General features: G+C 69.5%; 59 protein-coding genes (2 of these 59 only partly in view). 33 read left to right on the top strand and 26 right to left on the bottom strand.

Annotation, left to right across the window (positions count from 1 at the left end; translation table 11 throughout):
* The 3 genes from ABZS69_RS48165 to ABZS69_RS48155 form a co-directional block, all read left to right on the top strand.
* Positions 1-211: the 3' end of a hypothetical protein gene (locus ABZS69_RS48165; protein WP_355385808.1), read on the top strand. The gene continues 386 nt to the left of window position 1, outside the view; 211 of the gene's 597 nt are visible here — the last part of the coding sequence; its start codon lies off the left edge, out of view; the stop codon is at positions 209-211.
* Between the two features lie 232 nt (positions 212-443).
* The gene (dnaE, locus tag ABZS69_RS48160) at positions 444-3,998 is read left to right on the top strand and encodes a DNA polymerase III subunit alpha (protein ID WP_355385805.1); all 3,555 of its coding nucleotides are present in this window, start codon (positions 444-446) and stop codon (positions 3,996-3,998) included.
* Complete coding sequence (locus ABZS69_RS48155) at positions 3,995-4,336, top strand: DUF6300 family protein (RefSeq protein WP_355385802.1); 342 nt, start codon at positions 3,995-3,997, stop codon at positions 4,334-4,336. The genes dnaE and ABZS69_RS48155 overlap by 4 nt, the downstream gene beginning before the upstream one ends.
* Positions 4,337-4,409: 73 nt before the next feature.
* Here ABZS69_RS48155 and ABZS69_RS48150 read toward each other — a convergent pair whose 3' ends face one another.
* The 10 genes from ABZS69_RS48150 to ABZS69_RS48105 form a co-directional block, all read right to left on the bottom strand.
* Positions 4,410-4,592: a hypothetical protein gene (locus ABZS69_RS48150; protein ID WP_355385799.1), complete on the bottom strand. Its 183-nt coding sequence runs from the start codon at positions 4,590-4,592 to the stop codon at positions 4,410-4,412.
* Between the two features lie 40 nt (positions 4,593-4,632).
* A complete protein-coding gene (locus ABZS69_RS48145) occupies positions 4,633-5,220 on the bottom strand; it encodes a hypothetical protein (protein WP_355385796.1) in 588 nt (195 codons plus the stop codon).
* Complete coding sequence (locus ABZS69_RS48140) at positions 5,217-5,891, bottom strand: TIGR02466 family protein (protein ID WP_355385793.1); 675 nt, start codon at positions 5,889-5,891, stop codon at positions 5,217-5,219. Before ABZS69_RS48140 ends, ABZS69_RS48145 begins: the two co-directional genes overlap by 4 nt.
* Positions 5,888-6,649, bottom strand: a complete 762-nt coding sequence (locus ABZS69_RS48135) for an HEXXH motif-containing putative peptide modification protein (protein WP_355385790.1) — start codon at positions 6,647-6,649, stop codon at positions 5,888-5,890. Before ABZS69_RS48135 ends, ABZS69_RS48140 begins: the two co-directional genes overlap by 4 nt.
* Entirely contained in the window at positions 6,646-7,389 is a 744-nt protein-coding gene (locus ABZS69_RS48130) for a hypothetical protein (RefSeq protein WP_355385787.1), read from the bottom strand. Before ABZS69_RS48130 ends, ABZS69_RS48135 begins: the two co-directional genes overlap by 4 nt.
* A 332-nt stretch (positions 7,390-7,721) precedes the next feature.
* Positions 7,722-8,000, bottom strand: coding sequence for a hypothetical protein (locus ABZS69_RS48125; RefSeq protein WP_355385784.1), 279 nt, complete (start codon positions 7,998-8,000; stop codon positions 7,722-7,724).
* Positions 8,001-8,719: 719 nt separating this feature from the next.
* Positions 8,720-9,556 (bottom strand): SAM-dependent methyltransferase, encoded by an 837-nt coding sequence (locus ABZS69_RS48120; protein ID WP_355385781.1) that lies wholly within the window; start codon positions 9,554-9,556, stop codon positions 8,720-8,722.
* A 244-nt stretch (positions 9,557-9,800) separates the two neighbouring features.
* Positions 9,801-11,018, bottom strand: coding sequence for a helix-turn-helix transcriptional regulator (locus ABZS69_RS48115; protein WP_355385778.1), 1,218 nt, complete (start codon positions 11,016-11,018; stop codon positions 9,801-9,803).
* Between the two features lie 125 nt (positions 11,019-11,143).
* Entirely contained in the window at positions 11,144-11,614 is a 471-nt protein-coding gene (locus ABZS69_RS48110) for a hypothetical protein (RefSeq protein ID WP_355385775.1), read from the bottom strand.
* A 100-nt stretch (positions 11,615-11,714) separates the two neighbouring features.
* Positions 11,715-12,323, bottom strand: coding sequence for a hypothetical protein (locus ABZS69_RS48105; protein WP_355385772.1), 609 nt, complete (start codon positions 12,321-12,323; stop codon positions 11,715-11,717).
* A gap of 127 nt (positions 12,324-12,450) precedes the next feature.
* Between ABZS69_RS48105 and ABZS69_RS48100 the strand changes: the two genes are divergently transcribed.
* Both ABZS69_RS48100 and ABZS69_RS48095 read left to right on the top strand, forming a co-directional pair.
* Positions 12,451-12,867, top strand: coding sequence for a hypothetical protein (locus ABZS69_RS48100; RefSeq protein ID WP_355385769.1), 417 nt, complete (start codon positions 12,451-12,453; stop codon positions 12,865-12,867).
* 180 nt (positions 12,868-13,047) lie between these two features.
* Positions 13,048-15,132, top strand: a complete 2,085-nt coding sequence (locus ABZS69_RS48095) for a hypothetical protein (RefSeq protein WP_355385766.1) — start codon at positions 13,048-13,050, stop codon at positions 15,130-15,132.
* A gap of 16 nt (positions 15,133-15,148) precedes the next feature.
* Here the strand turns inward: ABZS69_RS48095 and ABZS69_RS48090 are convergent, their stop codons facing one another.
* On the bottom strand, positions 15,149-15,475 hold the full coding sequence (locus ABZS69_RS48090; protein ID WP_355385763.1) for a hypothetical protein: 327 nt from the start codon (positions 15,473-15,475) through the stop codon (positions 15,149-15,151).
* A gap of 270 nt (positions 15,476-15,745) precedes the next feature.
* On the opposite strand from ABZS69_RS48090, the gene ABZS69_RS48085 reads away from it, so the two are divergent.
* The 22 genes from ABZS69_RS48085 to ABZS69_RS47980 all read left to right on the top strand — a co-directional run bounded on the left by ABZS69_RS48085 (position 15,746) and on the right by ABZS69_RS47980 (position 38,842).
* On the top strand, positions 15,746-16,213 hold the full coding sequence (locus ABZS69_RS48085) for a hypothetical protein (protein WP_355385760.1): 468 nt from the start codon (positions 15,746-15,748) through the stop codon (positions 16,211-16,213).
* Positions 16,210-16,599, top strand: a complete 390-nt coding sequence (locus ABZS69_RS48080; RefSeq protein WP_355385757.1) for a hypothetical protein — start codon at positions 16,210-16,212, stop codon at positions 16,597-16,599. Before ABZS69_RS48085 ends, ABZS69_RS48080 begins: the two co-directional genes overlap by 4 nt.
* A 59-nt stretch (positions 16,600-16,658) precedes the next feature.
* Complete coding sequence (locus tag ABZS69_RS48075; protein ID WP_355385754.1) at positions 16,659-17,096, top strand: hypothetical protein; 438 nt, start codon at positions 16,659-16,661, stop codon at positions 17,094-17,096.
* A gap of 39 nt (positions 17,097-17,135) precedes the next feature.
* Complete coding sequence (locus ABZS69_RS48070; protein WP_355385751.1) at positions 17,136-17,657, top strand: hypothetical protein; 522 nt, start codon at positions 17,136-17,138, stop codon at positions 17,655-17,657.
* Complete coding sequence (locus ABZS69_RS48065; protein WP_355385748.1) at positions 17,650-17,898, top strand: hypothetical protein; 249 nt, start codon at positions 17,650-17,652, stop codon at positions 17,896-17,898. The genes ABZS69_RS48070 and ABZS69_RS48065 overlap by 8 nt, the downstream gene beginning before the upstream one ends.
* The gene (locus ABZS69_RS48060) at positions 17,895-18,071 is read left to right on the top strand and encodes a hypothetical protein (RefSeq protein ID WP_355385745.1); all 177 of its coding nucleotides are present in this window, start codon (positions 17,895-17,897) and stop codon (positions 18,069-18,071) included. The genes ABZS69_RS48065 and ABZS69_RS48060 overlap by 4 nt, the downstream gene beginning before the upstream one ends.
* Positions 18,072-18,166: 95 nt before the next feature.
* Positions 18,167-18,565, top strand: coding sequence for a VRR-NUC domain-containing protein (locus ABZS69_RS48055; RefSeq protein ID WP_355385742.1), 399 nt, complete (start codon positions 18,167-18,169; stop codon positions 18,563-18,565).
* Positions 18,566-18,607: 42 nt separating this feature from the next.
* The gene (locus tag ABZS69_RS48050; protein WP_355385739.1) at positions 18,608-19,483 is read left to right on the top strand and encodes a hypothetical protein; all 876 of its coding nucleotides are present in this window, start codon (positions 18,608-18,610) and stop codon (positions 19,481-19,483) included.
* A gap of 120 nt (positions 19,484-19,603) precedes the next feature.
* Positions 19,604-21,202: a hypothetical protein gene (locus ABZS69_RS48045; protein WP_355385736.1), complete on the top strand. Its 1,599-nt coding sequence runs from the start codon at positions 19,604-19,606 to the stop codon at positions 21,200-21,202.
* Positions 21,203-21,330: 128 nt separating this feature from the next.
* A complete protein-coding gene (locus tag ABZS69_RS48040; RefSeq protein ID WP_355385733.1) occupies positions 21,331-22,992 on the top strand; it encodes a hypothetical protein in 1,662 nt (553 codons plus the stop codon).
* 253 nt (positions 22,993-23,245) lie between these two features.
* Complete coding sequence (locus tag ABZS69_RS48035; protein ID WP_355385730.1) at positions 23,246-23,629, top strand: hypothetical protein; 384 nt, start codon at positions 23,246-23,248, stop codon at positions 23,627-23,629.
* 93 nt (positions 23,630-23,722) lie between these two features.
* The gene (locus ABZS69_RS48030; RefSeq protein ID WP_355385727.1) at positions 23,723-23,944 is read left to right on the top strand and encodes a hypothetical protein; all 222 of its coding nucleotides are present in this window, start codon (positions 23,723-23,725) and stop codon (positions 23,942-23,944) included.
* The gene (locus ABZS69_RS48025) at positions 23,945-26,215 is read left to right on the top strand and encodes a phage portal protein (RefSeq protein ID WP_355385724.1); all 2,271 of its coding nucleotides are present in this window, start codon (positions 23,945-23,947) and stop codon (positions 26,213-26,215) included.
* 71 nt (positions 26,216-26,286) lie between these two features.
* Complete coding sequence (locus ABZS69_RS48020; RefSeq protein WP_355385721.1) at positions 26,287-33,336, top strand: hypothetical protein; 7,050 nt, start codon at positions 26,287-26,289, stop codon at positions 33,334-33,336.
* Positions 33,337-33,349: 13 nt separating this feature from the next.
* The gene (locus ABZS69_RS48015; protein ID WP_355385718.1) at positions 33,350-33,547 is read left to right on the top strand and encodes a hypothetical protein; all 198 of its coding nucleotides are present in this window, start codon (positions 33,350-33,352) and stop codon (positions 33,545-33,547) included.
* A gap of 1 nt (position 33,548) precedes the next feature.
* Positions 33,549-33,833, top strand: coding sequence for a hypothetical protein (locus ABZS69_RS48010; RefSeq protein WP_355385715.1), 285 nt, complete (start codon positions 33,549-33,551; stop codon positions 33,831-33,833).
* A 20-nt stretch (positions 33,834-33,853) separates the two neighbouring features.
* Entirely contained in the window at positions 33,854-34,015 is a 162-nt protein-coding gene (locus ABZS69_RS48005) for a hypothetical protein (protein ID WP_355385712.1), read from the top strand.
* On the top strand, positions 34,012-34,488 hold the full coding sequence (locus ABZS69_RS48000) for an IPT/TIG domain-containing protein (RefSeq protein WP_355385709.1): 477 nt from the start codon (positions 34,012-34,014) through the stop codon (positions 34,486-34,488). The genes ABZS69_RS48005 and ABZS69_RS48000 overlap by 4 nt, the downstream gene beginning before the upstream one ends.
* Positions 34,488-35,624, top strand: coding sequence for a GNAT family N-acetyltransferase (locus ABZS69_RS47995; protein ID WP_355385707.1), 1,137 nt, complete (start codon positions 34,488-34,490; stop codon positions 35,622-35,624). Before ABZS69_RS48000 ends, ABZS69_RS47995 begins: the two co-directional genes overlap by 1 nt.
* Positions 35,612-35,782, top strand: coding sequence for a hypothetical protein (locus ABZS69_RS47990; RefSeq protein WP_355385704.1), 171 nt, complete (start codon positions 35,612-35,614; stop codon positions 35,780-35,782). The genes ABZS69_RS47995 and ABZS69_RS47990 overlap by 13 nt, the downstream gene beginning before the upstream one ends.
* Before the next feature lie 835 nt (positions 35,783-36,617).
* The gene (locus tag ABZS69_RS47985) at positions 36,618-38,405 is read left to right on the top strand and encodes a 2'-5' RNA ligase family protein (RefSeq protein WP_355385701.1); all 1,788 of its coding nucleotides are present in this window, start codon (positions 36,618-36,620) and stop codon (positions 38,403-38,405) included.
* Positions 38,396-38,842: a hypothetical protein gene (locus tag ABZS69_RS47980; protein WP_355385698.1), complete on the top strand. Its 447-nt coding sequence runs from the start codon at positions 38,396-38,398 to the stop codon at positions 38,840-38,842. Before ABZS69_RS47985 ends, ABZS69_RS47980 begins: the two co-directional genes overlap by 10 nt.
* Here ABZS69_RS47980 and ABZS69_RS47975 read toward each other — a convergent pair.
* A complete protein-coding gene (locus ABZS69_RS47975) occupies positions 38,832-39,443 on the bottom strand; it encodes a hypothetical protein (protein WP_355385695.1) in 612 nt (203 codons plus the stop codon). The genes ABZS69_RS47980 and ABZS69_RS47975 overlap by 11 nt on opposite strands.
* Before the next feature lie 187 nt (positions 39,444-39,630).
* On the opposite strand from ABZS69_RS47975, the gene ABZS69_RS47970 reads away from it, so the two are divergent.
* On the top strand, positions 39,631-40,947 hold the full coding sequence (locus ABZS69_RS47970; RefSeq protein WP_355385692.1) for a phage major capsid protein: 1,317 nt from the start codon (positions 39,631-39,633) through the stop codon (positions 40,945-40,947).
* A 137-nt stretch (positions 40,948-41,084) separates the two neighbouring features.
* Positions 41,085-41,612 carry a helix-turn-helix domain-containing protein gene (locus ABZS69_RS47965; RefSeq protein WP_355385689.1) on the top strand — a complete coding sequence of 176 codons (528 nt, stop codon included), beginning with the start codon at positions 41,085-41,087 and terminating at the stop codon, positions 41,610-41,612.
* A 4-nt stretch (positions 41,613-41,616) separates the two neighbouring features.
* On the opposite strand, the gene ABZS69_RS47960 is transcribed toward ABZS69_RS47965, so the two are convergent.
* From ABZS69_RS47960 to ABZS69_RS47930, 7 genes are all read right to left on the bottom strand, one after another.
* Complete coding sequence (locus ABZS69_RS47960) at positions 41,617-41,979, bottom strand: hypothetical protein (RefSeq protein WP_355385686.1); 363 nt, start codon at positions 41,977-41,979, stop codon at positions 41,617-41,619.
* Positions 41,976-42,290, bottom strand: coding sequence for a hypothetical protein (locus ABZS69_RS47955; RefSeq protein ID WP_355385683.1), 315 nt, complete (start codon positions 42,288-42,290; stop codon positions 41,976-41,978). Before ABZS69_RS47955 ends, ABZS69_RS47960 begins: the two co-directional genes overlap by 4 nt.
* Positions 42,290-42,658: a hypothetical protein gene (locus tag ABZS69_RS47950; protein WP_355385680.1), complete on the bottom strand. Its 369-nt coding sequence runs from the start codon at positions 42,656-42,658 to the stop codon at positions 42,290-42,292. The genes ABZS69_RS47955 and ABZS69_RS47950 overlap by 1 nt, the downstream gene beginning before the upstream one ends.
* Entirely contained in the window at positions 42,642-42,974 is a 333-nt protein-coding gene (locus ABZS69_RS47945) for a hypothetical protein (protein ID WP_355385677.1), read from the bottom strand. Before ABZS69_RS47945 ends, ABZS69_RS47950 begins: the two co-directional genes overlap by 17 nt.
* Complete coding sequence (locus ABZS69_RS47940; protein WP_355385674.1) at positions 42,971-45,427, bottom strand: DNA translocase FtsK; 2,457 nt, start codon at positions 45,425-45,427, stop codon at positions 42,971-42,973. The genes ABZS69_RS47945 and ABZS69_RS47940 overlap by 4 nt, the downstream gene beginning before the upstream one ends.
* Before the next feature lie 61 nt (positions 45,428-45,488).
* Positions 45,489-46,157: a hypothetical protein gene (locus tag ABZS69_RS47935; protein WP_355385671.1), complete on the bottom strand. Its 669-nt coding sequence runs from the start codon at positions 46,155-46,157 to the stop codon at positions 45,489-45,491.
* Between the two features lie 73 nt (positions 46,158-46,230).
* A complete protein-coding gene (locus ABZS69_RS47930; protein ID WP_355385668.1) occupies positions 46,231-47,739 on the bottom strand; it encodes an AAA family ATPase in 1,509 nt (502 codons plus the stop codon).
* A 190-nt stretch (positions 47,740-47,929) separates the two neighbouring features.
* Between ABZS69_RS47930 and ABZS69_RS47925 the strand changes: the two genes are divergently transcribed.
* The 3 genes from ABZS69_RS47925 to ABZS69_RS47915 all read left to right on the top strand — a co-directional run bounded on the left by ABZS69_RS47925 (position 47,930) and on the right by ABZS69_RS47915 (position 49,742).
* Positions 47,930-48,547: a hypothetical protein gene (locus ABZS69_RS47925; RefSeq protein ID WP_355385665.1), complete on the top strand. Its 618-nt coding sequence runs from the start codon at positions 47,930-47,932 to the stop codon at positions 48,545-48,547.
* A 269-nt stretch (positions 48,548-48,816) separates the two neighbouring features.
* Complete coding sequence (locus tag ABZS69_RS47920) at positions 48,817-49,410, top strand: hypothetical protein (RefSeq protein WP_355385662.1); 594 nt, start codon at positions 48,817-48,819, stop codon at positions 49,408-49,410.
* Complete coding sequence (locus tag ABZS69_RS47915) at positions 49,401-49,742, top strand: hypothetical protein (RefSeq protein WP_355385659.1); 342 nt, start codon at positions 49,401-49,403, stop codon at positions 49,740-49,742. The genes ABZS69_RS47920 and ABZS69_RS47915 overlap by 10 nt, the downstream gene beginning before the upstream one ends.
* A gap of 462 nt (positions 49,743-50,204) precedes the next feature.
* Here the strand turns inward: ABZS69_RS47915 and ABZS69_RS47910 are convergent, their stop codons facing one another.
* From ABZS69_RS47910 to ABZS69_RS47890, 5 genes are all read right to left on the bottom strand, one after another.
* Positions 50,205-50,735 (bottom strand): hypothetical protein, encoded by a 531-nt coding sequence (locus ABZS69_RS47910; protein WP_355385656.1) that lies wholly within the window; start codon positions 50,733-50,735, stop codon positions 50,205-50,207.
* Positions 50,736-50,752: 17 nt separating this feature from the next.
* A complete protein-coding gene (locus tag ABZS69_RS47905; protein ID WP_355385653.1) occupies positions 50,753-51,481 on the bottom strand; it encodes a ParA family protein in 729 nt (242 codons plus the stop codon).
* 104 nt (positions 51,482-51,585) lie between these two features.
* Positions 51,586-52,017, bottom strand: a complete 432-nt coding sequence (locus ABZS69_RS47900; RefSeq protein ID WP_355385650.1) for a hypothetical protein — start codon at positions 52,015-52,017, stop codon at positions 51,586-51,588.
* A gap of 4 nt (positions 52,018-52,021) precedes the next feature.
* The gene (locus ABZS69_RS47895; protein ID WP_355385647.1) at positions 52,022-52,315 is read right to left on the bottom strand and encodes a hypothetical protein; all 294 of its coding nucleotides are present in this window, start codon (positions 52,313-52,315) and stop codon (positions 52,022-52,024) included.
* Between the two features lie 58 nt (positions 52,316-52,373).
* A complete protein-coding gene (locus ABZS69_RS47890; RefSeq protein ID WP_355385644.1) occupies positions 52,374-52,910 on the bottom strand; it encodes a hypothetical protein in 537 nt (178 codons plus the stop codon).
* 76 nt (positions 52,911-52,986) lie between these two features.
* Here ABZS69_RS47890 and ABZS69_RS47885 point away from each other — a divergent pair, with 76 nt between their 5' ends.
* A complete protein-coding gene (locus tag ABZS69_RS47885; RefSeq protein ID WP_355385641.1) occupies positions 52,987-53,895 on the top strand; it encodes a helix-turn-helix domain-containing protein in 909 nt (302 codons plus the stop codon).
* 57 nt (positions 53,896-53,952) lie between these two features.
* Here the strand turns inward: ABZS69_RS47885 and ABZS69_RS47880 are convergent, their stop codons facing one another.
* Positions 53,953-55,314 (bottom strand): hypothetical protein, encoded by a 1,362-nt coding sequence (locus ABZS69_RS47880; protein ID WP_355385638.1) that lies wholly within the window; start codon positions 55,312-55,314, stop codon positions 53,953-53,955.
* 429 nt (positions 55,315-55,743) lie between these two features.
* Positions 55,744-56,776, bottom strand: partial view of a hypothetical protein gene (locus tag ABZS69_RS47875; protein ID WP_355385635.1) — the 3' portion only. 1,097 nt of this gene lie beyond the right edge of the window; 1,033 of the gene's 2,130 nt are visible here — the last part of the coding sequence; its start codon lies beyond the right edge, outside the window; its stop codon occupies positions 55,744-55,746.

Raw genomic sequence — 56,776 nt, 5'->3', positions numbered from 1 at the left:
CAACGATTACTGGTACCTCCCGCCGTGGGGCGTCTTCCTTCTTGGAGGTAGAGCGCCAGGGCTGCGGAAGCTGATCATTGACGCGCTGCTGTACCTGCCCACCGCTGGCGCCATGACCGTCCTGGGCAATGTGGAGCCACCCGAAGGTGAAACGACTACGGGCGACTTCACGGTCAAGGCGGGGTCGTTCGTGCAGGTGATGCCGTCCTGATCTGGGACGACCACGACCGGGATGATGCGCGTGCTCCCAGGCTCACGTGCAGATCACGCCGATGTGATCCTCCTGGCAGAGGGTCCTCACGCGAGCCTTGCAGCCGTGTACGGAGCGTGAGCTACAGGGTGGCAACAACCTGTTCGACCCTGTATGGCATCGCCCCATCCGCTCCATGAGAAGGAATAGGCTCAGGCGAGGATTTTGGGCTGCCGGGACGTTGGGGGAATGGGTGAGCAAGTCGTTCGTGCACCTGCATGTTCACACCGAGTACAGCATGCTGGACGGAGCGGCCAAGCTGAAGCCGCTGTTCAAAGAGGCTGAGCGGCTGGAGATGCCGGCGATCGCCATGAGCGATCACGGCAACATGTTCGGTGCGTACGAGTTTCAGAAGGTCGCGGCAGGCTCCCCGGTCAAACCGATCATCGGCATTGAAGCGTACGTGGCGCCCGCGTCGCGCTACCACAAGAAGCCCGTCTTCTGGGGTCCGCGGGCGGAGACCGGCGTAGCCGATGGAGAGGGCGGCAAGGACGTCTCCGGCGCCGGCCGGTACACCCACATGACCATGTGGGCCAAGGACGCGAACGGGCTGCGTAACCTGTTCCGATTGTCCTCCTTGGCGTCTTTCCAGGGCTACTACGGCAAGCCGCGCATGGACCAGGAACTGATCGCCGAGCACTCGGAAGGGATCATCGCCACCACAGGCTGCCCGTCCGGCGCTGTGCAGACGCGGTTGCGGCTCGGCCAGTACGACGAGGCCGTCAAGGCCGCCGGCGAGTACCAGGAGATTTTCGGCAAGGAGAACTACTTCCTCGAGCTCATGGACCACGGCATCGACATTGAGCGGGAGGTGCGTGCCGATCTGCTCAAGCTGGCCAAGCAGCTCAACATCCCGCTGCTGGTCACCAATGACTCCCACTACGTGACCGAGGACCAGGCCGACGCGCACGACAGCCTGCTGTGTGTCGGCGTGGGCAAGAACAAGGACGACCCGAACCGGTTCCGGTTCAACGGGTCCGGCTACTACCTCAAGACCGCCCAGGAGATGCGGGCGCTGTTCCCCGAGCTGCCGGAGGCGTGCGACAACACCCTGCTCGTCGCCGAGATGGTCGGCGACTACGGCGATGTGTTCGCTCAGGTGGACCGGATGCCGGACTACCCGGACGTGCCCGAGGGGGAGACACAGGAGTCCTGGCTGCGTAAGGAGTGCGAGGCCGGGCTGGCGATGCGGTACGGCACCCCGCTCCCTGCTGAGGTGATGGAGCGGTACGAGACCGAGATGAAGGTCATCGGCCCGATGGGGTTCTCCTCCTACTTCCTTGTCGTCGCCGACATCTGCAAGTACGCCCGCGACAACGGCATCGCGGTCGGGCCCGGCCGAGGATCAGCGACCGGCTCGATCGTGGCCTACGCGACCCGCATCACCGAGTTGGACCCGTTGGAGCATGGCCTGCTGTTCGAGCGGTTCCTCAACCCGGAGCGGATCAACCCGCCGGACGTTGACCTCGACTTCGACGACCGCCAGCGCGACCGCATGGTGAACTACGTCACCCAGAAGTACGGCGACACCTTCACCGCGCAGGTCAACACGTTCGGCACGATCAAGGCCAAGGCCGCCGTCAAGGACTCCAGCAGGATCCTCGGCTACCCGTTCGCGATGGGCGACAAGATCACCAAGGCGATGCCGCCGGACGTCATGGGCAAGGGTGTCCCCCTCGCGGACATGTTCAACGAGAGCCACCCCCGGTACAACGAAGGCACCGAGCTCCGCGGCCTGTATGAGAACGACCCCGACGTCAAGAAGGTCATCGACACCGGCCGCGGCATTGAAGGGCTGATCCGCGGCACCGGCGTGCACGCCGCCGCCGTCATTCTGTCCTCGACCCCGCTGCTGGACCTCATCCCCATGCACATGCGGGACAAGGACGGCGTGGTCATCACAGGATTCGACTACCCGTCCTGTGAAGAAATGGGTCTGGTCAAGATGGACTTCCTGGGGCTGCGGAACCTGGGCATCATCGACCACGCCATCAAGATCATCAAGCAGAACCGGGGCGTCGAACTCGACACCCTGACGATGCCGCTCGACGACACCAAGACCTACCAGCTCCTGGCCCGCGGTGACACGCTCGGGGTGTTCCAGCTCGACGGCGGTCCCATGCGGCAACTCCTCAAGCTGATGGAACCGACCCGGTTCGAGGACATCGCCGCCGTGCTCGCCCTGTACCGGCCAGGCCCGATGGCAGCCAACGCGCACACCAACTACGCCCACCGGAAGAACGCCCGCCAGGACATCGAGCCGATCCACCCGGAGCTCAAGGAAGCGCTCGAACCGATCCTCGGCCCCACCTTCCATCTGCTCGTCTACCAGGAGCAGATCATGGCCGTCGCCCGCGAACTGGCCGGCTACACCCTCGGCGGCGCCGACCTGCTGCGCCGTGCCATGGGCAAGAAGAAGAAGGAGATCCTGGACGCCGAGTTCGCCAACTTCCAGCAGGGCATGCGCGGCAACGGCTACAGCGACGAGTCGATCCAGGCGCTGTGGGACGTCATGCTGCCCTTCTCCGGGTACGCGTTCAACAAGTCCCACACCGCCGGATACGGCCTGGTCGCCTACTGGACCGCGTACCTGAAGGCCAACTACCCCGCCGAGTACATGGCCGCCCTGCTCACGTCGGTGGGTGACGACAAGGACAAGGCGGCCGTCTACCTGGCCGAGTGCCGCAAGATGGGCATCCAGGTGCTCCCCCCGGACGTCAACGACTCCCAGCTCGACTTCGTCGCGGTCGGAGACACCCAGGTCCGGTTCGGGATGGGCGCGGTCCGCAACGTCGGGGAGAACGTCGTCGAAGGGATCGTCAAGGCCCGTACCGAGAAGGGCCGCTACACCGACTTCAACGACTTCCTTGGCAAGGTGCCGCTCACCGCCTGCAACAAGCGGGTCATCGAATCACTGATCAAGGCGGGCGCGTACGACTCCCTCGAACATCCCCGCAAGGGCCTCCTCATGGTCCACGAGCAGGCCGTCGATTCCGTCATCGACATCAAGAAGAACGAGGCGCACGGCCAGGACTCGCTGTTCGGCGGGATGGACGACACAGACGACGACGCAGCGTTCACGATCGCCATCCCCGAAGGGGAGTGGGACAAGAAGACCAAGCTCGACTTCGAGCGGGAGATGCTCGGCCTGTACGTATCCGACCACCCGCTGGCTGGCACCGAACGCCTCCTGGCCAGGAACAGGGACACCACGATCGCCGACCTGCTGGACAGCGGCCGCGACGACCGCGGCGACGTCCAGGTGTCCGGCCTGGTCACCAAGGTGGACCGGCGGGTCAACAAGGCAGGCAACACGTGGGCCATCCTCACGGTCGAGGACATGGACGCCGCCGTCGAATGCCTGTTCTTCCCCCGCAACTACGAGCTGTACGGGCCGGAGTTGCGGCCGGACATCGTGGTGTCGGTGAAGGGCCAGATCAACAACCGGGACGGCGCCATCTCGGTCTTCGCGAACGAGATGGCCCTCATCGACGTGTCCGGCGTCAACAGCGAGTCCGGCGCCCCGATCACGCTCCTCCTACGGGAAGAACGCATCACTCCGACTCTGCTGGAGGAACTGCGTCAGGTGCTGAAGATGCACCAAGGCCGCGTACCGCTGCACGTCAACCTGCGGCGACCGGCGGGCAAGGTCATCGTGATGTCGCTACCAGAGTGGTCAGTCAACGCCGAACCGAGTTTTGCGGCCGACATCAAGGCGCTGCTCGGGCCGGAAGCGCTGTCACTGTGAACCGGCAGATCGAGGTCATCACCTCCGACGATGCGCCAGAGTGCCCCCGCTGCGGTCAAGAGGGGTTGCTGTACGCCCGCGTGCCGAACGGCTGGTACAACGCCGCCGGCGCGCGGGTGGAGGGCTACACCGGGGTTGTGCTGTGCCCGGCCTGCGACACGCAGGATCTGCATGCCGCCCCACTGATCACGTGGTTCCACGTCAACGGCGAGGCAAACGACGAGGACCAGGAGTTTGTGCGGTTGTTCATCGCGTGGGCGACCAACGTGTTCGTACCGATGCTGAATGAGCAGGCGCTGGAGGACGAGATCGAGCAGTGGCGGCGCGGCGAACTGTAGCCACAAGATAAGGGGCTGGCCCCCGCCGATCACCGCGGCGGGGGCCAGCCCTTTTTCATGAGCTGCCGATCGGCTACAGGACAGCCGTCGTCTCCGAGGTCAGCGCGAAGTTGTTCTGCACCGCCCCGCAGTTGTTCGAGTCGGACACGATCGCGCCCTGACTGGCCAGGGCGAGGTACTGCTGCACCTGGTCGGCGTCAACGGAGACGCCGAGACCGGGAGCGTTCAGGCCGAGACCGACATTGTTCGTTTCCATTCCTCTTCTCCTCCTTGGAGATCTGGGATCGGTTCACGAGCTACGTGATCGATGTGGCGACCACGACTGCGATGACTTCTCCTTTCTCAACGGGGACGATGGAACAGGTAAGCCAACCGGGGACGACGGCCAGGGAGCCGGCGGCCGGGGTGATGGTGAGCTGGCGGCCCCAGGGCAGGCCGGGCATGGCCGTCATGGCGCTTCCCGCGCGGGGGTCGAACACCGCGATGGTGCCGGCGTCCGGCTCCTTCGGTGGGACGACCCCGAGGAAGAACCAGGCGATGTAGTCGTTCGGTACGGCGAACATCGGCTTCTCGTAGCCGCCCCGCCAGATTTGGGCTTCCATCTCGACGTCGGCGACGTGCCGGCCGCGGGTGCCGCCGTCTGCTCCCCGCTCGGCGAGGGCGTTCATGTCGGCGACGAACGCCTGGCGGAGCGCGTCGATGTCGGAGACGGCTTCGCTCAGCGCCACTGGCGCGAACGGGCCGGGCGCGGTGTGGCCGTCCAACTCCAGGACGTTGTCGCTGACGATTCGCAGGTCATCCAGGTTGATCTGCCGGATGGTGGAGGCGGTTCCCCAGTGGCGGCCCACCACGCCCACGGTGGCGTGCTCGGTGCTGGCGGTCACGGCTTGCCTCCTGTCCGGTCGTATGAGGCGTTCCATGCGATGCAGATCCGCTGCCCGTCCGCGTACTGGTGGGTGGCTTGTACGGAGTGCGGCAGCCAGGAGGGGAACGCCACCAGCAGCCCGGGGCGCGGCTCGATCGACAGCACCCCCGGAGTGACGCCGCAGGCGATCGCCGCCGGCCGCGGGTCGAACATGTGGAGATTGCCGGAGGTGGCGCTGACGCCGCCGCACTCGATGTAGATCGTCCCGGAGTAGATGGAGTCGTGATGGGTGTGCAGCCGGTGGGAGCCGCCCGACCGGTAGACGACCGCCCACGCCTCAGCGATCACCGGATACTTGCTCTCGACCTCCGGGGCGCGTTCGGCCAGCACGTCGGCCGTCATCGCGGACACGGCGTCGCGGATCTGCGTACGCAGCCACGCCACCGCCCGATGATCCCACTTCAGGATGTCCATGCTGGACTTCTTGGTTCCGCCGCCGGCGAGCCCGAACGTGTGCGCGGCCGCGTCGTGGTCTTCGGCGTCCAGGATGAGGTCACGCAGCTCGCTGATCATCTCCCGAGCTTGTGCTCCGCCGTCCGGGGTGTCCGGGTCGGCGAGCCCCGCCTGGTAGATGGGCGTCTCCCAGGCGGTCATCACGACGGCCTGGGGACGTGTCGCCGTCTGTGTCATAGGGCCTCCTTGAGCCGTTGGACGAGTGCTCGCCCGGCGTCGGTCAAGTCGTCGTCGATGCCGTCGAGCAGGGACAGGCATCCGCGGCCGTAGTCGATCAGGTAGCGGATGTGGCCGGCGGCGATCTGGGGGGCGGCGTCGGCCGGGTCGATCCGGTGCAGGCGCCCCAGCGCGGCCGCGACGTGCGCGGCGCCCAGGACCTCGCTGGGGGTGCGGTCCGCGGTCCCCGAGGGCAGGATGAGCTGTTCGGCGCCTTCCCGGGCCAGCCGCCACACCTCTTGAATCATGTAGAGCCACTGGTGGCACAGTTCGTGCGTCACCTGTTCGCGCAACTCGCGGTAGCGGGCGAATGCCACCTTTGCGAGCAGGATGTGCTGGGGCCAGTCCCGGCAGGACGCCGAGATCGCCCCGTCATCGGTGTCCAGCAGGAGGAACCGCACCGGGAGCCGTACGAGAGGGCTCCACGCCGGCACCGTCTCCGCCAGGTCGTCGAGCACGTAAGTGATGTCGGCCTGCCTGTCGCGGGAGAGCGCCAGGCCGGGGATCAGGGGGGCCGGGTCTTCCTGTACCAGCAGGGCGCGGCCCGGGTCGAGCCAGGTGCCGGCCTGGGCCGGGGCCACACCGTCCAGGCCGAGTTCGTTCGCGCGGACCTGGCGTACCGCCGCGACGGCCGCCAGGAGCTGGCCGAAGTCGAACTTGTCGTCCAGGAACGGCATCCCGGCCAGCGTGCTGATGGGATCTTTCAGGGTCTCTTTCACGGGTTCGTCACTGCCTTGGCCGTCAGGTGGTGGGTGAGCAGTTGCGGGTGGCTGATGAGCGGGTCCGGGTCTTCTCCGATCGCGAGGATGCCGACGCCGGCGCGGCGCCCGGTCTGCAAGCACGGCAGCGGCCACGCGGCGTGCGGGTCCGGCGTGAAGTACACGTTCGGAGGGTTCTCCATGCGGGCGAGCACCTGCGGCCCGCACACCAGCCCGTTGTAGGTGTCGAAGCCGAACCGCTGATGGCCCACGTCGAAGTCGTGGATCATGACCACGCCGCAGCTGATGGCGGCCAGCTCGCGCTCCAGCGGCCAGCTCTCCGCCCAGTGGGCGTCCAGGAAGAGCAGCGGCCGCTGGTAGGTCCGGCTGGCCTCCTCGACCAGGAGCGGCGAGTCCCTCCAGCTCACGTCCGCGTTGGGCAGCTCGGCGACGCGGTGCCGGGTGAAGTCGGCGTGCTGCTGCACGACGTCGCAGGTGCGGACGGGCATGTTCGGGTAGCGGCGGGCCAGGTATTCGGTGGTGTCGCCCAGGAAGCATCCCGTCTCTACGATCGCGTCGCAGGAGAAGTCGGAGAGCAGGTCGTCCACGAGCAGTGCGGTGTGGATGTCGAACCCGAACGGGCCGCCGCCGTCCGACAAACCTGCCTGGCCGGCCCGTACGGTGGTGTAGAAGACCTGGAGCGTGAGCTCTACCTGAGCCTTCTGCCAGCCTGTGAGCTGGTCCCATGGGGGAACGGGCATACGTCACTCCCGGGGGTTCGATGGAAGGTGATCGCCCACCCTCCGCAGGGGGCGAGCGGGCATCCCCCCGGCGCCGCATACGAGCAGCGCGGAGGAAGCGCGAACAGGGGGTCGCCGACGTTGACCGTGTCGGCCGGCGAGGGGGACGGGACCGTGCTGTGCCGCACGTTGCCTCCTCGCCCCATAGCGGAGCTGATGCGCCGCCTCAGTTCATCAAAGACTCCTGGGCGGCGCCTGGATATGGGCCGCTGGTGCAGGGGTTCGCTTACCGCGTCCGGGGGCCACCACGGGTTTCCCATGACGAGGAAGATGAGGTCCATCCGGGGCTCCTCTCACATCGCGTACGTGCGGGGCCGGGCCGTCAGGTGGGTGCCGTGATAGGCGCGAAGGCGTGTCTCCTGTCCGCGGAGCACGTAGAGGAGCGAAGAGTAGTCCGGCTGCTGGATGACCTCCCTGACCCCGTCGGCTCTCATGTTTGAGGTGACCTCCACCAACAGCGTTGCCTGCCAGCACTCCCGCCCGGACTTGTCCTTGCCTCGGACGAACTCCCAGGCCGGGTAGGTTCGGCGGAGACCCGAGAGCCGCAGGTGAGCAACTGTTGTCGCCTTCATTGATGATCACCCTGTTGTGCTGTGGTTCGTTGTCTTCCGGTCGGTGGGCAGGCCGTGGGATGGCGGCGTGGAGGACGCCGTCCCACGGCCTTTCGTCTCATGACCTGGCCCCGTTTGCGGAGCCGTAGAGCGGGGCGCGCGTTCGCCATTGCGCCTGTACGGCAGCGCCCATCTTGGCCACCAACTGACTGGGGTGAACGGCGTCGATCACGATGCCGCCCGGCGCGCAAGGGCCCTTGTAGAAGGCGGTGAGGGATCGCCTGTGGGGCGAGTACATGAGTACCCAGTCGGGGAAGCGTCTCTGGTGCTCGCGAACGTATGCCCTGCCACTGTGGTCGGCAGCGATGTCGCTGTCCCTGATCATGAGGATCTCCTGGGCTTATGGGAGGGCGGAGGACCTGCGCATGTGAACGAGGGGCGCAGGGCTCCTCCGCTCTCCCTTTTTCACCGGCCGGGGCGCATGGACTGGCAAGACAACATGCGCCGGGCCGGGAGCTTCCATGGCACCTCGCGCCCTGGCAGAGCTGCGTTCCTGCCAGGGCGCGAGGCATATGGCGACGCGGACCGTGGCGGTGCGGATCGGTGGGCGCGCCGTGGCTCGCAATCGGCGGGGCGGCTCATCTCCGCCTCGCCGATCGTGCTTACTGCGGGCATGGAGGTGCTCGCCAGCGTCACATCGGCGGCGGACGTCTGCCATGCCCTGGCTCATCAGATGGCCTTCACCGTGGCGTTGCGGGCAGGACCGGGGCGAGCGCGGCGATCGCCGCCCAGAGGTGCGGCCCCGTCTTATCGACGTTCACCACATCGTCAGGGTGAGCGGGCAGCAGCTCATAGGTTCGGTGCAGCCCGGTGAGGGGGCGCAGGCGGGAGTCCTTCATCAGCGCGCGGAGTTGCATGCCGGAGCGCAGGTCCAGGGGGCCGACGTGGCGCTCGTAGAGGTCTCGGGCTTTGGCTGTCGAGGTTTCTGGTGCGCCGTCGCCGGTGGCGCAGGTGAGTGCGATCACGCTGCCGGGTGCCAGCTTCCTGCCCAGGTTCCACAGCATGTGCTTGGCGGCCTCGTCGTCGAGGTGGTGCAGCAGTCCGCCGGCGAGGACTCCGACCTCCTGGTCCGGATCGATCACGGTCAGGAGCTTGGGGTGCGACAGGAGGTGGCCGACGTCGCGGACGTCCGCGTCCACTGTGGTCACGTTCGGCTGGAGCTGGGTGGCGCGCAGCATGTGGGAGATGACCGTGGGGTCGGCGTCCACGTAGGCGAAGCTGGCGTCCTGGACGACCTCGTGCACGTTCTGGTCGTCGGGGGAGCCATCTGCGGGGTAGCCGCATCCCAGGTCGATGAACTGGCGTATGCCACTGTCTGCCAGATATGCCGCCGCTCGCCGGATGAAGCGGCGGCTCTCCTGCATGGCCTTGCCCAGCCCGGGGAGGCATTCCAGCAGGCCCTGCGCCAATTCCTGCTCGCGGCCGTAGTGCTCGCGGCCGCCGAGCAGCGCGTTGTATACCCGGCTGGGCGCGTACATCGGCGGCGCGTATGCCGCTCCGGACGTGCCGGTACTCATCAGGAGCCCTCGCGTTGTGTCGGAGTGGAGCGGCGGCTGCACGTCCCACCGATTACGTGCAGTCACCAAGCCAACATGCGTGCCACCGACACATCGACATCCGCCAACGAGGAGGCTTACTGCGTCGCCTCAACCGGAGAAGTCCGACGTGTAAGTGAGCACGCCTCCACTCTCACCGCGAAGCGCGCAGATCACAGGTAGTCTCCCTACCCCCTTGTCGAGGGGTAGGGTTCCTACCCCTCCCCTAGCTGGCTGCGGGGAGCTGAAGCTTGTGGGCTAGATCGCGTGCGTCGTCGCGGACCGTTGCGCCTCCACTCGCCGACAGCTCCATCAGGGCAGAACGGGTGAAGAGGTTGTACGCGATCGTATCGGGCGCGATCTCGTGCGCCTTGTTCAGGAGGTGCACGGTCGCCACTGGCTGATTCTGGAGATGGTAGGCGCGGGCGATCTCGATGGTGTGGAAGGACCGGCGGGTCGCAGATGGCATGGGCGCGAGGGCGACTCGCTCGGCCTGGCGGACCGCCTCGGACGCGATCGTCAGGTCGGCATACATGGTGATCGCGTACGCATCCACCATGGTCTGCCCGAACAGCAGCCATGGATGGTGACCGTCGATTCGCTGGGCCGCGTCGTAGGCCAGATCCCAATGGTGCTCGGCGTCTCCGCGGCGACCAGTCTTCGCGTGCGACAGGGCGATCGCCAGGTGCATGAGTCCCCACAGGCTGCGATCGTCGTCGCTGTTCTCGGGGCGGAGCAGCTTGGTGGCTTGGTGCGCGAGCTCGATGCGGGCTTCGGCGTTGATGGCGGCGTCCCTGAAGACGTGGTTCACGTACCAGGCGGCGGCGGCCATGGCATGCGGGTCGTCAGCGTCCTGGGCGGCGTGCATGGCCCGATCGCCGGTCAGCATCACCAGGTCGTGCATGGGCTGGAAGCTGAAATAGAGCTGGGCGAGATGGTACACCTGGGCCAGCGATGACAGTGCGCGGCGACGGTCGCGGCCGTCCAGGAGTTTGGCGGAAGTACGCGCGTCCTCAAGCAGGCGGGGCAGGACGGCGGCGATGGCAGTGCGGTGCTGGGGGGAGCCGTGCCACACCATCCACGCCTGAGCTACGGTGGCCGCGAGGGCGTCGGCAGACACCGGCTCACGGTCTTCGAAGATGATGGGGTGGCTGGCGAGTACGTGGCCGATCCGCTCAGCCTGTTCATGCTGGCGCTTGCCGAAGGTGGCAGTGGTGAGCTTCTGCTCGCCGGTCAGGTCCGCGAGGTTCTCCACCCCGAGCAGCTCGGCCAGGCGGACGAGCATGAGCATGCGTGGCATGAGGATTTTGCCGGTCTCCAGAGCCTTGACCCACTCCTCTGAGCGGCCGCACAGCTCACCCAGCACGCGGCGGCTCATGCCGGCGCGATCCCGGTAGTAGCGGAGGCGTTCTTTGAAACCTGTGGGCGTGTTACCGTCGGCCATAGCCCTGCTCCTCTACCCTGCGAACTCGACAATTCTCAGGCTAGGCGTGCAGGGCTCACCCATGTCTAGGGTTAGGACCGAAATCCCTTCGCCCATAGGGATTTCGGTGCGTTGCCGGCGGCTGGTCAGTCCTCGGTCTGGTCGGGCCCGTACCGCTTGTCGTACTGCTCGACCACCTTGCGCGCGCACCACCAGGCGACCGGCAACGCTCCGCCTCCCAGGTAGAGGCTGAGCTTGTCGGCCTGGTCCTCGTGCGCGGAGATGATCCCGTACATGGCGATGAAGGCCACCATGAACACCTGGAAGCGGATCAGCAGGAGCTTCTGCGCGTGGGTCAGCCCAGACGGGGCCAGCGCCTGGTCTTTCGTCAGGTACGCCTCGTAGGCGAGCGGCCTGATGGTCTCGAACGCCTCGTAACGTTGAACGGCTTCATCGAATCCCCTGATGAAGGCGCGCCGCACCGTTTCCGGGAGGCCCTCGTCGGCCAGAGCCTGTCGTAGAAAGTGCATGGCGGGGCCAGTCTCACTCAGATCTGGAAAGAGCTCGGTGAGAGCCTTCTCCCACGCGACGTTCGGGAGATGCTTGGCGGTAGTCATGCTTCAAGAGTAGGTAACGTCACCGACGCTTCATGGTGCAGCGAAATCGGGCAGCGGACAGGTTGCCGAGCCCTGCGGTTGGTCGAGATGTCCCCCGTGCTCAGTCGCCGGCGTCGTTGTCTGGGCCGTATTTCTTGTCGTACGCCCGGCCGACCTGGCTGGCGCACCACAAGGCCATTGGAACGGCTCCGCCCCCGGTGTAGAGGGTGACCCTGTCCGCCTCGTCCTCGTGGGCGGAGAAGACGCCGTACAGGGCGAAGAACACCACCAGGAAGACCTGAAGGCGGAGCAGCAGGAGCTTCTGCTTGTGGCTCAGCCCCGCGATCGGGAGTTTCTCCACCGTGAGCGTGTCCTCCGCGTGCCCCTCGTCGGTGAGGATGCGCACGGTTGGCGTGTAGACCGTGGCCTTGGCCTCCACGGTCGCGGTGACCACGAGGGAGGCGGAGCCGGTCACGGTCGTGGCGCCGTGCGCGGACAGCGGCAGAACGGGAGGCACCGCATCAACGTGGTTGGCGAGCGCGTCCAGGATGTCGCTGGCGGCGCGCAATGCGGTGGCACGGTCAATCCGGCCGTGCGCCAGGCGGTTGCGGACATCGCGGATAGCGTCAGTGAACGCGTCGCGGGCCCGCTGCTCGGCAGGGCTCGCCGGCGGCGGCAGCAGAAATGCGAGCAGCCTCTCGAACGCGCTGTCGGGCTTGGCGGTAGTCATGGCGGAACATTAGCCGCAGAAACCGGCCAAGCCGAGTCTGCAAGTTTGGATCAACGGTTTGCAACGATCCGCGACACGCCGTTTCGGATGTGGCGTATGCAAACATGGGTGCGCAATGATGCTCCGCATGGCTGCTATCGCTGGACGCACACGACGCCCCGACTCGGACGGCGTCTTCGCATCGCTCGGTGGTCGCGTCAGCCCCAAGGTGCACAAACTCGCATGGGACGGCGCGGCTCGGGATCGCGTGTCCATCGCGCTCTACCTGGAGCGGCTGGTGGAAGCCGACCCGTTGACCCGCCGTCCTGCTCTCGGGTCGGTGCCGCGGCGTGCCCGCATCCCCGCAGGGGACGAGATCATGCTGTCGGGGCGCGTCCGGCCGGAAGTGAAGACAGCGGCGAAGAAGGGCGCCCGCGCCCGCCAGGTGCCGATCTGGCGCTACCTGGAAATCCTGGTCGAAACCGCCGAAGGCAGCCAGGAGAACGCCGAGCTGGTCGTCCCCGCGCGGCCCGAGATGCTCGACCTTGACTTGATGAGCGCCTGATGCGCCGCACGCGCCAGGCCGAAGGGAGCTACTGACCGCCTAGGAGGGCGGATAACTCCATAGAACGCCATGAGGGCCTCCGCGCCGTTCTACCGCCAAGCAGATTGCGCGAAGACCCTCAGATAGGCCACCGGATCCCGGCGGGCTTTCGCATGCCTGGAGCCGGTCAACCAGAAGCTGGTGACCACGATAGACGATGGCCGCCCAGCTCTGCCAGTCATGCCCGAAAGCGGCGTGTTGCTTTCGGGCGATTCCGGCACGGCTGGTTCGCACAACCTCATACCCGCCCCACGTGGGGCTGAACCGGGACATGCCGTCCTGACGGCGGCCGCGACCTGGGCATTGTGTGCGCCGCGGATGGGTGCGCGCGGCCGCGTCCGCATTGCCAAGAGCGGCAAGAAGGCCGCTGCCGGGTTCGCCGGCCGCCACGAGCTGCCGCTCACCGTGCGGCTGCCAGCGCAGACCGCCGCGCTGTACGTCTACGAGTACGGCATGACGGACATGCTGCACATCGACAGCGACCCGGGCTTGGCTGCGCGGCGCGGCGCGAGCGATCCGCTCGCCGTGGTGGAGGAGGAGATCGCCGACTTCGCCGCGTTGCTCGCGGTGTGCGGTGGGGAATCCTTCACCGATCTCTCCCCCATCTCCGGTGGCCGGCACCTGTACGCGAAATGGGCGAAGAAGATCCCGTACGGGGAGATGCGGCGCATCGCCCAGGCGCTCGCTCGCCGCTACATCAGCTTCGACCCGGGACCGATGCTTGGCATCACGGACGGGCTGATCGTCCCCCCCGGCGCGTGGGTCGGCGGCGGCCGCTTTCGTGAGCTCGCCGACGATCCCGCGTACGTCGACTGGGTGCTCGACCACCCGAACGGCGCCGCTGTGTGGGAGGCGTTGACGGACGCGCTGGCTCCCGAGCTGGAGGACCTTGAACAGGCCACCCCATCCGCTCCCCCGGCCCCGCTGGTCCGCTCGGGTTCGTGCGACCACCCGCAAAGTAGCTCCGCGGTGGCCGCGGGGTGGGCGGTCGTCGATGAGGACGGCGCCCGCACGTGGCGGCGGCCCGGCGGCGTGATCCCCGCGCTCTCCCCCCGCATGGAGTCGGTTGCCCGCACTGGCAGCTACCCGGCCGGTGTCGGCCCTGGCCGCTATCGGTCGGACAGCGAGGCCCGGCAGGCGGTCGTTGCTGGCGCGTTCTCGTGCGGGTGGAGGCTGGCCGACGTCGCAGAACGGATCCGCTCCGGTCACTGGCCCGGCCTCGCTGGTTTCTATGCCCGGTACAGCAACCGGCAGCGTGCTCAGGCGCTGAAAGCGGACTGGGACAAAGCAGCAGCCTGGATTCTCGAACGGGAGTCCGGACGTGAGATCCACACAAGGGAGAGAACACACCGGGGGGGTTGGCAGGTGTCTGTGGAGGGGGTGCCGGTCGCGGTGAAAGCTCCGACCTCTCCCCACGCTTCCAGTATTCGGGAAGATGCGCTCCGGCAGACTCGCCGCTGGAACTCTGCTTTCCGCTCGGCCGAACGCTACCGGTGGCCTGGGCCGGCAGGGATCACCAAACGCCGGATCTTGCGCGCGATGCTCAAGGCCGCCCAACTGAAGGGCAGCATGGTGGTCGCGTTCGGGGTGCGGGAGCTTGGGCTGCTCGCAGGTCTCGACCACTCGACCGTCGCGAAAGGGCTACGGGAGCTGCGGGACGAGCGAGGCCCGTTCATCGACCTGGTGGCCGAGCACCACGGCGACCACCCCGACACTTACCAGCTGATCATCCCGGTCGAGTACGCCGAAGCGGCCGCTTGGCGGCGCTGGCAGCCCGGCCGACTCGGTGGCATCCACCCAGTGTTTCGGGAGTTGGGCGGGCCGGCCGCGCTCATCTACGAGCAGCTCACCGACACGCCCATCCGCAGCATGGACGTGCCCGGCCTGGTCGGTGTGTCCGACACGGCCGCCAAGACCGCGCTGGCAGCGCTCGCCGGGGAAGGGCTGGCGGAGCGCGGCCCGGGTGGGTGGGTGCGCGGCCCGGCCGACCCGTACGACGTGGCGGAGCGGCTGGACGTGTACGAGAGGGTGGCCGCCGTCGTCGCCCGCTACCGGACAGAGCGCGCCGACTGGCGAACGTTCCTGGGCATCGTCGAGGCGAACTTTGCGCCCGAGTTCGACCCCGAGGACCGATCGATCCCAGCCGAGGAGCGGGCGGCGCTCGGGCCGCCGCCATGGATGGAATCCGAGCCGCACGGCCCGCCCGCGCTGGTGACCGTGTCCTGAACCGGGCAGGGGCTGCTCAGGCGACCTTCGGCGGCGCCGGCACCTTGCGCAGCATGCCCGCCCGGTACATCTCCTCGACCACGGCGCGGACGATCTCCTCCCGGGTGCTGATCTCCGGGAGCTGGTTGGCGGCGTGCTCGCCGACCTCGAGCGCGCGGGCGAACGCGGGCGCGTCCTGCCGGGTGGGGGTGAGCTGGCGTCGGGGCTCGCCGCGGTGGCGGGCGGGCTGGATCGGCACGCCCGTGCGGGGGTCGTCGGCGAGTGGCCGCCCGCAGTTGCGGCATTCGTAGTTGCCGTCTTCGCACCAGATGACCGCGTTGCTGCATCGCTGCCGCTTGTCCACGCCGTCACCCCTCTTCTAAACAGGCTGTGGTATTCCGCTCTTTTGTCGATTGTGCGGGCCCCTGCCTGGCGGAGTCAACACCGTTGCGGCTGCTGATCATGGCGGCGAGACGTTAGCCCCCGGACGTGCTTCCCTGCGCCGTCATGGACCGCAGCACCGCGAGGGACGTGTCCCCGCCCCCGGCTGGCCGCTTAAATAAGTCTCCTGTACTATTTGAAGTATCCGGCATGAATTGCGGCCCTGTCGGGTGTTGTCCCAGGAAGGACCCCCATGCCACCCACCAAGCATGAACACACGCTGGACGAGCTACGCGCGGACGGCTCCATCTACGCCATGCGCGTCGTCGCCGACGCGCTCACCTACGCCGTACACCGACGCGACCCCTCCGCCGCCGAAATCCTCGCCGACCTGTCCACGGACGAACTGCACCGACTGTGCATCGCCCTGGCAGACCTCCGCCCCTGGTCGCAGTTCAACGACGGGCTCATCGACGAGATCGCCATCCAGCGCGCCATCGACGGACACAAGGTCAAGCTGCGCGAAGTCGAACAGGTCGCGATCGCCAAGCGGTTCATCAACGAAGGCCGGACACGTAACAAGTTCGCCGAGCTGCTCCGCATCTCAGGCAAGCACGCCATCCACCTGTGGAACCAGGCGCAAGGACTGCTCGCCTACGAACGCCACCACGACACCGTCACCAGCCGCCGCGAGCGCACCGTCCCGGGCAGGGCCGCATGACCGCGCCCCTGCCTCCCGAATGGCTCGCCCTCGACCCACACCCCGGCGGCCCGCACTGGGCCGCCTGCGAGCGCACCCATCCCGGGTGTGCGTGGAAGGCCGGCGTCCGGCACGGCCACGAGGTGGCCGCTCATTTCATCCTCGACCTGATCCGGCCCGGCGACCCCGGCGAGCGGATCCGCGCGCTCACCGAAGCCGCACGCCTGGTGTGGCGACTCGCTGGCCCCGACCTGAACGGAGCCCCCGTGCCGCACACCCCCGACATCGCCGCGCTGGAGGCGGAGGCCGCGAAGCTCGCCGCCGCCGAAGCGCGCGACGCCGCCGACGAGGCGACCGACCGGGCGGCGCTGACCGGCTCCGCCACGGACGATGCCGCACACCTGTGACCGCCATCCCCCCCGGCCGGGGGCTCCGGCCACCCCGAACTCGCTTTCAGGAGGAACCCATGCGTATCCGTCTCGGCCTGCCCGCGGCCGCTGCTCTCGTACTTACTACCGGATTCGTGGTGGCCTGCTCGGACGAGCAGCCCGCGTGCGCGTCCGTACGCGAGCAGCCCGCCGCGGTGGCCACGGGCGCCCCGGCCCGCACCAACACCAGTACGAACACGGGCACTCAGCAGCGCAGCGTGCCGAACACGCGGACGTTGCCCACGGCCCAGCCGTACAAGCCGTCGACCAGCAGGCCGCTGATCCGCCAGCAGCCGAAGGTCACCTACCGGACCGGCACGGACCACCAGCAGTACCGCCACTTCGACGGCTTCCCCGGCTGGTACCCGGTCGGTGTCTGGCCGTATGGCTACGCCGACCAGTACGGCTGTGCCGTCGTCTCCGGCCAGGAGGGCGACGGCATCGACGACCTCGACGACCTGATCGACGGCGACTAACTCGCCAGCCCGACTCATCCCCCGACTGTGGAGCCCTCCATGCCCGACCTGAACCCTCCGGCCGTCGACCTGTTCGAGCAGCTCACCACCGCGCTCGGCACGCTGATCGAGCACGTGCGCGGTGACGCCGCATGCCGCGACGGCTGCATCTCCCATATGACGCCGCAGAACAGCAGCTCCGACTGCCCCGCCTACGACAACGCCGTCACCCTCCTGGAGCAGACCCGCCGCCGCCGGACGCTGATCGTGCTCGACACGGTCGCTGCACCTATCGCCGGAGTGGAGAACATCAAGATCCCCCGTGGCGAGGTCGGCATCGACCTCGAAAGTAGCCGTGTCGTCCTCTGGTCCAAGGACCCAGTGCCGAGCTACACAGGGGCGGAAGCCATCGAGGTCGGCACGGTGCTCGTCGCCGCCGGACGGGAAGCCGCCCGCCAGCCCGACCCTGACGAGGTGGATCTGCTCGCGCGGACCATGGCCGACTACGGGGACAGCAACCTTGTCGAGCTCGCCCGCCACCTCCTCAAATCCGGCTACCAGCGGGTCGACAGCGATGACTGAGCAGCCCGCGACCCCCCTCACGTGCGCCACCTGCCGGGAAGCGCAGGCCGCGCACCTGCTCGTGTTCGACGGCGTCCCGGTCGGGCTGTTCTGCCCGGCGTGCGGCGACCAGATCGTCACCTCCCTCACCGAGCACCCCGGCCCGCCCGGCAGCCAGATCGCCGTGTACCGGTTCGCGCTCCACCTGATCCCCAACCTGCCTGAGCGTGAGCAGTCGACGCCCGAAAGGAACCGCACATGAGGAAGTCGTTCATCGTCGACATCGCGGTGGCGCTCGTTGGGCTGTCCGCAGGCTTCTGGTTCAGCTGGTACGCGATGGAGACGGGCAACGGCAAGGTGCTGCTCGCGGTGTTCGCTTTCCTGGCCCTGGGGCTGGCGGACCTGGTCCGCCGGTGGTGGAAGGCATCCCGGTAGCTGGACGGGCGGCTCGCTCAAAGAACCGGGCCCGCGCGGTGATGCCGGAGCAACCCCGTCACCGCGCGGGCCCTTCCAACATCCCGGAGGCCGAGATGGCGAACCTGCTGGACGCGATGACCGACCGCCTGAACCGCATGCCGGAGGAGGCGCAGAAGAAGCTGATCAGGACCATGACGGAGGCCACGCTCCGCGACTTGCACATCAAACCGCGCGCCAAGGCGCTCGGCTGGCTCCTCTACTGGACGTGGAACAGCAGGAACTCCCCCGCCGGGTTCCCCGACATCATCCTGCTGCACCCGGTCACCGGCGCCCTGGTCGTGCGCGAGCTGAAGATGTACGGGAAGAAGCCCCGGTCGGAGCAGCAGGCATGGCTGGACGCCTACGTCCTGGCCGGGGTCGACGCGGGGGTGTGGACGCCTGAGCACCTGTTCAACGGCGAGATCGACCGCGTGATGATCGGGGGCGCACGCCGACCGCCGGGTACTCGATAAATCCGCGCGCGGCGGGCACTCTGCCCGCCCTACGCTTGTTTCATGTCTACCGCCGCTGACTCCCCCTGGCGTCCCCTGCGCGAGCGACTGGCCGGAATGACGGGCGAGCGAGCTCTCGTGGAGAGCGTGCCTGAGTACATGGCCTGGCCGCTGAGCAAGTGGCTCATCCGCGCCATACAACATGAAGAAGGCCCGCTCGACCTGGCGACGCTTGTGCAGCTACGACTCCGCCGCGCTAGCGGCATCGGCTGGGACGGGAACGGCCGCCCTTACGTGATGCTCCAAGGAGACGAGCTGCTGGAGGCGATCGACGCCGCCCTGGACATCTACAGCTTCCTCGCCGCGACGGAGGTCCGCAGCCGCACTTTTGAGCACCAGTGGTGGGGCCGCTTGCTGAAAGAATTGCAGTCGATGCTGGAGCATGGCGGCTCAGCGTGGAAGCTGAACGACGACTTCAACGGGCTGACCCGCCGCGTGGACGAGACCGTTTCGGGGGCCGCTCAGGCGACGATGCAGGCGGCACCCGAGGACGCGGCCAGCCATCTGAGGAGGGCTTGGGATGCCACGTACGGGTTCAATCCGGATCCGACGAAGGCGTACAGCGAGGCGGTCAAGGCGGTGGAGGCCGTCGTGGTCCCTGTGACGATCCCCAACGATCGGGTGGCCACGCTCGGGAAGGCGATCGCGCACATCAAGAGCACCGCGGCGAAGTGGAGCATCGCGATCGACCAGGCGGGCACGCCCGCGCCGGCAGATGCGCTGCTCGCCATGCTCGGGCTAGTGTGGCATGGGCAGAGCGACCGGCACGCGGGCCCGAATACGGCCCCGGTCACGCTGGAGTCGGCGCAGACCGCGTTGCACGCGGCGGTGACGCTGGTGCAGTGGTTCACGTCCGGCGCCGTAAAGAAGTCGCCCTGACTTGCCCGGCGGGAATAGGCAACCAGATAAATCGACTGTACTATCAGAGCGTAGGAGCCTTATTGGGGCCCCTACGCTCCTTGCTTTGCAGGAGGTCTGATTCCAGGAAGGTTGCCCCCGATGAACGCTGCTGTTGACGAAGACCGGAAGCTTGACGAGGCTGCCGCCCAGATCCGGGCGGCGCACGAACGCGCCACCACCCTGTGGAAGTCCACCAAGGACGAGTCGCACCCGCGAAACTTGGCCGGCCTGGCGCTCGTGCTCCTGCACGAGCGCGACACGACCGAGACGTGGAAGCAGATGGACATCTCCCGCACGATGGGCGATCAGGAGCTGCTGCCCGGCGCCCCCTCCGATAAGGAGGTGTTGAGGCGCGACTGGTCGGACCCGGCGCACTGCGACCAGGTGATCGCGGAGAAGAAGACCAGGCTCAAGCGGATCAGGGACAATCACGGGGAGGCCTTGAAGGAGCGCCGTGAGGGCGTGGCCCGGCTCGCGATCGGCAAGGTGACCGGCGAGCCTGTCCCGCACGCGGTGATCGCCCGCAAGACTGGCCTGTCGCTGCAGCAGATCGCCGCCGACCTGAAGGCGTCACGGCAGGGCATCCCCGACCTGGCGGACATGCTGGACGTGCCCGAGGCGCGCGTACGCGCCACACTTGACCGGGCGCGCGAGGCTGGGATCGACCTCCCGCCCCACGACACGGAGCCGCTGCTGTTCGACCCGGTCGCGTTCCGCGCGTGGTGGGACGAGCGCCGGTTCGGCTGGCAGACCGCGGACCAGCACGCCGAGGACATGGGCGCCGACCGGGAGGGGGTGGCCGAGCTGCTGGAGGTGGCTGAGGAGATCGGCGACCTGCCCGAGCACGACGACGAGGACGGAGAGCGGCAGTTCGAGCCGGAGGCGTTCCGCACCTGGTGGGCCGGCCGTGTTCGCGACATGGAGCAGATCGCAGAGGGGTGGGCTGGCGCGACCGCTCTTGCGTACAAGGTGCGCATGCCGGTCGCGATCCTCCTCACCCGTCTGAGCGAGGCGAAGAAGGCCCGCCGCCTGCCCGAGCATCGGAGAGCCCCGCGCGGCCGCCGCTACAACGTGGAGGCAGCGCTGGAGTTCCTCGCCCAACGCGCCCAGCCCGAGGATCCGAGGGTCAGCCCCGTGTCTGAACTGGCCGCGCTGGTCGACGAGTCGGATCACGTCGTCAGTGCATGGTTGCGCGAAGCCGAGCAGCGCGGCATCCCCCTCCCCGATTACACAGAGGGAACGCGGTGGCGCCGCTACGACCGGGAGCAGTTCCCCACCTGGTGGGCGGAGACACGAGAGCGCACGTGGGATGGCGCACTGGCGACGCTGCCGGAACTGGCCCGCCTGCTGGACGTGCCCGAGGAGGAGATGCAGCACGGGCTAAAGACGGCTGAACGTTTGAAGGTGGTTATGCCTCCGGGCGAGACCACCCGCAAGCACGGTCACCAGTTCGCGGTGGACAAGTTCCGGATCTGGTGGCCGGCCTGGCAGGCGGCCATGTCCGCCGGCGAGATGCGGTTCGCGGCGCTGTCGGGTCTGGCCGACACGATCGGACTGGACAGAGAGAAGGCCAAAAGGCAGGTGAAGGCCGCGCTGGAACGCGGCCGCGTGCTGCCGCCGCACCAGGTCGACGCTCGCGGCCACCGCCAGTTCGAGGTGTCGGCCTACCAGGCGTGGCGGCGCATCGTCGAAAGCTGACCCTCTGTCCTGTTTCGGCCCCGGGTGGACGTTAACCGCCCGGGGCCGAACTATGCCCGCCGGGGGATCTTCCGGGGGGTACAGGGGTGTTGGCGCCTGCGCAGGCAGGGGCGGGCGACCGAAAGTCCATGGTCGCGCGCCGGATGTTCTACGACCTGATGGAGCTGCCGGTCGAGGACCGGCGGACGCTCGTGTGGGGGCTGTCGCCGGCGGAGGCGCGGCACGTGTACGCGGCCGCGTACGAGGTGGCCGGCACGTCGTATCACCTGTGGGTGGACGACCCGGTGGGGTTCGTCGAGCAGGTGCTGGGCGCCGTCGTCTGGAGCGTGCCGCGCCGGTTCATGACGGCGTTGACCAGGCATAAGCAGGTCGCCGTACCGAGCTGCTTTGGTTCCTCGAAGACGTTTTCTTGCGGACAGCTCGTGCTGTGGGCGTCTCTCGTGCATCCGGTTGGCACGAACACCGTGGTGACGCTCGCCCCTCTGTGGCGGCAGGTCGCCCGCCAGTTGTGGCCGGAGGTGCGGGCCGCGCACACGCGGGCGGGCCTGCCGGGCACGATCGACCTGACCCAGTTCAAGATGCCGGATCGGAACGGGCTGGACACGGTGGTGGCCTACGGCATCGCGGCCTCTCCACATCAAGAAGCGGCAGTTCAGGGCATACACGCCGCCAACCTGCTCCTCGTGGTCGAGGAGGCCGGCGGCATCGCGCACACCATCGGCCAGAACCTAGCCGGTCTGATGGTCGGCGAGGGCGCGAGGATGATCGCCATCGGGAACCCTCCCACTGATGAGGTGGGGACGTGGTTTGAGAAGCTGTGCGCGGACCCCGAGGTGGAGACCATCCCCATCCCGGCGTGGGAGACGCCGAACCTCACCCGCGAGGACTTCGGGATCTGCCAGTCCTGCCCGGGCGGCGGGCACTCCCCCGCCCGGCACATGGTCGACCGGGCGTGGATCGACCGGCAGATCCGCGTGCACGGCCGCAAAAGCAACTACGTCAGGGCGAAGGTCGACGCGCGCTTCCCGACCGGGACGGCGAACGCGACCATCCCCGCGGACTGGGTGGAGGCCGCGGCCAAGCAGGAGGAGCCCGACGACGGGATCCGGTTGTGCGACCTGGGGCTGCCGGACGAGACCGCCGAGTGGCGCGTGCATGAGGGCGCGTGGGTCCGGTTGGGCGTGGACGTCGCCGCGGACGGCGGTGACGAGTTGGCCATCGCGCGGATCGTCGGCGACCTCGTCACCTTGGAGCATGTGTCGTCCGGGGCGGAGAACGGCAACTCGGTGCATGTGGCCGGGATCATCCTGAAGGAGATCCGCCGCGCGGAGGCGCTCGCCAAGCGGCTCGGCACGAAGGCGAAGGTGCGGGTGAAGATCGACGGCATCGGCTGGGGGTGGGGGCCGGCCGGGCAGCTCGTGAAGTGGGGGCATGAGGGTGTGCACGGCGCGGAGATCGTCACGGTGATCGTGTCGGAGAACACGAACCGGAAGCCGGATGAGGAGTCGATGCGCCCGTACAGGAAGAGGGACGAGATGTGGCTGGCCGGGCGCAGCCTCGTGCGGCCGGACACGTCGGGGCTTTGCCGGGTGCGGTTGCGGCTGGATGAATTGACGGTTGCGCAGCTCTCGGCGCCGAAACTGAGTACAAACTCAGGCGGATTCTCAGTGGTGGAATCCAAGCCGGATATGAAGAAGCGCGGCCTGTCGTCTCCGGACCGGGGGGAGGCCGTTCTCCTCGCCCCTTACGAACCGAGGCCGTCCCGTAACCAGGTGCGACTCCTTGCTTAGGTTTACCGGCCGCCCGAAATTGTTACGCCGCGATGTTGCCGGGGTGGAAAAACGACACTGTCCGAATGTCCTTTACTTGCCCATAAAAGAACCTTTACGTTTTCTACCCGGTCAGGACGGCGGGGTGCAGGCCGTCCCGCCGTCCACAGCACGTCGTCCGCATCGCTGAAGCCACCGAGTGTCGTCTCACTCCTGGGGTTTGACACACTCCCGAGGACTCGACGCGGTCGGTGCGATCACGGGGAGGAGATGCATGCCCGAATTTCCGCCGGGCCACGCGTTCCACTACGCGGTGTATGTTCCGGCGCCATCAGCAGCCCATCTGCGCGAGACGCACCAAAACCCATACCTGACTATCCCTGACGACCTCACGGTTTTGCCTGACTGGCCCGATGGGCTGGTCCTGGAAATCCAAGAGGCGATCTGCATCAAGTGCCGCCAACCGTACGGGGCGGTGGCGCACGACCCCATCTGTGCAGCGGATTCCAACCCGGAATACCTCCGCGGCGGGAAAAAGGACCGGGCATGGCGGCAGGTAGCCGCGCCCGGCACGTCGGCGCGCGAGATCGCCACCCGCCAACAGCAGCGAGAGACGCCAGCGCTCATGCAGGCGTCCCGCATCGCCGGCCTGTCGTAGCGCAGTCCCGGCTCAGGACGTAAACCCCCTGGCCCCCTACCGTGCCGCATCAGCCAGCCATACCCGGGCTGGCGGGCACGGGGGGGCCTTTTCGTGGACGACACCGCACACCGGCAGTCGCGGCTGACCGGCCGGCAACTCAGGGACCTGGCGGGGCTGGCGCTCATGGTGGTGGGCGCCGTGTTGACGTGCATAGCGGGGTTCATCGTCCATCCGGCGGCCGGGCTCGCGGTGACCGGCGCGTGGCTGCTGGGCGGCGGCTGGCTGCTCGCCAGTACGGAGCTGCCCGACCCGGACCGTGAGGGGGGCCGGTAAATGGCACGCCGCCGATTCCTGCCCGGCCTGCGCGGGCTTGAGACCAAGGGGTGGGGGACGTGGGCCGCCCCGTCCCCCACCTATTTCGCGCCCACCAGCGACGCGATGCAGCGGGCCTGGCCGGTCGAACGCGCTGTGGCCGAGGGCTACGAACGCACCGTGTGGGTCTACAAGTCGGTGCACGCGATCGCCACCCACCAGGCTCGGTTGGACTTCATCCTCCGCGACGGCGATGACCTGGTCGACGACCATCCGCTCCTGGACTTGCTGAACGACGGCCGCGCGAACCCGTTGGAGTCCGGGAGACAGTTCCGGTCTCGGCTGTCGGCGCAGATCCTGCTCTCCCCTGCGGGCGCGTTCGTGGAGGTCACCGAGTCGCGGCGAGGCACGCCGGTACGGCTGGACCTGCTACCGCCCGGCAGGACGCGGCCGGTGCCGGGCAGGGGCGCGGATCTGCTGTCCCATTTCGAGACGGTTGCGCCGGACGGTCGCCGCATCGGCATCGACCCCGAAAGGGTGCGGTGGTTCAGAGATCCGCACCCGCTCGACCCATTCCGCGGTATGACGCCGCTGGAAGCGGCCGGGCTCAGCGTTGACCTGGACTTCTTGTCGCGGCTCTACAACGTCGTCTTCATCAGGAACGACGGACGGCCCGCCACGGTGGTCGGCGTTGAAGGGGAGGCCGCGCCGGGCGAGCTGGACCGCATCGAGGCCCGGTTCGGCCGAGGGCCGATGGAAGCCGGCAAGGTGTCCGTCCTCAGCGGCAAGATCAGCGTCGCCGATTTGGGCAAGACTCCTCGCGACATGGCGTACGGGGAAGCCGCTGGCCGCGCCAAGGAGGAGGTCCTGGCGGCGTTCGGTGTCGGCGAGACCGTGCTGGGCAACGCGAGCGGCCGCACGTTCGACAACGCGGACGCGGAGCTGTACCAGTTCTGGACGATCACGATGGACGGCCACATCGGGATCGTGACCTCCGGGTTCGACTCCGACACCGACGACGGCATCGTCTGCGACCTCGACACCAGCAAGGTGGAGGTGCTGCGTAGGGTCGCCGCCGCCCGCCGCCAGGAGGCGCGCGAGGAGTTCAACGCCGGGCTCATCAGCCCGGACGAGTACCGGAAGATCGCCGAGCACGACGAGGTCGATCTTCCGCACACGCGGGCGCTCTACATCGCCCAGGGCAAGACCCCGATCCCCACCAGGGAAGAGGACGCCGAAGCGCTCGGCTTGGCCGGCCCTGCCGAGGAGGCGCCGCCCGGCGAGGAGCTGCCGCCCGGCGAACAGGCGCCGCCCGGGGAGGAGATGCCGGTGGACGGCCAACAGCCCCCCACTTCGCCCGGCCAGCCTGGCGGGCCGGAGCCCACCGCGGCAATCGACCGGCTGCAGGCCATGCTCGACAGCGGCGAGACGAAGGCCCTCGCCGCACTGGTCGAACCGCCTACGCTGGCCAGCGAAACGGTGTCACCCAAGAGCACGACGGTCGTTGTCGAGCCCGCTCCCGTGGACCCGCGTGACCTGCTTGAGCAGGAGCTGGTCGAGACCATGGAGCGGCTTATGCGGCGCCTGGTCGCCCGCACCGCCGCCCGCGTCGCAGGGACGAAAGCCCGCAAGGGCACCCGCCACTGGGAACCCGAATACGAGGTGGACACCCGGGTCGGTGACGCACCGATCGACGTGGCCCGGGTCGTCGACCCGGCGCACTGGCAGGACGAGGCCGCCGCCGCGCTGGCGCCCGTGTTCGCCGCCGGGGCGCTCGCCGCTGGCGCGGCCCTGGCCGGCAGCGTTGGCGCCATCGTCGGCGAGATGGCCGCCATCACGGCCAACCAGGTGGCCGCAGCCGGGACCGCGTGGCTCGCCTCGCGCGTCGCCCAGGCCGCGACGGACCTGTCCGGCATCATCGCCGCCCGCGATCGGGGCGGCGCCGACATGGCCGACATCACCCTAAGAATCCACGCCGACCTGCCCAGCCTGGAGGCGTGGGGGCGCAGGCTGGCATGCCAGGTTGCCGGGAACGTGGCGCACGCCGCTGAGTCGGCGGTCGCCGCCGAGCTCGCCGGGACGGACGGGCTCGCAACAGCGACGTGGCGGGTGGACAGCGAGGAGACCGGCCGGCTCGCCCATCGGGAGGCGCACGGCCAGGTTCAGCCCGCCGGGGGCGCGTTCCGGGTCGGGCGGGCGATGCTGGCCTGGCCGTGCGACGTCGACGGCCCGCTGGAGCAGGTGTCCGGCTGCCGGTGCCGCCTGCGCTGGATGGTCGTCCCCGGGTCGTAGGACGTTAGCGGGCGAAACCGCCACGATGCCGCCTCGAACGACAACAGGGGCATCGGGGGCGGGGGCGCACGGTGACGGACGGCGGCGGCTGGGACATCAAGGCGAGACGAGCCCGATGGGACTCGGACGAACATCCCCGGGACCGTAAGGGCCGGTGGATCGAGACCGGCGCCACGGTGCGCGTGTGGGGCGGCGGCCGCGGCCAAGTCGTCCGCAACATCGGCGGCGGCCGCCTCGAAGTCCGATTCGAGGACGGAGCGACGCGGAGCGTCCACCGCAACTACTTGACGGTCGAGCAGACCCCGCGAGGCGGCGCGCCGACCGGGACCGCCGCATCGCGGCCGCAGGCGCAGAAGGTGGAAGCCCCCTCGCGGGGCGCGGAGGACTACACCCCGGACGCACCGGACACGCGGACCCGGGCAGCCGACCTGCAGCCGGGTGAGCCGGTGCTCGTCTACGGGGAGACCGAGGCTGGCGACGACACCGCCCGGGTGGGCGTCGTCCAGTCGGTCAAGCCGCGCGAGGACGGCCAGGGCCACCGCGTGCAGTTGTCGAGCGGCCCGGTCGACGTGCCGGAGGACGCGACCGCGCGCCGCATCCCCGCTGACCGGCTGGCCGCGCTGAACGAGGCGATCGAGCGTGGCGACAGCACCGCGGACCAGATGGCGCGGGAGCTCCTGGATGAGATCACCGCCGAGGACGACCGCGAAGCCGAAGGAGGAGATGCCCCCTCCCTCGACCGCGCGGAGCGGGAGCAGGCGGCGGGCGGGTCCGACGCCGCGGCGAATGCGGGCGACGTGGCCAAGGGCGACCGTGTCGCGTTCGACGTCACCGTGACGGAAGCGCACCGGGAGTGGTTCGACACCCCCGGCGCGCGCCGCGTTCCGGAGCCAGGCCAGACCGTACGGGTGCGCGGCACGATCGCGAGCGATCCCGAGCAGGACATGCTCGGCGGGCGGACAATCCGTCTCGCCGATGGCGCCCGGTGGGAGTCGCAGCAGGGTGGTATCGGTCTGCTGTCGACGCGTGGCCGCGAATGGCAGGTCGACGACGGCCAGGAGGTGCAGCGATTGGGCCGCGGCGACGACCAGCCGAAGCGGCCGGCTCGCACGGAGCGGCCGGTTGGTGACCGCGCCGAGCAGGGCGGATTGTTCGCCGACGTCGGCAAAGAGGCCGCTGGCACGGAGGACATGTTCACCGCGGCCGAGCGTGACCGCGAAGAGGAAGAGCGCGCTGCCGCCCAGACGCAGGCGCGGGACCGTACCGCGGAGCCCGACGAGCCAGACCGTACTGCGGAGCCGGAGCCTGAGCCTGGCGGTGACGAGCTGGCCCCCCGCGCGGGCGTGTTCGACCCGGAGCAGGAACAGCGCATCGCCGACGCGATCGCCACCTTCCGGCAAGGCATGGCCGGAGACTCCGAGATGGGCATGATTCGCCCGTTCGCTGACCTGCGCGACCTGCTGATGGAGCAGCGCGGCGAGTTCGACTCGCAGCAGCGGGCCGAGGTCGAGCGGCTCACCGACGTCGCCACCGGCCTGCGCGACGAATGGGACCGGGCGCACGCCGAGCAGATCCGGCAGGAACGGCGCCGCCGCGACCGGGTGACCCAGGTGCGCGTGGACGCCGTCAACCGGGCCAAGGCCGGCGACCTGGACGGCGCGCTCGTGCTCGTCGACGACGCCGAACGCGAGCTCGGCGACGACGACGGATGGGAGTCGATCCGGGACCAGGCCCGCGCGGAGTGGATCGACCCAACCCCGCTGCCGTCCACCGACGACGGGACCCCGCCGTCCCCGGAGGGGATGACAGCGGTGCGGAGGGCCCGGCTGGTCGCCGCGATCGAGGAAGCTGCGGCCGGGTACCGGTGGACGGGCGACCCCGGCCGGTACATCGCCGAGGGCGCCGGGTCGAACGGTGTGCCGCGCCCAGGTGAGAAGGAATGGGTCGACGCCTACATCGCAGCCCACCCCGAGGTGCTGCAGTTCTCCGACCGGGAGCGGCTCCGGCGCGGCCGGCAGCGGGAGGCGCAGGAGGAGCAGTTCCAGCAGCAGGCGAAGAACCGGTCGAGTGAGGCGTTCGCCGCCTTCCAAGCTGGTGAGCATGACCGGGCGCTGGCGCTGATCGACGAGGCGGAGGAGCTGTCGCCGATCAGCGACCGGTGGGACCGGATCCGCGATGTGATCAACGAGGGCAGGCCCGCCGCCGCTGCGAGCGACGACAGCGGGGAGGAGGCAGCCGCGCCACCGGCCGTCCCGGACGCGCCCGCGGCGCCGGAAGCTGCGGAGGCTCCACCGCCGGAGCCTGTCGAGCAGGAGCGGGAGCCCGCCCCCGAAGGCCAGGTGTACGGCGACCAGATCCAGTCCGGCGACACGCTGGCCGTACCCAGCAGCGCAGGCGGCGCCTATGTGGGCCGCCGCTTCTCCGCGCGCGGCACCTACGTGCAGCCCGGCGGGCCCGCCCGGACCGGCGGCGACACCGTCACCCGCACCGTCACCGAGGTCACCCCGACGTCCGGCGGGCAGGCGGTCAAGGTCCGACTGGACGACGGCCGGGCGATCAGCGTGCGCGCCGACGAGCTCGTCAGCCGTGGCGAGCCCGCCGAGGTCACCACCCCGGGCGGGGAGCGGATCGGCGAGCGGGTGACCCACAAGCAGGTCGCAGCTGGTGACCATATCTCGTACGCGGTGCCTGCCCAGAACCTGCCCGCGTCGTTCGATCGCGACCAGTACGGGCTGTCCCGGTTCGACGAGGTGCGCGTCACGGGCACGGTCGCCAGCCGGCAGCCGGGCATGCCGTACGGGGAGCTGGAGCAGGTCACGCTGCGGCTGCCTGACGGGACGCTGGTGCCGGTGGCGCGGATGCGTGGCCGCTGGCCCGAGCGGGTCATGCTCCTCAACCCCGGCCAGGAAGACCAGGGTGGGCCTGACGTGCCCGGCCTGGAGGACAGTCCAGACCCGAGCACGCCGGCTGCCGAGGACCTGGTGCCCGGCGACCGGCTGCCCGCGGTGCCCGGAGGCCCGTCGGGCGTGGTGGAGCAGACCGACCGGATCGGGGACGGGCTGACGCACGTGACGGTCCGCACCGACGATGACGCCCGCCATGTCCGGCCCATCCCGGACGAGCGGCCCGTCCAGATCGCCGACGAGCCCGCACAGCCGACCGTCGACACCACTGAGGTGGTCGGTCTCGCGGTCGGCGACTGGTTCGTCGACGAGGACGGCCAGGTGCTGCGCGTCGTGTCCGAGCCTGTCGTGGACGGGGACCGGGCGCGGTTTGACGTCGCCACGGCGGAGGGGCCCGCGTTCGAGGTGGAAGCCGACCGCGGGTCCGTCGTGGCGCGCGTCACCGGCCAGGCAGGGACCAGCGCCGCCGACGCGGACGAGCGGTCGGTGGACCTGGATGAGGACCAGGCCGCCACCCCCGCGCCACCGACCGAGACGGAACCGCCGGCGCGGGTGCCGGTCATGCCTGTAGACGAGGGCATGGCCACGGGCCGCGTGCGGCTGCGTACGGCGCAGCGGCGCCGCATCCTCGACCTGGAGTTGGACGCCGAGGGCGCCCCCGTGGACGAGGACGTCCGCCAGGCCGCCGCCCGGTTGCGGGCCCGGCAGCCGCTCACTGCGGCGCAGATGAGGGCGCTGTCCGGCCATCTGCGGACGCTCGGCGAGGACGAGAGCCTGCCTGGGGCGCGTCGCCGCTCCCACCAGCGGACCGCCGCGTGGGTGGACGCCGCGTACGCGCGCGTGTCCGGGTTCCCGGTGCCGCCGGACGACCCGGGCCGCGACGCCCCGGAGAAGACCTACGCCCGCAACGTGACGATGGGCGACGTCATCGCGTTGCCCGACGACACCGACCCCGACCGGGTGGTGTACGGGACCGTCACCGCCAGGAAGGCGATCAGCGGGTTCGGGATGGTGCAGGTGCACGTCCGCATGAGCGACGGCAGTGTGCAGCAGCGGCTTATCCCGGATGGGGTCGATCTGTGGCTGCTGCCGGATCTGCCGGCAGACCGGGAATTGCTGCCGGCGTTCGACGACGACCCGGATTTCCGGCCGGAGGAGCACATCAATCCGTCCCGGCTCGAGGTCGGGGACGCGATCCGGTGGCCGCTCGACGGTGGCCGCTACCCGATCGCCAACGTCCGCAGCATTCGCAAGACGTCCCGGATGTTCGCCGAGGAGGACACCTGGGAGGCGGAGCTCGCGGTGCTCAATGACCGAGACGAGCCGATCTATACCGAGACGGTGACGCTGTCGTCTCGCGGCCGCCCCGCTGTCGTGCGCACCTGGCGCGGCCCCGCTTCGCAGGAACAGCCGTGGGACTCGGCTCTCTCCTACGACGGAGCAGGCGCTGTCACGGCCGACGAGGTGAGACCGGGCGACAGGGTGACCATCCCTACGGCGAGCGGCCCAAGAGGCGGATTCGTGCAGGCCGTCGCGCCGGTGACTGGCGACGACGGCCAGCAGATCGGTCGTATGGTCGCGCTGCGCGGCTATGACGGCGAGACCACCATGGTGCCGCTGGACGACGCCGCCGAGATTGTACAGCACTCGCGCGGCAGCGTGGACGCCGAGCAGCGCATCGCCGACGAACTGGAACGCCACTGGCAGGACACGCGGCAGCGCGCCGTGGCCAGAGCGCTCGCCGACGCAGAAACAGGCCTGTACCGGCAGGTGGCCGCGCGGCTGCTGGGTGATCTCGACACACGCCCGGTCGTGCCAGCGCGGGACCGCGATGAGGACGAGGTGTTCTCGCAGGCGCTGACCCGGCTCGAGGAGGTGTGGCAGGCGCAGCCTGACAACCTCGCCGACGACGTGGTGGCCGCGCTGCAGCCCGACGACGACGAGCAGGCCGCTGAGCTTCGCCGCAGGCTCACCCCGCTGGTGGCGGAGGTGCGCGACCGGGCCGCAGCCAACATGACCGCGGCGATCGGCCAGATCGACCCGCTGCCCGGAGAGACGTGGGATCAGGCACTGCGGCGCGTCATGCTGCAGTATCGGGACGCCCCTCCGGCATCGCTCGGGCGGGCGGGCGAGTCGCTCGCCGCGGTGGAGCTCAGCGTCGGGGATGCTCCCCTGCCCGACGTGCCCGCCCCGGACGCCGACGAGCTGTCCGCCAGGATGGCCGCCTACCGGGCCGCGCTACCGGAGGACCTGGCCAACATCGGGCGCAAGCCGGTACGGAAGACGGTGTTCCGGCCGGGCAGCCTGGCCGACCTTGAGGCCGGGCGGGTGCCGGACACGGACACGATCACGACGTGGGTGGACGACGTGGCCGAGGACGGCGGGCCAGGCGAGCACGCGATGCGGCACCTGGCCGTGCTGCGTGCGGTCGGCGCGGACCTGGACGCGCTGTACCGGCAGCGGCTGGCGGACGCTGACGTGGACGGGCTGAAGACCCGGTTCGACGAGCTGAAGGCCATGGGGCAGGAGCTGTGGAACGACGCGTACGCGGCGGACCAAAGGCTGGTGGACGCGGCCTATGCGAACCGGCCGGCGATCGCCCGCCAGTTCGGGTTCGAGCACTACAGCGATCTGCGCCGCGCGACACCGGAGATACAGCAGCAGGCCCGCGACGCTGGGTGGGCGTCGGTCGCGGACGAGGTTCGCACGCGTGACGAGGCCGTCGACCGTTACAAGGCGTACGCCGCGGAGCGGCAGGGGACGCAGCGACAGCTCGGCGAGATCCGCAGGAAGGCCGCGCTGGAGGTGCTGGCGCAGGTCCGCGACATGGGCGGCGACCCGCTGGAGTACCTGAACGCGACCGGGCGGCCGTTGACCGACCGGTCGCGGCTGTCGGGGGCGATGCGGATCGCGGAAGCGTCTTACCCGTCCGAGTGGCTGGCCATGGCCCGTGATGCTGGGCCTGTCCGTGTGCGAGATGGGAACGGCAGAGGCCAGTACACCATCGGCGGTGACGTACCTGAGATTCGCCTGCCGTGGGAGTCGCAGGAGATGTCCATCCCACGCGATGGCGACCGGGTGACGGAGACGGCACCGTCGAGCAACATCGGCGGGAACGACGCCGCCCGCGCCGCGGTGCACGAGTTCGCGCATCACCTGTCTGCGACGGTGCCGGGGCTGGCCGCGTCCGAGCGGGTTTTCCAGTGGGATCGCACCAGCACGGGCGAGATCGGTGAACGAACCCGCGGCCCGCTCTACTACCGATCCAACGGGACGTCCAGGGCACGGGTGCGTGACGGCGGCGGGTTCGCTTCGCCGTACGCGGGTCGCGAGTACGACGACGGCACTTTCGAGGTGTTCTCGGTCGGAATGGAGTCGCTTCTTGGCGGTTCGCCGCACCTGGACGACGATGACGACTACCGGGCGTGGACGCTGGGCACGCTCGCGCTGCTCGGCACCAGCAAGGACGGGCCGCGCCGCTCGCCGCTGTCCGGTGTCAACCTGTCGGAGCTGTCGGTCGACGAGCTGCGGACGCTGCTGTCTCGGGTGTGGGGCAACCCGGACGAGGTCGCCAGGGTGATGGCCGAGCTTGGGCGGCGCGACCGTGACGACGATGACCCGCTGGCCGGTGTCGACCTGGACACGCTGGAGCTCGGCGACCTGGTGCAGCTGCTTGGCGAGGTGGACGACGACTATGCGATCGCGCGCATCTCGGCGGCGATGGAGCGGTGGGAGGCGCAGCAGGCGATCAACGATGCGGAGGAGCGGGCGTCTGCGGAGCGGGCCGCCCGCGTGGATGAGCTTAGGGCCGGCGGGATGCCGGAGATGGAGGCGTGGGCGGAGGTGCACCAGTTGTCGTACCAGGAGCTGGAGCGGCAGCAGAACGATGCCCAGTTCGACCGGTTGCCTGGGGAGACGCGGGACCAGATGGCGCGCCGGCACTACGACTTGTGGCTGCATCAGCAGTTCCTCAAGGCCGAGGCCGCCACGAACGGGTTCATGCTCGGCGAGGCAGGCCGGGCGCGGGGCATCGACCCGAAGGCTTTGTTCTCTGGGCGCCGCAGCGAGGCCGAGAAGTACGCGTCGCAGGAGCTGAAGGTCTGGTGGGACGCGAACGGGTGGATGAACTTCACGGAGTTCAAGGCGCAAATGTTGCAGCGGGAACGGGACCGGAAGGCCGCCGAGGCTGGCCGTACGGCACGAGACTTCAACCGGTAGGAAGGCTTACCAGATGGCTGGAGAGACGGTGTCACGGGTGGCGCTCGGCGCCGCCCGGATCGCGGGCCGGACCCTCGCGAGGGTGGGCTCGCCGATCACCGCGTGCCCGTACCCGGGCGGGCCGTTGCAGTTCGCGTTCGTTGACGCCTACCTGCAGGAGGCTCCGCCTACCCCGGGCACGGTCGACTACGACGACAGCGGGGAGGCATGAGGTGCTGAAGGTGTACGGCTACATGGACGGGATCGCCTACGGGGTGACGGTCGGCACCCCGCGAGAGGACGCGGCCGCCACGGTCGGTGTGATGTCCGGCTCCCCTGGCGTGTGCTCGCTGCTGCGCATCCGCGATGGCGAGCCGATCGACGGGCCGCACGGCGGCACCACCTACCTGGACGTGAACAACCCCGACCGGGTGCTGGAGGCGCTGACCGCGTGGACTCAGGTCGTGCGCGTGGCCGGTGATGGCGACGGCGACGGGCCGCAGGACGTAAGCGGATAGATCGGCCACCATGCCCCCTCGTGAGGAATACCGAGGGGGCATGGCGGGTCGGGCTCGTCATCGGCATCGTGATCGGGCTGGCCGCGCTGGGGGCGGCGTGGCCGGCGCTGACGGCGCTGGTGGATGAGCTGATCGCGTCGTATGGGGTTCCCTCGCCAACCATCTCAGGGGGGACCCTATGACGCTGTACGGCGCCAACGGCGGCCAGCTCACCAAGACGGCCGCGGCCGCCAAGACGTCGGCCGTACCGGTCACCGATCCGGTGATCAAGGTGAATGAGAACCTGTACGAAGGCGTGCGCCCGGACGGTTCGGCGTGGCCGCCCGCAGGCCGGAAGCTGAAGTTCTTCGAGGGCCAGCTCATCAAGCAGTCGGAACTGGACGCGCTGTTCCCGGCCGCGGCCATCACGAGCATCACGCCGGCCACGGGCGCGGTCGCGGGCGGCACCAATGTCACCATCCGGGGCAAGAACTTCACGCCGACCGCCGCGGCGAACGCGGTGACGTTCGGCGGCACCAACGCCACGAACATCAAGGTCGTCGACGACACCACCATCACCTGCACCACGCCGGCCAAGACGGCGGGCGCCGTCAACGTGGTGGTGGCCGCCGACGCCGGCGCGGTGACCGCGACCAACGGGTTCACCTTCGCCTGATGACGGGCGTGCAGTGGTCGCGCTGGGGCGTCCGGTTCACCGCCGCCGCCCCGGTGCAGACCAAAGCATTCTCCGGCGGGGCCCGCCCTGAGCGGGCGCCCGGCGGCGATTGGCAGGCGCGGGGGTGGCGCGGCCGGTGGGTCCGCATGGGCGGCCGCGTGCAGCTCGCTGGCCGCGCCCGGCGGGGCACGGTGACCGGAGTCCCCAGCGCCACGCGGGTGACCGTGTCGTGGGACGACGGGCTGTCGAGCACGGTGCCTGCGTACATGGTGCGGCCATTGCCCTCCGACTCCCCCGCCGCGGCTGGTCGCCAGCCTGGTCGTAGGGGCGCAGGCAGGCTGCCAGGTCCGTCAGCAGGGGGCGGGCCCGAGGGCGCGGGCGGGGAGCCGCCTGAGCCGCCCAGGCCGAAGGTGCGCGACCTGATCCCCGTCCGCGGCGAGCCGTGGGACAGCGACGCCGCTACCGAGGGGCTGCGCTGGCTCTTGGAAGGCCGTGACTTCGCCGGCTACCAGATCGAGATCGCGATCATGAACGACGGCGCGCCGAAGGACGGCGGGACGTACGTGCACTGGACGGCCGGAGTGATGAAGGACGGCGAGCCGGTCGGCACGATGATGCGGCGATGGGACCGGCACCCTGACGGGACGGTGACGGCCTGGAACGACGTGCTGGAGCTGGAGCCCGAGCACCGCGGGAAGGGGTTCGCGCCCGCCATCAGCGCCTACCTGGAGCAGCTCTACATCGAGTCCGGGTTCGAGCGCGTCGACGTCTACGCGTCCTCCGAGGACGGCGGGTACACGTGGGCGTCCGCGGGCTTCGGCTTCCTCAACGACTACGAGGCCGAAGCCAGGTTGGAGGCGCTGCAGGCCGAGCAGGAGGCGCTGATCCGGGAGCGCGACTCGTGGGCCGGTCCGAAGGACGATCCCCGGTATGAGCGGATCGTGAGCGAGATCACCGCCGCCGAGCAGCTCCTTCAGCGGTGGCAGCGTTTCGAGTTCGGGGACCCTGGATTTCCTACTGCGCGAGAGATCAGCCAGACTGGGCGCAGGCCCGGTGAGACCATCCGTGACCATACGTGGATCGGGGCCCGGGCGATGAGAGGCTCAGACTGGGAGGGGGTCAAATGGCTCCGCTGATTTTCGGCCGTGAGGCTGACAAGGTCTACAACGACATGCATCGGCAGTGGGCGCTCGACCACCCCGGTGTCGACCCTGCCGAGGATGCCGAGTTCCTGCGCGCGTTCCGCAGCGCGGTCGGTCAGGACCCGGAGACGGGCCTGTACCCGGAGGTTTAGAGCCGGGGTTTGGAGCTGCACGAACACGAGGGGGCGGGCCGCGCGGCCCGCCCCCTCGTGTCTCTAGCTGGGGTTACTTACCTGCGGGGATCGCGATGGTGAGCTCCACTCCGTTGGTCGTCGCGATGATGACCACGATGAGGATGAGGAGCTTCCACCACTGCCGGACAGGGTTCTGAATCTGGCCGGGAGTGATAACACAAGGGTAGTAAGCAATCCCGAGGGTAGTGAGAACGCTAGTCACAGCGTTCTTCAAGAGGTCGTAGTAAGGGGTAATGGAGTCCCCTCTATTAATGTAAATGGCTGGGTCTTGGCTCACGTGCTTTTAGTGTCCTTAGTGACGTGAGTCGGCTATCCAGCCTATTAGCGGAGACCTGTATGCTCCCCGGTTTAACTTAATCCGGTATCATGGAGCTTGGTAGTACAGGAGTCCTGCCGCCAACAGGCTGGTAGCTGGCTCGGTACGGTGGGAGGCCCCGGCCGTTGGCGCGGCTGGGGCCTCCCTTTTGCGTCTCCAATAATAGCCGGAAACGGCCCCGCGTGGAGCGTGCGTTTGACGTGCAGAAACGCTCTCCCGGGAGGAATTCGCGCATGCGATCTTGAGATCTTGAGAAAGGATTGCGTAGATGGCCAAGCAGATCCAGGGGTTTCGCGTACACGACCAAGTCAGACCAGGGGTTTTGCGTACACGGCTAAGCAGATGGAAGCCATAACTGACGTCATACCGAGGGGATCCCCGGTGACATTACGAGATCACGCCCCCCGCTGCGGGCAGGACGTAAGCGGCGTGACCTGACATCCTCCCGCCCGATTGACGCATCGGGGGGAGACCGCTGTGACCGTGACCTTGCCCGTACGGGTCGAGCTGGAGCGTAAGGGGTCGGCGTCGACGCCCGGCGCGATCCTGACCAGGGACGAGGGCGTCGTCGAGGCGCTCGTGTCGATCACGGGCGTGGTCGACAACGTCGGCGACCTGATCGTCCCGGGCAGCTATCGGCGGACGCTCGGCGAGCGAAGGCCGAAGGGCATTTTCAGCCACGACACGAAGGTATGGACCGCGCGCACGGAGGCGATCGAGGAGCTGCTGCCCGGCGACCCGCGCCTGCCGAAGACGACGAAGGACGGCAGGCCGTGGCCGCGCGAGGCCGGCGCCCTGTACGTCAAGTGCCGTTTCAACCTCGCGTCCGACGATGGCCGCAACGCTTACGAGACCGTCCGCTTCTTCAGCGAAACGGACGAGTGCGAATGGTCGATCGGCTACACCGTCCCCAAGGGCGGAGCCAAGAGCCGAAGCGGCGTCCGCTACATCACCGACCTGGACCTGTGGGAATACAGCCCCGTGCTGTTCGGGGCGGCGTCCATGTCGGCCACCCTGTCCGTGAAGGCCAACCAGCCCGCCGGAGCGACCGAGAGCAACGAGGGCGGGGAGGTGGGTGACGAGTGGGACGACCTGCTCACCCCCGACACCGGCTCAGACGACGCGGCCGCCAGCGTGGTGGGGGTCGACCAGGGGGCGATGATCGCCCTTGCGGTGCCCGCCGACGCGGCCGCCGAGCTCGCCATCCCGGACGGCCTGGCGCCGGACGATCTGCACGTCACGCTCGTCTACATGGGCAAGAACATCCCCTCCGAGACGTGGGAGCAGGCCATCGAGGTGGCCCGCCAGGTCGCAGCCAAGCAGGGCCCGCTGGCCGGGCAGCTCGGCGGGATCGGCGCGTTCCCCGCAGCGGAGGACGGCGTCCCCGTTTTCGTGCCCGTCGACGTGCCCGGCCTGGAGGTGCTGCGACAGCGGCTCGCCGAGGCGCTGGACGCCGCCGGCATCGAGTACGCCGCCAACCACGGCTACACGCCGCACGTCACCTTGCGGTACGTGGAGCCCGGGGAGCCGATGCCGGATCCGGTCGCGCCCGTGCCGGTGGCTTTCGACGGCCTGACGGTCGTGGCCGACGACGAGCCGACCGCGATCCCGTTCGGCGCGGGGGCCGGGGCCGCGGAGGTGAAGTCCGCCCAGTTGCCGTTGTCTGGCGTCCAGGTGCCTCTGTCGTTCGAGGAGACCCGCGACGCGATCCGGTCCGCGGTCGCCGGCTGGCTGGACGGCCAGGCCGTCAAGGGGTGGGTGAGCGTCGATGCGACGTTCGCCGACCAAGCCGTCGTCACCGTCATCCGCGACGACGACATCGCGCTCTCCTACCAGGTGCCCTACACGGTGACGGGCGACGGGGTGGACGTCGGCGAACCGGCCGTCGTGTCGGTGGACCGGGCGGGCGAGGTGGACGAGCTGGCCGCCGTCGACGCTGTCGAGGACGCCGTGCATGGGCTCAAGCAGACTGGCGGCTGGGAGACCAAGGCGGGCCGCGTGCTCAGCGACGCGAACGCGAAACGCCTGCGCACGGCGCTCAGCATTCTGCGGGAGGTCCTCGCTGCGGCGGGGATCCCTGTCGACCACGACAAGACGGAGATCCCGGTGCAGGACGAGGAGAACCCTCCCCCGCCGCCGTCGATCATGCCTGACAGCACCGCGCCGTCCGCGATGCCGAACGAGCTCAAGGAGCACGTGGTGCTCACCGGTGAGGAGATCCGGGCGGGGCTCGACATCATCGCTGAGGTGAAGGCGTGGTCGTGATGACGCTGATCAAGCGGCTGGCCAGCCGGCAACGCAAGGTCGACAGGCTGGCCGCCCAACTCGACCGGGCCCGGCACGAGGCACGAGGCATTCACCAACTGCGGGCCCAGCTCGTGGAGGCGCGCGCCCACGCCGAAAGCGCGCAGGAGGAGACGCACCTCCTCAACGCCAAGCTGGACACCGCCCAGGCGAACGTGCGTAAGCTCACGCTCCGGCTGACTGCCGTGGACGTCGACCGGTTACGCGGGGAGAACGCCGATCTGCGGGCGGAGGTGGCGTTGCTGCGCTCCCAACGTCAGGGCCCGTCCCGGGAGGAGTACCTGCGGGAGCGGGAGACGAACGCCCGCCTCGCCGAGCAGTTGCGGCAGGCGGAGGAACGCCTGCAGAAGGCGGAGGAGGCGCTGGCGGCGTACGAGGCGGCGCCGGTCAGCGGCTGACACCGAGGCTGTCGAGCGCGGCCTGGACACGGCGCAGGCCCTGCCCGCCAGGCTTCGAGGGCACTTGCCATTCGAGCAGTTGCCCGTCCGGCGAGGTGTAGGTGAGCGTGCCGCCGCGGGCGTACGCGTCGAATGTGATCACGTAGTTCTGGAAGCGGCCAGGCTGGATGTTGCGCTCGGCGTTCGGCACGTTGACGCGGCCGACCCATGGCGGTGTCGCTCCGGCCGCCGTGGTGACGGTCTCCCCATCGTCGGAGGCCAGGGAGAACCCGAAGTTGGACGCGGGCGGCGGCACATGGTCCGCGCCGGTGGTGGCGGCCACCTTGACCGCGATCGCTGTGAAGACGCCGTTCTCCGGCCGGCCGAGGGTGGCGTGCCCCTTGTGGTAGTAGACGCCGAGCGGGGTGACCTGTAACGGCTGCCCCTGTTCTCCCTTCCCGTCGCCGGGTTTACCCCAGTCGAGTGTCACCGCGGGCGGCGGCGCGGTCTTGGCCGCTTCCGTGGCGGTGGTCGGCGCTTCGCCGCCGAAGTGCGGCTCTTTGGTGGTGGAACATCCGGTGATGATCAGCGCCGCTGCGAGCAGCCGCGTCAGGTAGCGCACGCGCACAAGGTCCCCCTCTTCGGGATCGTTCCAGTCCCCCGACCAGCAGTGGAGCACCCTACACGCGGCGCGGGGACGTAAGCGGGCAAATCGCCTACCGTCGCGCGTTGATCACAGGGCGTCCCGGTGCTGACCGGGCGCGGGCGGATCGCTTCCGAACGCAACCATCAGCATGGGGGACAGGCAGATGACTGCCATCAATTCGCGTGTCCGCGAACTCAAGCAGGCGCTGGAGACCAAGGCCAACGAGATCAACGAGGTGGCTGCCTCCTTCAAGGAGGAGCAGCCGGGCAAGTTCGTGATCGACCCGGCCCAGCACAAGAGCTACCTGGGCATGATCGACGAGGCCAACCAGATCCGCGACCTCCTCAACGCTGAGGAGTCTCGCGCCGGTCTCAACGACTACCTCAACGCTCCGGCCGGCACTCCGGTCGCCGGCGTGCTCGCCGCGCAGCAGGCAGGCCCGCAGTACAAGAGCCTGTCGCAGGCGTTCCTGGAGTCGGACCTCTACAAGAAGATGCGTGAGGGCGGGTTCAACGACCCGCGCGGCGTCACGAAGTTCGATCAGGGCATCTACGCGTTCGACGCCATGGCGACCAAGGACATCTTCACGATGTCCGGCGGTACGCACACCACGCCCGCTTTCGGTCACGGTGAGGACGTCGGCCTGACGGAGCGGCAGCGCCGCCCCAACCGGGTGCGGGATCTTTTTCCGGCGGAGCAGACCACGGCGAACATCTTGCACGGCATCCGTCAGACGGGGTTCGTCAACAACGCTCGCCCGGTCGCCGAGCGGTATGCCGCTGACGGCGTCTCGCCTGCGACGGGTGGCCCGACCGACGTGTTCGGGCGCGCCCCCAGGTCGAGCCTGCAGTTCACACCGTACGTGGCGCCGATCGCCACAATTTCGCACCTCGAGTACGTACACAACAACACGTTGGCGGACGAGGCGCGGCTTCGCTCCATCATCGACCGGGACATGATCGACGGCGTCAAGCTGACCGAGGACTACCAGGTCCTGTTCGGCAACGGCCAGGGCGAGAACCTGCTGGGCGTCACCCAGACGCCGGGCATCCAGACCTACACCGGCGTGGCCAGCGAGAAGTTCACCAAGCAGCTCCGCCGCGCCATGACCCTGTCGATCCTGGCCTACTACGACCCCAACGGGATCGTCTTGCATCCTCTGGATTTCGAGGAGATCGAGCTGGAGGAGGACGGGCAGGGCGCCTACCGGGTCGCCGTGTCCGTGGCGATCGGCGCCGAGAAGCGCGTGTGGCGCCTCAACGTGATCGATACCCCGGCCATGGTCGAGAGCCGGTACCTGCTCGGCTCCTTCGGTCTGGGGGCAAAGCTTTACGATCGTCAGACGGTGTCTGTGCAGGTCAGCACAGAAAACGCGATCAACTTCGAAGAGAACATCTGCACCATTAAGGCGAGCGAGCGGGTAGGCCTTGCGGTCGACAGACCCGAATCGTTCATTTTCGGCACCCTGACCGCCCCGTAACCCGGGGCTCCTGGTCCAGGGGGCTGCACAGGTCGTGGCGGCCGTCGTCCGGTTACGGGGGTATCGGACGGCGGCCGTCGCCATGCCCCCGGGGTGTGGCCGAGACGTTAACCCTCCAGGTGGCCATCATGCGGGGCGTGACCGATCTCCTCTCCCCTGCCCAAGACGCCGTCGTCCAGGCCGCCGCCACCGACTACGTGGCGGGCATGTCGGTGCGGGAGATCGCCCGCACGCACGGCTGCTCAGTGGCTCTGCTGTACCGCCGGTTCCGTGACTCCGGCGTGCAGCTGCGCGGCCGGTCCATGGCGAAGGTGCAGGGGGCCGACCAGCTCGTGGCCGCGTACGCGGCGGGCAGGCCGATGCGGGAGATCTGCGCCCGGTTCGGGGTGGCCAAGTCCACCGTGGGCCGCCTCGTGGACGAGGCCGGGGTGCCGCGCCGCCCGTCCGGGAAGCCGCGCCGGGTCGTCTGGGACACGGTGGAGGCGGCAGTACGCGGCGGCATGACGGCCGGGGAGGCGGCCGCGGAAGCGGGGTGTTCACCGCGGCAGGTCGCCAGGCTGCTAGGCAAGCTCGGTTGGGCGTGGGACGGCCACCAGTGGCAACCGCCCACGGGCCAAGCGCTGCAGCCTCACACCCCCGACGCGCCCGGGCCAAGGGCTGGATGACGGTTTAGCTCGTCTCGCCGTTCAGCGTGTCGGCTACCGTCTCCGCGAGGGCGGGCGCGGCGGTGACGTCGACGATCCAGTTCGGGCCGACCACCAGCTTGCCCTTCCACTTGGCTTGGTCTTCCTCGCGAATTTTCGGGAGCAAGTACTTGGCCAGCACGATCGTCCCCGAGCGGGTCGCACAGTTGTACCGCTCGTCGGCAAGGTCGAATTCTTTGAGCGGCGCCTGTTCCAACGACTGGCATTCGGCGGCGGTGCCTTTCAGCTTGGCGGCCATCGCCTCATAGCTGTCATAGGGGACAGGCTGTGATCCACAGCCGGCGATGAGGGCGGCCAGCGCGAGGGCGGCCGATAATCTGGGGGTCACTGCGACATTATGCGGCCGTCCTGGTGATCGTTCTCGTGGTTGGCCACAATGTCCTCGACGAGGAACAGGTCGTTCATCTGGGCCTCGACCCCGATCTCCACGCCGATGATGTCCGAGTGGCGCCTGCGGGCCGCTTCGATCCAGCGTTGTACCTGCTTGCGCGTCAGGATCAGCGCCTGCTGCAGGCCCTTCGCGTGGTTCACACCGCCGCACACGCAGTCGCATTCGCTGCCCAGGGTGGCCTGGTAGCAGCGGGCGTCGCAGCGTTGGGTGCGGCCGCCGGGCCGGTGGATGGCGAGCAGCGTGGCCATCAGGTCACCTCTTCCAGATCGAACAGGGTGTCCTGGCCGGCGGCGGCCAGTTCGGCGGCGCGGGTCGCGGAGCGGGTCTGCCGGTGGTGGTCACGGTCGTAGTGAAGGTGACAGCCTTGGCACATGGCGCGGAGGTTGGAGCGGTCACAATGTTCCGGCGTGTGGTCCAGGTGGGCGGTCGTGAGGATGACCTCGCTGCCAGTGCCGTACGCGGGCTGGCCGTGCAGGTTGGGGCAGCGGCCGACGTGGGTGCCGCGCCCGCACTCCCCCAGGCACTCGCACCGCCACCCGGCCGACTCCTTCACCTCACGCGAGATGTCGTCCCAGTCGGCCGGGTAGCGGTCCTTGTTCTCAGGCCGGATCGGCACCGTGCGGCTCCGCAGGCTGACGCTCGGCGTTCGTCTCCTCCCGAGCGGCGATGAACGCCTGGGCCATGTCCGCCCATCGGGCCGTCTCACGCTCCGCCGACCAGATGGCGGTCCGGGCGTAGGTGAGCAGCATGTGGGCGGCCTTGGCGGGGTCGTTGCGGTGCTCGGTGATGATGTCCTTCCACAGCTCCAGGAGGGTGGCGTCGTGGTCGGCGTTGTGGAAGTCCGGCGGGGCCTTGAAGACGGCCAGCTCGGCGCGGAGCTGTTCGACTTCGGCCTGGAGTTCGCGGACGCGGTTGGGGTCGAAGTAGGTCACGGGGTGTCCTCTCTGGGGGTGTAGTCGGGCACGAGGCTGGAGAGTAGGGCGGTGAGTTCGTCGGGCTTGACCAGCACGGCGCGGGCCTTGGAGCCCTCGCTGGGGCCGACGATCTTGTGGGATTCGAGGAGATCCATGAGTCGTCCGGCCTTGGCGAAGCCGACGCGGAGCTTGCGCTGCAGCATCGACGTGGAGCCGAACTGCGAGCTCACGATCAGCGCGGCGGCTTGGACGAACAGGTCGGCGTCGTCGCCCAGGTCCTCGCCGCCGACCGGAGCGGTGGGCGCGGTGAGCTCGTCGAGCGGCAGCGCTGTGGCAGTGGGGGCGTGGGCCTTCCAGTGTTCGACGACCGCGGCGGACTCCTTTTCGGAGACGAACGCGTTCTGGATCCGGATCGGGCGCTGGGCGCCCATCGGCAGGAACAGCGCGTCGCCCTGGCCGACCAGCTTTTCGGCGCCGGGGGTGTCGAGGATGACGCGGGAGTCGGTGAGGCTCGCCACGGCGAACGCGAGCCGGGACGGCACGTTGGCCTTGATGAGGCCGGTGACGACGTCGACGGACGGGCGCTGGGTGGCGATGACGAGGTGGATGCCTGCGGCGCGGGCGAGCTGGGTGATGCGGACGATGGAGTCTTCGACGTCCTTGGCGGCGACCATCATGAGGTCAGCCAGCTCGTCGACGATGACGAGCAGGTACGGGTACGGATCGTAGACGCGTTCGCTGCCGGGCGGCGGCGTGAGGGTGCCCGCGCGTACGGCCTTGTTGAAGTCGTCGATGTGGCGGAACCCGGTGGCGGCCAGGTCGTCGTATCGGCGGTCCATCTCGCCCACGACCCATTCGAGGGCTTCGGCGGCCTTCTTCGGGTTGGTGATGATCGGGGTGATCAGGTGGGGGATGCCCTCGTAGATCGAGAGTTCGACCCGCTTGGGGTCGATGAGGATCATGCGTACCTCGTCGGGGGTGGCCCGCATCAGGATGCTGGTGATCAGCCCGTTGACGCAGACCGACTTGCCGGCGCCGGTGGCGCCCGCGATGAGCAGGTGGGGCATCTTGGCGAGGTTCGCGATGATGGTGCGGCCCTCGACGTCCTTGCCGAGTCCGACGATCATCGGGTGGTGGTCGGCCTTCGCCACCTGCGCGCGCAGCACGTCGCCCAGGGCTACCAGGTCCTTGTCGGTGTTGGGGATCTCGACGCCGACGACGGATTTGCCGGGGACTGGCGACAGGATGCGCACGTCGGCGGACTTGACGGCGTAGGCGATGTTCTTCGTGAGTGCCGTGACCTTCTCCACCTTGACCGCGGGCCCCAGTTCGATCTCGTAGCTGGTGACGGTGGGTCCGCGGGTGAAGCCGATCACCTGTGCGTTGACGGCGAACTGCTCCATGACCGCGTTGAGGGCGTTGACGACGGCGGTGTTGGCCTTGGTGTGGGGGCGCGGGGTGTTGCCGGCGGCGAGGAGGGCGAGGTCGGGTAGCGCGGGCGGGACGGGCGGGAGCGGGATGGCTTCCTGCATGGGCGTCTGGACAGCGGCCGTGGCCGGGGCGGGGGTGGGCGTGGTGGTCGGGGTCGGCGTGGTCGTGGCCGGTGTGGAGGCCGTGGCCGGGGCGGAAGCGGCGGCAGGGGCGGGGGCGGTCGTGTTCGGCTGCTCGGCCGGTACGGACTGCACCGCGGGCTCGGCGGTGGCCTGCACCGGCTGCTCGGCGGGCGCCTCTTCCTCCAGGTCCTCGACGGGCTCGGCCGGGGCGCGGCGCGGCACACGGTCGGCGAGTGCGGCGGCTGCCTCGCGGGTGCGCGGCCACGCCTGCCGGAGCGGGGTGCCGGTGGCCAGCAGCAGCCCGCCCAGCATCGGCACCACCAGGACGACGATCGCCCACCCGGCAGGCAGGACCGCCGCGAGCGGGGCGGCGACCAGCCATCCGGCGAGACCGCCGGCGGCCGCGTCCAGTGGGCCGGGCACGCCGTGGGTGAGGTGGACGATGCCGAGCACGCAGGCCACCATCACGGCGCAGCCGGTTACCGTCCATGCGAGCCGTCCGCTCCCCCGCAGTAGGGGCCAGACGATCGCCGCGCACGCGAGCGGCACGGCCCACACGAGGCCACCGACGAGGAACGCGGCCGCGTCGTAGATGAAGGTGGCGGTGCGGCCGTCCGCCCACCCCCATGAGACGGGCGCGGTGATGAAGGTGAGCGCGGCGAAGACGAGCGCGAGCGCGTCGCGCTTGTGAGCGGCGTCGACCTCGCGCAGCTTGCCGGCGAGGTGGCGGATGCCGCGCCACGTCTGGCGGCCGCCGCTCTTGGCGAGGCGGCCGGCCTGGTCGAGTGCCCACCCGATCGGGTCGCTGCTGGTCTTGCGGGCGGCGGTGCGCGGCCGCGCGGTGGTGCGGGCGGTGCGGCTGGTCGAGGCGCGGCGGCCGCTGCTGGTTCGGCGCGTGGCGGGCTTCTTGGCAGGCATGGTGTCCTCGCAGGCGGTGGGAAGGGGGTGGGCCCTCATGCGGGAGGGGCCCACCCCCGGGCTATGAGGCTGGTGCGATTTCGATCACGCGGGGCGGGGATTGGAGGCCGTACCGGGTGACGTCGGTGGCGCGGACGTCGGCCATGGCGTCCAGGGCGGGCATCTGGCCGCGCTCGCCGGGCACGTGGCGGGGGCGGACGCCGAGCGTGATGACGCCGATCAGGGCGGCGCCGTAGCAGTCCATGTAGTCGCGGCGGTAGGCGCGCACCAGGTTTTCGCGTTCGCGCGGGTGGTGGTGCTCCTCCGGCAGCTTGCGCAGGTGGGCGCGGTGGGCGCGGGCCGCGTCCAGGGCGGCCTGGTCGACCTCGCCCAGAAAGTCGGGCATGACGGAGTTGATGCGGTGGTGGACGTCGGCGCGGGCCGTCCAGGTGAGGGTGGCGTCGCCGTCCGAGAGCGTCACCGGGACGCCGTTGTGGAGCCAGCCCCCGACCCGGACGATCAGGAGGCGCGCAAGGCGGAGCCGGATCCTGCCGAGCCCAGCCCTGGCGGGGATAACCGTGCGGCCCAGCTCGACCGGCAACGCGCCCTCGATGCGGCGGACGCGTGCGCGGGTGGCGTAGGCCAGGGTGGAGGCGACGTGATGCTCGTCGCGGCTGGTGGCCCGGTCGGCGAGCTCCTGGGCGGCGGCCGCGCGCAGGCGCCGCTTGTCCAGGTCGGTGAAGTCCAGCATGAGCGTGTGGGATCTTTCTGGGGTGGGGGCCCGCCCCCCGGTTTGCGCCGGGGGGTGGGCGTAAGTCCGTGGGTTAGGCGACGGCGAGGTGGCGGCGGCCGCGCACGTGCTGGTCGATCCAGGCGAGGGAGCCACGGTCGAGGCGCTTCATAGCGCGGGTGACGGTGACGTAGGAGAGCATCAGTTCCTCGCGGTTGACCGGCGTCTCGCCGGTCATGCCCGTGTTGGGGTTGGGCTGGCGGAAGTCGTTCGCGACCCGCACGTCGTGCCACTCCAGGCCCTTGGACTTGTGCGAGGTGCAGACGATCGTGTCGCCAGGCCCGGCCTGCTCGGCGTCCTTGACCCTGAACGCGGCGTCCTTGATCTTCTCCACGCCGTGGGAGTCGACCAGCTCGACGAACACCTTCAGGTCCTGGCCGAGCGGGTCCTGCTCGACGTAGTCCTGCAGTTCGGCCCAGTTCGCGAAGGCGCACAGGTCGGGGTGGTCGGTCAGCGTGCCCTTCTTCAGCATTTCGGCGGCCATCGCGAGCGAGGCGATCTCGCTGCCGCCGCCGACCAGCGCCGGGGTGCCGTTCTTGTCGAGGATGTCGAACACCTGGCCCATGGCGGCCGCGTTGGTGCGGCACAGCACCGCGTCGGGCCGCTCGATGGGGCCAACGGTGGAGCCGACCGGCTCGTGACCGTGCAGCCGCAGGGGCGCGCCGAGCAGGGTCAGCCACTTGTTCGCCTCTTCGGCGATCGCCGGGCCGAACCGGAAGGACTTGGACAGAAACAGCGACTCGTCAGCGGGGAAGGTGCCCAGAATGTCGATCGCGCCGTTCCAGCCGTTGATCGCCTGCGCGGAGTCGCCGACGATGATCCGCTGCAGCAAGGTCTGCATGTCCAGGTAGAGGCTCGCAGCGACGGGGTTGACGTCCTGGCACTCGTCCATCATCACGACGTCGAACGGCAGCGTCTGGCGGTCGGAGCGGGCGAGCATGAGCTGCGCCATCTTCAGGTAGTAGTCGTGCTGCCACTTCAGACGGCCGTTGGCGGAGCGGATGTCGGCGCGGGCCTTGTCCGCGACAGGGAGGATGACCTCGCGCAGCCGCTGAATGTCTTCGGCCTTGCCGATGCCGAGCGGGGTGGGGATGTGCTCGGGCCCCAGCTCCAGATCGGCGCTCTTGCACCACGCGAGCACGGCGCCCATAGCGAGGCGCGCGCGGGCGGCCGGGGTCAGCACGGTGTCGGAGTTGATCCGGACGGGGCCGACCTGGTCGAGAATGTCGGCCTGCACCTTGGCATTCTGCCGGTTGCCGTTGATCCGGTCGAGGTGGCGGCCCCACCGGTTGAGGAGCATCGAGCGGGCGTACGAGTGGTTGGTGTGCACCATCACGTTCTTCGGCATCTTCCGCATGAGCTCCTGGCGGACGCTCTTGTTGTAGACGACGCACAGGATCCGCTTGTCCGGCATAGCGCGCGCGATCTCATTGAGCGTGGCGCTCTTGCCGCATCCGGCTCCGGCCTGGAACTTGAGGGTCTTCCCGGCCTTGGCGGCGTCGATCGCTACCTGCTGCTCGTCGGTGGGACGCATGTAGTTCATTCCTCCTGGACTCACCCGATGGGGCCGCATCCCCTTCGGATAGATCCATAATACAGGAGATTTATTCTCTTGGGTAGTGGGGCGGGGAAGAGGCCCGTTCGCGGCCCCTCGGGCCTCGCAGGACGCAAGCAGAAAAAGGTGCTTATGTCCCCTGCGACAGCAGCCCGGACGCACAGGGGGGCGGTGCCTCGTGGCGCCCACACGAAAGACCCGTACGGCCGCCGCCGACCAGGCGGCGGCCAAGACCGAGACGCCTGGTGAGGGCGCGGCTCCGCTGGAGCCGCAGCCGCCTGCGGGCAGCGCTCCGCTGGAGCCGCCCGCCGGTGACGATGGCGGGGTGTCCGGGCCCGCGCCTGCGCAGGCTGCACCGGTCGCGCCGCCCGTCCCGCCCGCCGCGCCGCTGGCTGACCCGGATGCGCCCGCCGGTGACGAAGGCGGGCTGTCCGGGCCCGCTCCCGCGCAGGCCGCGCCGCTCGAGCCGCCGGCCGCACCGGTCGCGCCGATCGTGCCGCCGGGCCCGCCCGTGGACATGAAGATGATCGCCACGCCCGGCGCCGAGTTCGTCGACCTGGTGTGGGACGACGGCAAGCCCGCGGGCCCGGACGAGCTGTTCGTCGACCCCGGCAGCCAGTACACGTACGTGATGACGGCGCGGGCGATCCACCGCCACTACTACCTGCCCGGTGCGCGCCGCCTTTCGGGGCAGCTCGTGTTCCCGGAGGGGTGGAAGGTCGCGCGTGAGCACGCCGACCGGATGACGGCCGACCTTCGCAGGCTGCGCGAGGAGCAGGCAGCGGCGGAAGGTTGATGAGCTCCGCGGCCCGCTCTGTGGGGGGCCCTGGGCTGGTGGCCGGTGACGTTCTGGGGGGATGCGTCACGTCTGGTAGCCCGTCCCGGGGGTGCGGGTCGCGGACAGGGTCGGGCTGGGCGGGGCGGCGACGCTCCCGCAGGGGCTTGCCCGGGCGGCACTTACGGATGGGGACCCGGTGCCGCGCCTTGGGGTAGCCCTTCGGGGACGGGGGGCCGACCCGCCCAGACCCGCACACGCGGAGCACGAGACAAGGGGTGGTCGGGTTGGTGACGGCTGAGCAGGTGGCCATTCATGCCGGGCTGCCGCTGCCCGTGAAGGAGGAAGACCTCCCGGCTGTCCAGGAGGCGATCGCGTCCGCCCAGCGGCGGGCGGCCGCTTACCTCGGGCGGCCTGCCGTCCCGACCGAGTTCACGCAGTCCGGTGTGGTGGCCGGCCCTTCGGGGTGGCTGCTGGGCCAAGACCCGGTGATCGAGGTCATCTCGGCGGTGCCGGAGGTCGACCAGGTGGGCGGGTACCCGACCGGCCGATACACGGTGAGGTATCTGGCCGGTTTGGATCCGGCGGCGGACCCGGCGTACGCGGCCGCGCTGGATGAGTGGGTGATCGGGGACGCGGCCGCGTCCCCGCTGGTGCGCAGGATCGCTCAGAGCGCGCCCGGCGCCCGGATCATCAGCAAGGTCAACGTCGAGGGCCAGGGCGTCGACTACGAGTCCACCGCGCCCGCGGGCGGGCCGGGGTCGGGGGCTGCGGGGGCTCCCCCGACCCTGGACATCCTGCAGAAGTGGCGGCAGGTGGCGGTGTTCCAGCGGCCCGGCATCGGCCCGCACCCGGCGCGGACTGGGGCGGCCTGGTGGCTGTGATCGCCCCGGACACCACGATCGGGAAGCGGGAACCGGTCTGGGGTCGCGACGGGCACGGCACCCGCGTCGTCGTCGACCCCGGCGAGGTCGTTGGTGCGCGGCCGGCGCGGGTGGTGTCCGAGCCCGCGACCGATGGCGATGCGGCGACGGGGCCCGGCCGGTGGGTGCTGGCGGTAGACCCCGGACTGTGGCCGCTGGCGGCCGGGGTAGAGCTCGCCGAGCCGGCCGGCTCGGGGCGGTCGTGGACGGTGATCACGGCGGATCTGCGGCCGTCCGGGTTCGACCCCGCGGTGTCTTATATCAGGGTCGAGGCGTCACTGACTGCTGGCTGACGTACGGGAACCAGGGCGTACTTGGCGGGGTGCTGTCGTACGGCATTGGCGGGGTAGTCGCCTTCCTGGTGGTGGGCATACCAGATCGCGTTGGCGACTACGCCCGCGAGGAGATAGCCGGTCTCGTTGGTGGGTAGGTTCGTGGCGGCCCGCATGCCGTACTACCTGACGCAGTGCGGATGAGACACGGTACGCCGCTCCCCCATTAGGTACATGACCAGCCTGGTGGGTGCTGGGATAGGCGGTGGGGGACCCGATGGGTTAGCCACGATGGCGATTACGGCATGGGGGACTGGTATCGCTGGCCGGTTTCGTGCGTACGCGGGTACGCGCGTACCCGCGCGCGAGTGTAAGCCAGCCGATAGCCATTCGGGTGGATAGAAACGCCGCTGGTTGGTGGGGGGCATGGGAAGGCCCCCGGCGCCGTGGTGGCGGCCGGGGGCCGGAACGCAGTCGGTTAGATCACAGGTATTGATCGTGCTCGTGAACGCCTGCGTCCATCAGGGCAACCTGCAGCATGTGTTCGGGGACACCGTTTTCGCGTGCCTGCGCGACCAGCTTCTCCCACCGGCCTTCGGTCTCGTAGAGAGCTTGCTGGTCGGCGTAGAGCTTGCCCGCCAGGGAGCGCAGCCTCCACCGCCAGTCGTCGCGTTCGGCCTTGGACAGTTCGACGACGGCGCGTCCGGGCGCCTGGCGGGCGCGGCCGCGCGCAGCCCCCCGCGAAGTGTCCACTTTGCCCCGATTTCGCGCACTGGCTGTGCGATCCCGGGCGGTGCGGTCGGACTCGTCGGCCTCTTCCCGGCCCTCAAGTTGATCGTCGCGGCCGTTCTCCCCCTCTCGGGTACTCGCGCTAGACCCACCCGCCTCGGGCGTCTCACGCTCGCTTTCAGAAAGGCCGGATTCGCCGGTCTTCTCGGCGCCGAAGGGAACTTCGAGGTCTTCCTCTTCGCCCAACAGATCGGAGAGCTTCTTGCGCGTCTGCGCGGCAGACATCAGTGCATCACCTTTCTTCACGCGGCCGACAGCCGGGACAGTTCGAGTTCGATTGCGGTGTGCACGCGGCGCTGATCCCCGCACGCGTTGGTACCGTTGCCGCCCTTCCAGTGGGTCAGCGGGACGCCGTTCTTGATGCTGTCGCTGTAGGCGACGTACGACCGCGTGAACGCTTTGAAGTACGGCACGTGCCGGGCGTCGAACGTCTCGCGCGCTTCCTCCACGAGCGTCACGCCCCGGTCGCCTGCTGGCACTTGAACCATCAGCACGCGGTAGGGGACGCCGAGCGTTTCGCAGACCTTCGCGGTCAGCAGTGTCGGGTCCAGCGAGTACGGGTCAAAGTTGAACGGGATCACGGCCAAGTCGGAGCTTTCCAGCACGGCCCTAACGCGACCCTCGTTCTCCAGCGATCCAGGAGTGTCCACGTACGCCCGGTCGACGGTGCGGATGCGACGAAGCTTGCGGAGCTCGACGGCGTCATGCTCGCTGTACACCTCAAGCCCGGCGGGTAGACCGTGCCGACCCCGTTCGAGGAGCCGGGCCGCTTGCGCCAGCGTGTTCTGCGGGTCGCCGCAGATGCCCACCGCCGTACCACCGGCGTCGACGGTCATCAGCGCTTGGTTAAGGGTTGTGGTGCTCTTGCCGACGCCGCCCTTCTGATTGACGACGGCGATTATTCGTGTATTGGGCCGCAACTGCTGCCCATCGGTCGCGGCCGCCGCCAGGGCGCCGCTTTGTGGACTCACAGGAAGTAGCCTTCCTCTCGTTCGGATGTTCAGCCCGCCCCTCTGGTGAGCGCCGTGAGGGGCGGGTGTTCCGAACCGTATCCCTTATGAGGCCGGCCCCGCTGCTATCGAGCGGGGTGCGCCGTCGCTGTGATGGTCGCCACGTAGCGGGGGCGGCCGTCCGCGAGCGGCACGTACCCGCCGGCGACGGCGGAGGAGACCGCGGTGACGACCACCTTGTCGGTGGTGCCCTCGGGCGCGGTCGGGAGCTGGCGGACGATCCGCAGCGCCGTGTAGAGGATGCGCCGCAGCTTCGCCTTGCCGATGGTGGGGCCGTCGATCGTGCCGAGCGCTTCGAGGGTGATGCGCTGGCCGACGATCTCGGCGTCGAGGTCATCGGTTCCGCCGGGGGCGTCGGCCACGCGCAACCGCGGATACGGGGGCTCGTGCTCGCCGTCGACCCGGCCGGGCCCGCCGAGCTCCGCCGTCATCTCCGGGTGGCCGGACAGGTAGGCGATGATCGGCGGAACCGCGTCGGCGTCTTCCAGACGAGCCACCGTGTTACTCGCCCTTGACCGGCGGCTTGGTCTTGACCGGCGCGGGGGCGGGCTCGCCGTTCTCGACGACGGCGGGCTTGGCCGGCGGGTTGACGCGCTTCAGGGCCGTCTCCGCGGTCTGCGGGCGGCCCGGCTCGCCGCCCTCGACGAAGCCGGCGCTGAACAGCCGCATCGCGTACGCGTACGGCAGGGTCAGCTCCTCGCCGGTCTGGTAGGTGCGCTCGGGGAGGCCGAGCTCGACGGCGTCCTCCTCGCGGAGCGGGTGGGCGAGCTTGAACTTGCGAAGGTCGGCCGACATCAGGTCTCCCCTTGGGTTGGTGTTCGGTGCCGGGGAGCATGGTGGCCGGTCGACGTGTTTACGTCCTGGCGGCCGCGGCGCGGGCCGCGGTGGCGAGCCAGCCGCCGCCCTGCTCTGAGAACTCCGACTCCGCGATCCGCGGGTAGCTCACTTGGATCTTGGCGGAGACGCGGGAACGTCCGACCGCGACCGGGGTGCGCGTGACCGCCTTGGCGATCACGCCCGGCAGGCCGCGCGACTCGCACCGGCAGCGGATGCGCTGGTGGAGGGGCAGGCCGGGGTCTCGCGGCTTGTCGGCCAGGTCCCAGCCGGGCACCGTCTTCCACCCTCCGGCGGCGTTCTCGCCGTCCCGGCCTTTGCGCACGTAGACGGCTTTGGGGAGCCGGTAGGGGACGTTGGCGGGGATGTTCTGGCCGTGCGCTTCGGCGTGCGAGGGGCGGACGGATTCGTTCTCGCTGGTCTCCCACTCCTTGGCGTCCGGGGCGTGCCGGCGGACTTCCCGCTCGGCGCGGTCGGCGACGTCGTCGACGGCGCGCCGGACCACCCCGGCGGCGACTTTCTCCCGCAGGCCCCGGCTGAGCTTCACGCGTCCCACAGCCGTGGACGGTAGCCGGGTCGCGAGGTTGCGTCCGTGGGGGACGTTAACGGCTCATTTGTGCAGGGTGCGCGGCATGACGGCACACGATGTGGACCCGCAGGAAGTTGCCCGGCTGTACCAGCAGGAGGGCATGTCGACGCGGCGGATCGCCGCTCGGGTGGGGGTGTCGCACACGGCGGTGCACCGGCTGCTCAAGCGCGAGCAGGTTGAGCGGCGGCCGGTCGGCGGCGTGGCCGGGCTCCAGGTGTCGGAGGGGCGGCGCCAGGAACTGATGGAGGCGTACCAGGCGGGGATGCCGCTGCACGACATGCGCGCCGCGTTCCGCGCGTCGGACAAGACGATCAAGAAGGTTGCGCAGGACGCGGGCCTACCGGCACGGGAGCGGGGCGGGCCACGCGTGCACGACTGGGACCAGATCGAGCAACTGCACCTACAAGGCTGGCCAGCCCCGGCGATCGCCGAGCTGCTGCACGCCGGGGAGGGGCATGTGCGGCACATCCTGCGCGAGCAGGGCTATGGCCGAGACGTGGTAGAGCTGCCGGACGCGGAGACGCTGAAGGGGCTGTACGCCGAGCTGGGGTCGGTGGCGAAGGCCGCCGCGCGGTTGGGCGCGGCCCGGGATCGGGTGCGGGACGCGCTGGTCGCGGCCGGGGTCGAGATCCGGGCGCGGGCGCCGAAGCCTGCCCCGGGCAGGCCGCTGCCGGACGGGGAGACGCTGCTGCGCCTGTACGGGGAGCTGCGGTCGGTGGCGGCGGTCGCCGCCGAGCTGCGGATCGACCGGGAGCGGATACGCGATGGGCTGGTTGCGGTGGGGTGGACGCCGGGCCGACCGCCGGTCCCGACCCGAGTCGGGCGGCCGCTGCCGGACGCGGACACGCTGAAGGGGCTGTACGCCGAGCTGGGGTCGGTGGCGAAGGTTGCCCAACGGTTGAGGGTGAGCCGGGATCGGGTGGGCGACGCGCTGGCGGACGCGCAGGCGTGAACAGCCGGAAGGGACGGCAGCCACGTACCGGCTGCCGTCCCTTCCGGGTGTTCGGGACTAATTGGGGCTTCCGGCCGCTGCAGGGGCGAGCGGCTCGGTGACGTCGTCGGGGGTGTGGTGGCCGTTGCTGAGGGCGGCGATCACGTCTTGCACCTCACGCTCGGCCGCTTCGTCGTCTGCCCTGTGAGCGGCGGGCGAGCTGCTCTCGTGGGCGTGCTCGCTGTCGTCGCGAGCGCTCACGCGCTCACGCTCGCCGCTCGTCGTGAGCGCGTGAGCGATGTCCGCGCGAGCGCTCACACCGCTCGTGACGTCGTGAGCGGCGCTCGCTCGCTGCTTGATGTGGGCGATGAGCGCAGCGAACTCGGGGAGCGCTCGGAACTGGCCATGCCAGCGTCGCCCGGTCGCGGCGCTCACGCTGAACCTGCTCGCGAGGTCCTTGGGCGCGGGGATCTGGCTATCGCGCAACTGCGCGCCGAACCAGGTGCGCGCCTCGGCGGGCGCACCCTTGTCCGACTTGTTCTTCGGCCGCCGGTACGGCTTGCGCGTGGGCGCCGGGGCAGGCGGCGCCGGGGCGGGAAGAACAGGAGCCGGATGAGCAGTGTGGGCGGGCTGTTCCTCCTGGCCAGAGCGGATCTGCCCCTGCTCCTGCTCGGGTTCGTTCATCCAGTCACGCGGGCGCCTGGTGAGCAGCGCGTCGCGCGTCATGAGCGCGTCCAGGTCAGCGAGGAACTGTCGCCTGCGCTCAGGGTCCCTTGTGAGCGATGCGTACTCCATCGCCCGCTCATGAGCGGCATGGAACACCTTGAGCGCTCGCCTGCGCTTGCCCGAGCCGCGGCCGGTGAGCGGGAGCCACTGACCATCAGCGCCGAGCACGAGCGCTCGCGCTCGGGTCGCGGTGATCGCGAGACGCATGAGGTGGTGCTGCGCGCTCACCTCGCTCGCTGAGCGGTCGGTCGGGTCGGCGAGGCCGATGCGAACGAGCACCCGCTCAGGCGAGATCCGCCAGTTGATGCGTGAGCGCTTGCGGCCGGTGATGTGAGCGCTTGCGGTGGCAAGGCTGCGCTCCCACAGCCACGCGGCGATGAGCGGCGAGGCGAGGCGGAAGAGGGCGCCAGCGAACTCGCCGGCGTCCAGGGCGGAGAAGACGCCGGACGCGGCCGCGAACACCCACACCGCGATGCCGTCCACTCCCGCAGTGGGCTTGCGGTCGGACCTACCTTCCTTGAAGTCCTCTGAGGTACGGCGCATCGTGTCCTGGCCGCGCAGGGCGGAGGCCAGGGCCGCGACCTCGATGAACGCGAACAGGAAGAACCGCGGCAGCGGGGCGATGTCCAGGACGTCGCCAAAGAACAGCCACATACCCTGCGCACTCACGCCCTGGGCGAGGACGGCGCCCATGATGGTGAGCCGGTCGGACATGCTGCCCTTGGACAGCAGCCTCCGAACTCCCCGCCAAAGGGCTCTGAGCAGCCAAAACGTTGCCACGGCGGAGATGAGGATGGGCGCGATGTCCCACCAGGACAGGCCAAGACCTGCGATCCACTCAACAAGGCGTTCGATCACTATCAGTCACTTCCAGATGTCCACGGGATGTCCACGGCGATGTCCACGTGGATGTCCACGAGAGGGCGTTGTGGACATCCACCCCCGTACGCGCGTGCGCGCACGTGTGTACGGGAGGAGGGGCGGGGGGTGGGACGGTGCCCGCCCGGTTCGGTCACGATCTGTGCCCGGGAGGCGGGGCCTGAGCCCCTCCCCCGGGGTGGGTTCGGGAACCCCTCCCCCGGCCTGGGAATCCGCAGGGATCTGCCCAGGTCGCAGGGGCTGGGATGGGGGTATATGCGCAGGTCACGGGGGTGTCTCCCCCGTCTCCGTGTCCGGCGTCTCCTCCGTGTCTGTCCGGCGGGCGCGAATCACCTCTTCGGCCTTCAGCGCGCCGGCCACGAACCGCTCCTCCCCTACGATTCGGCGCGACTTCCCGCGCTCCGGCGCCTCGACCAGTCCCCTGGCTCGCCACTCCTTGCGGCGCTCGCTCGCCCACTTGCGGCCGCGCTGCCCGGCGACGGCGGCGTCGGACTCGGCGGTGGACACCCAACCGGGGGAGAGGTGCACGGCGACCAGGGCGCGCAGGTGCGGGTCGGCGATCTCCTCAAGCAGGACGTCGGTGGGGATGTCGAGCCGCTCTGTCACCTCGACGCGCGGCTCGTTGTCGGCGGCGGCCGCGACCGCCAGGTCGTTCTTGCTGGCGCGGAGGCTCGCGGTCTTCCGGCGAGCGCGAGCCTCGTGCACAAGGAGCTGCTGGTCCTCGCTGCAGTGCATGATCAGGTTGTCGGGCAGGTCGGCCCACCTGTCCCGGTAGTAGGGCAGCCGGGTCGCGGTGGACTCCTCCAGGGCGGGCGCAAGGTGCGCGGTCTCGGCCGCCACGGCGGCGAGCTGCAGGTCCGTCACTTCGGGCGTGAAGATCAGGTCGGTGCCGTCGTCGCCCGCCTGCTGGTGGTAGAACGCCCCGGCGGGGAGGTGGGTGGTGTCGCGGCCCGGTTTGCTCCAGCCGCGCAGCAAGAACTGGCTGTCGGCCTTCTGTCGGGTGCGGCCGGCGAAGTTGTTGGTGAAGTTGGCCAACAGCTTGGGGTGAACACTGTCCTTGTTCCAGTACTGGGCGGAGGCGAGGACGGCGGCGTTGTAGGCGCGGACCTGGGCCAGTGCCTTGTCACTGTCGTCTACGATCTGGTCGTTGCCCTTGCGGGTCTTGCCCCAGGCGCGGCTCATTTCGTCGCCGAGCACGAGCACGCCCGGGTAGAGACTTACCGGAAGCACCTGGTTGTGCTCGGGCAGCAGCAATTCCGCGCGGAGCGGAGGCATCGCGGCGAGGTCGGCGAACACT

This window comes from Nonomuraea sp. NPDC005650 (assembly GCF_040605375.1).
Classification (GTDB): Bacteria; Actinomycetota; Actinomycetes; order Streptosporangiales; family Streptosporangiaceae; genus Nonomuraea.
The sequence above is the reverse complement of the archived record's forward strand: the minus strand, read 5'-3'. Positions and strand labels throughout refer to the sequence as shown.

Coding starts and splice junctions, on each gene's coding strand:
- ABZS69_RS48150 (WP_355385799.1), bottom strand. CDS start 4,592: ATGGAAACGAACAATGTCGGTCTCGGCCTGAACGCTCCCGGTCTCGGC.
- ABZS69_RS48140 (WP_355385793.1), bottom strand. CDS start 5,891: ATGACACAGACGGCGACACGTCCCCAGGCCGTCGTGATGACCGCCTGG.
- ABZS69_RS48130 (WP_355385787.1), bottom strand. CDS start 7,389: ATGCCCGTTCCCCCATGGGACCAGCTCACAGGCTGGCAGAAGGCTCAG.
- ABZS69_RS48125 (WP_355385784.1), bottom strand. CDS start 8,000: ATGAAGGCGACAACAGTTGCTCACCTGCGGCTCTCGGGTCTCCGCCGA.
- ABZS69_RS48120 (WP_355385781.1), bottom strand. CDS start 9,556: ATGAGTACCGGCACGTCCGGAGCGGCATACGCGCCGCCGATGTACGCG.
- ABZS69_RS48115 (WP_355385778.1), bottom strand. CDS start 11,018: ATGGCCGACGGTAACACGCCCACAGGTTTCAAAGAACGCCTCCGCTAC.
- ABZS69_RS48110 (WP_355385775.1), bottom strand. CDS start 11,614: ATGACTACCGCCAAGCATCTCCCGAACGTCGCGTGGGAGAAGGCTCTC.
- ABZS69_RS48105 (WP_355385772.1), bottom strand. CDS start 12,323: ATGACTACCGCCAAGCCCGACAGCGCGTTCGAGAGGCTGCTCGCATTT.
- ABZS69_RS48100 (WP_355385769.1), top strand. CDS start 12,451: ATGGCTGCTATCGCTGGACGCACACGACGCCCCGACTCGGACGGCGTC.
- ABZS69_RS48085 (WP_355385760.1), top strand. CDS start 15,746: ATGCCACCCACCAAGCATGAACACACGCTGGACGAGCTACGCGCGGAC.
- ABZS69_RS48080 (WP_355385757.1), top strand. CDS start 16,210: ATGACCGCGCCCCTGCCTCCCGAATGGCTCGCCCTCGACCCACACCCC.
- ABZS69_RS48075 (WP_355385754.1), top strand. CDS start 16,659: ATGCGTATCCGTCTCGGCCTGCCCGCGGCCGCTGCTCTCGTACTTACT.
- ABZS69_RS48070 (WP_355385751.1), top strand. CDS start 17,136: ATGCCCGACCTGAACCCTCCGGCCGTCGACCTGTTCGAGCAGCTCACC.
- ABZS69_RS48065 (WP_355385748.1), top strand. CDS start 17,650: ATGACTGAGCAGCCCGCGACCCCCCTCACGTGCGCCACCTGCCGGGAA.
- ABZS69_RS48060 (WP_355385745.1), top strand. CDS start 17,895: ATGAGGAAGTCGTTCATCGTCGACATCGCGGTGGCGCTCGTTGGGCTG.
- ABZS69_RS48055 (WP_355385742.1), top strand. CDS start 18,167: ATGGCGAACCTGCTGGACGCGATGACCGACCGCCTGAACCGCATGCCG.
- ABZS69_RS48050 (WP_355385739.1), top strand. CDS start 18,608: ATGTCTACCGCCGCTGACTCCCCCTGGCGTCCCCTGCGCGAGCGACTG.
- ABZS69_RS48045 (WP_355385736.1), top strand. CDS start 19,604: ATGAACGCTGCTGTTGACGAAGACCGGAAGCTTGACGAGGCTGCCGCC.
- ABZS69_RS48040 (WP_355385733.1), top strand. CDS start 21,331: ATGGTCGCGCGCCGGATGTTCTACGACCTGATGGAGCTGCCGGTCGAG.
- ABZS69_RS48035 (WP_355385730.1), top strand. CDS start 23,246: ATGCCCGAATTTCCGCCGGGCCACGCGTTCCACTACGCGGTGTATGTT.
- ABZS69_RS48025 (WP_355385724.1), top strand. CDS start 23,945: ATGGCACGCCGCCGATTCCTGCCCGGCCTGCGCGGGCTTGAGACCAAG.
- ABZS69_RS48015 (WP_355385718.1), top strand. CDS start 33,350: ATGGCTGGAGAGACGGTGTCACGGGTGGCGCTCGGCGCCGCCCGGATC.
- ABZS69_RS48000 (WP_355385709.1), top strand. CDS start 34,012: ATGACGCTGTACGGCGCCAACGGCGGCCAGCTCACCAAGACGGCCGCG.
- ABZS69_RS47995 (WP_355385707.1), top strand. CDS start 34,488: ATGACGGGCGTGCAGTGGTCGCGCTGGGGCGTCCGGTTCACCGCCGCC.
- ABZS69_RS47990 (WP_355385704.1), top strand. CDS start 35,612: ATGGCTCCGCTGATTTTCGGCCGTGAGGCTGACAAGGTCTACAACGAC.
- ABZS69_RS47970 (WP_355385692.1), top strand. CDS start 39,631: ATGACTGCCATCAATTCGCGTGTCCGCGAACTCAAGCAGGCGCTGGAG.
- ABZS69_RS47955 (WP_355385683.1), bottom strand. CDS start 42,290: ATGGCCACGCTGCTCGCCATCCACCGGCCCGGCGGCCGCACCCAACGC.
- ABZS69_RS47940 (WP_355385674.1), bottom strand. CDS start 45,427: ATGCCTGCCAAGAAGCCCGCCACGCGCCGAACCAGCAGCGGCCGCCGC.
- ABZS69_RS47935 (WP_355385671.1), bottom strand. CDS start 46,157: ATGCTGGACTTCACCGACCTGGACAAGCGGCGCCTGCGCGCGGCCGCC.
- ABZS69_RS47930 (WP_355385668.1), bottom strand. CDS start 47,739: ATGAACTACATGCGTCCCACCGACGAGCAGCAGGTAGCGATCGACGCC.
- ABZS69_RS47910 (WP_355385656.1), bottom strand. CDS start 50,735: ATGTCTGCCGCGCAGACGCGCAAGAAGCTCTCCGATCTGTTGGGCGAA.
- ABZS69_RS47895 (WP_355385647.1), bottom strand. CDS start 52,315: ATGTCGGCCGACCTTCGCAAGTTCAAGCTCGCCCACCCGCTCCGCGAG.
- ABZS69_RS47885 (WP_355385641.1), top strand. CDS start 52,987: ATGACGGCACACGATGTGGACCCGCAGGAAGTTGCCCGGCTGTACCAG.
- ABZS69_RS47880 (WP_355385638.1), bottom strand. CDS start 55,314: ATGTCCGACCGGCTCACCATCATGGGCGCCGTCCTCGCCCAGGGCGTG.